Genomic DNA, 54,905 nt, shown 5'->3' with positions numbered 1-54,905 from the left:
GATAAAATAGCTCAAAGTTATCTTTATAAACACATCTTAACTGCATATCTTGAAAGATCGGATTTTGTTAATTTAATATCCAAAAAAATCTGCATGAAATTAATTATGCAGATTCTAGATTTAAATAACTGAATAAATGTTTATATTAATCCGGCTCGTTTAAGCAAAGCTGTAGGATCTGGTTCCTTACCTCTAAACTTCTTGTAAAGTTTCATAGGTTCAATTGTTCCTCCCTTCTGCAAAATATTTGTCTTATACTTCTCCGATATAGAGTTATCAAATATTCCTTTCTCCTTGAATAGTTCAAAAGCATCAGCATCTAGAACTTCTGCCCATTTATATGAATAATAGCCAGAACTATATCCACCTTGAAAAATATGTCCAAAAGCTGTGCTCATGCAATTATTATCTATTTCTTGTAAAAGTTCAGTGGATTGAAATGCTTTGGCTTCGTGTGCTTTTACATTTGTTATTGCTTCAGTGCTATGAATAGTATGCCAAGCCATATCCAATTTACCAAAACTAATTTGTCTTGTAGTTTGTAAACCTTCCATGAAATTGGATGATTTCTTTATTTTTTCAATATACTCGATAGGTAAAATTTCGTTGGTTTCATAATGTTTTGCGAAAAGCTCTAATGCTTTTTCTTCATAACACCAATTTTCCATTAACTGACTTGGAAGTTCTACAAAGTCCCAGTATACAGAAGCTCCAGACAATGATGGATATATTGTATTTGCGTTCATCGCGTGAAGCGCGTGACCAAATTCATGAAATAGAGTTGTTACTTCATTGAATGTTAAGAGTGAGGGTTTATTCTTTGTAGGCTTTGTAAAATTACAAACTATCGACACCTGAGGTCTTTCTTCAATCTTCTCGTAATTCGATTGATCTTTATAAGTAGTCATCCAAGCACCATCTCTTTTTCCTGCTCTTGGATGAAAATCTGCATATAATGTCGCTAAATATTTATCTTCTTCATAAACTTTATATGTAACTACATCTTTGTGGTATACCTCTAAAGTGTCATCTTTTTTAAAACTTAGATTAAACAATTTTGAGGTAATATCAAACATTCCTTTAATTACCTGGTTTAATTCAAAATAAGGCTTTAAAGTTTCTTCATCCAGATCAAATGTTTTTTGCTTTAGTTTCTCTGTATAATAGGCTTTATCCCACTTCTGAAAATCATTGAGATTATCACTTTCTAAGGCAAAAGCCTTTAGTTCTTCAATTTCTTTTTTAGCCACAGGTAAAGATTTGTCAAGTATATCATCGAGAAATGTTTCTACATTATCAATACTTTTTGCCATCCTTTCTTCAAGAACAAAGTTAGCATGAGATTCAAAACCTAAAAGTTGAGCTCTTTCTAATCTAAGCTTCACGATCTCCAAAACGTTTTGCTCATTGTTAAACTCATTATCCTTAAAAGCTTTAGATCCAAATCCTAAAAACATCTGTTTTCTTAGGTTTCTATTTTTCGAAAACTTCATCACAGGTATGTAGGTAGGGAAATCTAATGTAAGAATATAACCTTCTTTACCTTTTTCCTTGGCAATTTCTTGGGCTGATTCTCTTACAGTTTCAGGTATACCTTCTAATTCATTTTCATTAGAAATGTGTAGTTGAAAATTATTGGTTTCAGCTAGAACATTTTCTCCAAATTTTAAAGAAGTCAGGGATAATAATTTATCAATTTCTCTTAAACGAGCTTGCTTCTCCGTATCTAAATTAGCTCCGTTCCTTGTAAAATTTTTATAAATCTTTTCAAGTAACATGATCTGCTCTCCACTTAAGTCAAGATTTGATCGATCATCATAAACTTTTTTAATCTTTTCAAATAATTCTTTATTCAATAGTAAGTCATTATTGAATTCACTTAATAAAGGAGATATTTCCTGTGCTAATTTTTGAATTTCAGGATTTGTTTCAGCAGAATTCAGATTAAAAAAAATGCTAGCAATTCTGCCCAATTGATTTCCTGAAAACTCCAAAGCTTCAATTGTATTCTTAAAAGAAGGTGATTCAGAATTAGCTACTATCAAGTCAATCTCTTCTCTAGCGTCTTTTAAACTTTTTTCAAAAGCAGGTTTGAAATGCTTTGTTTCTATTTTAGAAAATGGGGGATGATCAAATTTTTCTTGTAAAGGGTTTACTTCTACCATAAATATATTTTAGTTTAACTTTTTTCTTCTTTATTGAAGTAGACTAGATAATAAAACATTTGTCGGTCTTCATCCCATCCTTTTTCGATGAACTTTTCTGCACTGTCACCACTCACAAAGTCCATTTTAATTTGAATATTAGTATCCAGGTTGATTACACTTTTAATTTTCTTTCTAGCTGCAGTGACAGCTGTATTTGATATTGGAAAATCAGAGAGGTCTTCTACTTTATATTTTGGAGCCTTTTCTGTCTTGTAGTTTTGAAATTCAGGTTCTAGAGCTGGATTTTCAAGTACATCATTTAAGAAATTTTGCTCATTGAAATTGTCATTGGAAGCAAAGTGGTTCATAGCTTTATTCATGAATAGAACTTCCTGTTGTTTGTCTTCAGCTGGAAGCACAACGTCTTTTGCAAAATTCTCACAGAATTTTAAATATTTCTTGGTGTAGAAGTTTTCATCTTCAAAAAAGTCAACCTGAAGAAATTGCTCCAGCCAATATTTGGTGTCATATTTATTGGAATCAACAGATAATATCTTGTAACCGTTTTCTTTTTCAGTATTAAAAATCAAAGCACCTTTATCCAATTTATTCAGATAAACACCTTGTTGTAGAATAAGGTCAAGGTTGTTTTGTTTCTCTTCAAACTGAAGAAAATCGTGTTTTAATTCAGATTTGAAAATCCCAACAGCTGACACTTTCTCATTGTCAATGAGCATATTTTCAAAATAAACGACATATACTTCACCACCTTTAATATGCTGATGTTTGGATTCTTCAAAAAGTAAGCGTGTTATTTTCTTCGAAATTTCATGACTTTCCAACGGATTATTAAAAATATCTGTTGCCAGATTATATAGTTGATGAAATTCCAAATCTGTGTCGTGTACGAAATGATAGTAGTTTTCTTCTTTATCTCTAAACGACTTCAGGAAATATTCTTTTATAAGTGGCTTTAATTCATCAGAGAGCTCGTGAGCTTCTTCAGAAATGAATAATGACTCATTCCGGCTTTTGTTTCCAACGCGGTGAATGGACATGCTCTCAATTTGAGCACTGAATAAATTTATCATATGTTGAGTATGTGTTTACCTATTTGTGATACTGTATTATGCTTAATTCCAATTTTCATCAAAATCGAAATCATCTAAATTTTCAAATTCAATGTCATCATTGCTATCGTCATCAAAATCGTCTAATTCTTCAGCTTCAAATTTCTTTTCGGGAGGCGATTCAGGCAATTGACCTTGAGCAAACATAAGATTTGGGTAATCTTGACCATCTTCAGGTTCAGCAATATCTGCCAATTCAACATAAAATGTCCACATACTGAAAAAGTCATAGACATAAATCATTTTGGTCTTTTCTCTTGAGAATACCGAATCCAAACTGGTTTCATTCATCATATTTACATCGCCTTGTCCATCACTCATGTCGAAAAGCAGGTATTCTTCACCTTGATTCCAGTCTTCATCACTTTTGTAGAAAGAAGCCATTTCGGTACCATCAAATCCAAATGCCTGAGCAATTGAATTGTGTAGGTCTTCGAGGGTGGAATCCTCTCTTATTTCAATATCTCTTATTACGTCATCTAAAGTATCAAAGACAACTCTATATTTATAAATCATAATTTTTACGTTTTCGAAATTAATTTCGCTTCAAAACTTTGCATTAAAATATAAAATTGAATTCCAAATAGCAAAGCTGCAAATACTAAATGTAAAGGTTGAGTAAGGAACGGGAAATCTAAATAAAACATGGCAATTCCGGTTAAGATCTCGATGATTAAAATGAACATCATCCAGTTTGTAAGTTGAAAACCTAGACTTCTCTTTTTATTTAACCACCATATCCCAAGGTTGACAAGTAAAACTAAAATGGAAAATGACCTGTGTGCATAAAAAACCAGAGTTGGATTTTCTAACCATTCACTTTTATTGGAATATCCTACTAAATCAACTTGTTCATCTACAAATTGTCTGACTTGAGTTCCCATTGTCACTTGTATTAAGCTAAGTATAGTGGCAAATACCAGAAGATTTCTGAATGTGAATGTGCTTTTCAAGCTCGTGTTTTCTTCTGAAGATAATTTTAAGATATAAATAAGAAGCGCAACCAATAGCAAGGCTACAAGCATGTGAATTGTAATTCTCACAGGAGATAAAACTGAATACACAACTGTGGCACCAAGCCAAGCCTGGAAAAGCAACAAGACTAAGCATAAAATAGAAAGTAAAGTCAATTTCTTATTCTTCTTCCATTGTCCAAAGGAACTGATGGTCATGATCAAAATTGCAATACCGGATAGGGCGCCAAGTAGTCTGTTAAGATATTCAATCCAGGTGTGAGCGGCATTAAACTCTGCGTAATCATGCTTATCATAATTATTCCAATGGGTCTGTTCAAAATTATCTGATGAAGTAAAAGCTTCTTTAGCTATTTTTAGCGATTCGTCAACAATGATAACCTGACCCTTAAAATACTCATGATCTGGAGCCCATTCTAGCTGGCTTTCTTCTGTTGGAGGGATGTAGTATCCAAAACACTTTGGCCAATCTGGACAGCCCATACCACTTCCAGTCATTCTCACTACAGCTCCTGCGATTATGACAAGATATATAATGATAATCGAAGCTTTTATAGATTTTCTAAACACTATTTTTGATTTTGCGCAAAGGTAATTTATATCCACTAGTTGGACTACTCATTATAAATTTTACAAGTTTATTTTGGGAGGGTTTTGATAAATATTAAGAGTGCTGTCTAAAGCCGTAGGATTCACCTTCTTTAAGCATGAATTCAAAAGCTGCATCATATTCATTGGGAATAATTCCATCCAGAATGGCTTCTTTTATTTTTGATTTAATGTCACCAACAGCCTGACAAGGTTCAATGTTGAAGGTTTCCATAATTTCAGTACCAGAAACAGGGGGTTGGAAATTCCTAACTTTGTCTCGTTCTTCAACTTCTTGAATTCTATCCCGAACCAGTTTAAAATTGTTGTGGTATTTTGTGTAGCGTTTTGGATTTTTGGTAGTGATATCAGCCTCACAAAGCGTCATTAAGTCTTCCAGGTGTTCACCTGTGTCATGAACAAGCCTTCTTACTGCAGAATCTGTAACGTCCTCATCAACAATAGCAATTGGTCTGGAACTGAGCAAAACAAGCTTTTGAACAAACTTCATTTTGTCATTCAAAGGCATTTTCAATCGTTTGAAAATTTGATAAACCATTTTTGAACCTTTGAATTCATGGCCATGAAATGTCCAACCGATCTTCTTGTGAAAACGTTTTGTAGGCGCTTTTCCTACATCGTGCAACAGGGCAGCCCAGCGTAACCAAAGATCGTTGGTTTCTTTAGAAATATTATCAACCACTTCTAGAGTGTGCCAAAAATTATCTTTGTGCTTTTGTCCATCGATTTCATCTATACCTTCAAGATTTGTAAGCTCCGGCAGTATTCTTTTAAGCAAATCGGTATCATGAAGTAATTTTAAACCAATAGATGGCTTTTCTGATTCTAAAATTTTATTCAACTCGGTAACGATGCGTTCCTTGCTAACGATGTCTATCCTTGAAGCATTTTCTTGAATAGCTTTCAAAGATTGAGGTTCAATTACAAAGTTGAGTTGAGAAGAAAAGCGAATAGCTCTCAACATTCTCAAAGGATCATCAGAATAAGTCACTTCCGGATCCAGTGGTGTTTTAATCAGTTGTGTTTTTAGATCTTCAAGACCGTTGAATGGGTCTAAGAGCCTTCCGAAATGCGCTTTATTCAACTGAAGTGCTAGCGCATTAATTGTAAAATCCCTTCTATTTTGGTCGTCCTCTAAAGTGCCGTCTTCAACTTCTGGATTTCTACTATCTTCTGCATAGGATTCTTTTCTAGCTCCAACAAATTCAACTTCCAGGTCAAACACCTTTAGCATGGCCGTGCCATAAGTCTTGAAAACTTTAACGGGTGGTTTTCCAGGAAGTTTTCCAGATACTTTTTTGGCGAGTTCTATACCACTACCTACAGCAACTACATCTATGTCTTGAGCCTTTCCTCTTTTCAAAAAAAAGTCTCTTACGAAACCACCTATAGCATATGCTTCTATATCTAGTTCGTCGGCAGCTTCAGAAAGGAAATTGAATATTTTATGTTGTAAAGCTTCTTGGTAATAAATATCAGACATGTTATTTGCGAATCACTTCAACCTTCCCATCAAGGTCTAATTTGATGATAGTCGATGGTTTTTTATTTTTGTTGGATTGGTGCAAATTTACGACATAGTCTACGCCTTTTAAAATATCTTCTGAGATTTCAAAAAAGTTAGCAGGTGTTTTTTGTCCGCTGATATTGGCTGAAGTAGAAACTATAGGTTTTTTATATTTTCTTACCAGCTCTTTGGCAAAAATATCATTGACAACCCGGATGGCTAATGTGTCATCATCTGCAATAAGATTTGTAGCTACTCTTATTGGATTTTGATAAATAATCGTAGTGGGCTTATCGGCATATTTAAGGATATCATAAGCCACTTCTGGTATTTCTTCAACAAACTGGTTTAACATTTTGAAATCTGAAACAAGGCATATTAATGACTTGTCATTAGACCTCTGCTTTAATTTATAAATTTTATCAATAGCTTCTGCATTGGTTGCATCGCAGCCAATTCCCCATACCGTATCAGTAGGGTAGAGAATAAGTCCACCTCTTTTAAGAGTTTGAATGCAGTCTTGTATAGTTTCTTTTTGATCTTTCATTTTATTAATTGAATTATTTTTTTCAAATTCCTGTGAACAGATTGATTGACAGAACTTAAATGGCGAATATCACTTTAAGTAAAAGAATTTATGCAAATGTAGTATCGATTCAGCTTATTTATAAATCGTTATCAATTTTATTTTTCAAACATCTCATATCCTTCCTTTTGTAGCTTTTCCTCAGGAATCAGAAATACATTATCAATTTTCGAACACTCATTTAAGGAGTTAATTTTTTTCCATTTGAAATCTACAGGCTTATAAATACTATAATTTTCTGGAATTAATTTTAAAAATACAGAGTCTAACTCAATATTTCGAGCTTCATAATAATGCTTGTTTACTTCCATCAAAATACTTGGTCGATGAATTTCAATGGTCCGCTTGCCACCTTTTAGACAAAAATCTTCGTGACCCTCAATGTCCATTTTGATCATATCGATTTTGCCCAAATGTGAAAATTCTTTATCCCATATTTCATCAAGAACTTTCAGTTTTATTTGTGAAAGCTTGAAGCCTCTATCCATTTCCTCACTGGTCTGTATAGCAGCATTACCTGTATTGGAACCATGCTTAAAATCTTCTCTTAAGGTAATTTGTGTTTCGGTAGATCTATCGGATAATCCATAATTGTTGAGAAGACAAAAATTTTCTAACGAATTGAGTTTTAAGTTTCTTTTTAGGCGCTCGAAATTTCCAGTAAAGGGCTCGAAAGAAACAATTTTGCCGCTAGATTCATTTTTCTTTAAATAATTCCCAATTGCTACTGTGTAAAAACCAATTTTGCTCCAATGTCTAGAAAGCATCCCTCGGTTCTAAAAAGTGTTTTAATAGCAGAAATAAAAAAAGTATCGTACTTTCCCGTGTAGAAAGATAGCCTTTCAGTTCTAGTACTTAGATCAACTTGCATTTGTGTTCCGTCTTTCATTTCTGAAACGACTTTTGTATCATGACCGAATGCCAAAGCAATTCTATTAATGTGCTTGTATAATTGGTTTAATTTTCGGTGTTCAGGTAATTTTTTTGTTAGATTTGAAATTCTCTTCAGCATTCTAGAGGATTTTTTCAAAATAAGTTGATATATGATTATAAGAATTGATCTACGCCCTTTTCAGCATAAATCAACTTCTTTTCCGTTGTTTGCTTTTCAATTTCCTCATTAATTTCTATATGAGATTTTGATTGTTCCTTGTGATAAATATGATAGGCAATCCCTGCAAATTTTAAACGTTTCCCTTTCATCCCAATATTATGAAGTCTTTGAATCATTTCTGAATCATCAATTCCCCAACCTACCAGATTTTCATTAAATCCATTTATCTTGATAAAATCTTCCCGCCAAAAGGACATATTACAGCCTCTCAGTTTTCCAGAGCGTTTTTCAACAGGCTTTATTTGACTTGCGAAAAAGGGGAATCTTAAGGTTCTGCCTCTTTTTTGAATGCCTTTAGAAAAGAAATTGAATCCTAATTTTTGATTTTGGAACAACTTCCCTAAAAATTCTTTTTGGATGTTGACTCTAGAGCCAAAAAGATAAAGCCCAGCTTCAGAAAACCGCAAGTGATCCTCAATGAAAAATTTATTCATTATAATATCACCATCGATTTCAATAATATATTCGTGCCTTGCATTGGCAATAGCCTTATTCATGATTCTTGGCTTTCTATTTCCTTTATCTTCATGCCAAATATGAATCAAAGAAACGGGAAAGGTTTTTTGAAAATTTTGAATGAGTTCTTTTGTTTCTGAAGAAGACCCATCGTCAGCAATGATTACTTCGTCTGGGAGTATAGATTGTTGCTCTACACTTTTTAAAAGCAATTCTAAGGCTTCTGGCCAGTTATAAGTTGGAGTGACTAAGCTGCATTTTGGAAACGGATTCATTGTATTTGAAATATGATATGCGATTTACGATAAAAAAATAAGGATTTATGTGTATTGAGACATCCATTGGCTTTAAATTTGAAATTTAAATAATATCAATGAATTCTGACTATAATCCAGCATTTATTCAATTTAAAGATGCTCTTCTAAAGCTCATCAATTCTTTTGACTCTGTAGGAACTGTTTTTGGAAATGGGGATAGGAATGTTATTAAAACGGTAGAGTTTGAAGATTTTACACTCAATATTAAATCCTTCAAAGAGCCAAATTTTATAAATCAAATCGCTTACCAATATTTTAGAAAATCTAAAGCAAGGCGCTCTTTTGAATATGCTACAATCTTGAAAGAGAAAGGGATTGGGACACCTGATCCAGTTGCCTATTTTGAATTTAAAAAAGGTGTTGGTTTTGGAAAGTCTTTTTATATCAGTGAGCATGAGCTTCCAGACTTGACCTACAGAGAACTTGTTCATGAACCTGAATTTCCTAATCATGAAGAAATACTTAAGGCTTTCACTCGGTTTACCTTTCAACTCCATGAAAAAGGAGTCGAATTTCAAGATCACTCGCCAGGGAACACCTTGATTTTTATTGAAGAAAATGATTACAAGTTTTCCTTAGTGGATTTAAATAGGATGAAATTCAGAGCCTTAAACTTTGAAGAGCGCATGTATAATTTCAGACGATTAACTCCTAAAAAAGAAATGGTAAAGGTGATGAGTGAGGAATATGCCAAACTCATAAATAAACCAAAAGAGGAAGTTTTTAAATTGATGTGGGATTACACGTCAGAGTTTCAACGAAAATTCCATTTGAAGCAGAAACGTAAGAAAAAATTAAAATCAATTTTTTGAAATTTCCTTTAGTATAGGATACCTTTTGTAAACGCTTAAAGCATTTAAATAGCAGATGATAATGCCTTTTCTACCATCTAGAAATCCCAATCTTATGATGTAATCGTAAAAAAACTTGAAAGTGGGTTTTATGATAAAGTGAAAGGCATTGGGTTTTATCCCTTTTTGAAGCAGCTCTTTCGCTTTCAATCTGGCATAATTGACCATCTTCTTTTTGTAAGAGTCGTAGCTACTGTAGGAATAGTGAATAAGTTTACTTTTCATGGAAGACTTAGACCCTTTTACTTTTAAAACTTCGTGAACTAGACGTTCTTCAGTGTACTGAGCTTTGCTTTTTTTGAAAAGTCTAATGTTTTTATCGGTTTGCCATCCACTAAAATGAAGAGGTTTTCCTTTAAACATGAATTTTCTATAAAAAAAGTAGGCATCTGCTGTTTGCTTTTTCTTTATAGTATTTAAAATTTCATTTTTAAGAGGTTCTGTAACTCTCTCATCGGCGTCCAAAAATAAAATCCATTCATGATTGGCTTTTCCTAATGCAAAATTTCTCTGAGAAGTAAAATCTATAAAGGTATTTTGGTAAACCGTAACATTTGGATAAGACTTAGCAATTTTAACTGTATTGTCTTCAGAGAAGGAATCTACAACTATAATTTCGTCAGCGAAAGTAATATTCTCAATGACAGAAGCAATATTTTTAGCTTCGTCGAGAGTTATAATAAGTGCCGAAATTTTGGGCATGCCAGATTCGCGTCTTTAATAGTGGTTAGATTCGCAAATGTAAAATAATGTTCAGTTTAGATATAATAATTTGTAAATTGATTTGTGAAGTTTTAAAAAAAATTATTTTTGTACAATAGTCTATTTCTATGAAAGCATCTGTTATCATAAGTACCTATAATTCTCCAGACTGGTTGGAAAAAGTCTTGTGGGGGTATAGTGTGCAGACAGAAGATGATTTTGAAATTGTCATTGCAGATGACGGATCTACAAAAGAAACTAATCAAATTTTAACTTCAATAAAAGCAAAAACTCAACTTTCAATCATCCATGTTTGGCATAAAGACGAGGGTTTTCAAAAAACAAGAATTCTTAATAAAGCTATTTTAGCATCAAATACTGATTATTGTATTTTTACGGATGGTGACTGTATTCCTCGTAAAGATTTCGTAGAAACTCATTTAAAATTTAGATCAAAAAATTATTTTTTATCTGGAGGACATTTCCCATTGTCTAAGAACTTGTCCAAATTGATTTCAAAAAATAATATTTTAAGTCAGGAGTGTTTTGATTTAAAATGGCTTAAAAATAAAGGCTTAAAGGCAAGTTTTAAAAACACAAAACTGGCAAAAAGCAAATCAGTTGCATTGTTCATGAATTTCATAACTCCTACTAGACCAACTTGGAACGGTGGAAATGCATCAGCCTGGAAAAAAGATATTCTTGCTATAAATGGCTTTGATGAGCGAATGAAATACGGAGGAGAAGACAGAGAATTTGGAGAAAGACTCGTTAATAATGGAATACAACCTTTGAAAGTTCGCTATTTAGCCATTATTGTTCATCTGGAACATGAACGGGGTTACGTAAACGACGAAGCCTGGAAGATTAATAACGAAATAAGAGAGCAAACTAGAAAAGAAAAAAAAGTAAAAACCTCTTATGGAATTAATTTGCATGCTTAATCAGAAATGTTTTTAAAATTTCTAAAAAAAGAGCTGGATTAAACTCTTCATACATTTCCATATTATCTGTTTGAGATTTTTCTAAAAAAAGATCAGGTTTATAATCTTTCACATGAACGGATACATGTTTAAGGTTTTCATCCTCAAAGCCATTCCACCCTTCTTTATTGATTTGTGGAGAAAATATTGAGAATGTAGGAACATCCAAAGCTTTAGCCATATTGATGGCTCCACCCTCATTGCCGATTAAGGCCTTGCAAAATTTTGAAACTGACATAAATTCTCTTAAACTTTCGATTTTGAAATTTAATAAAATCTTTCCTTGTGTACTCTTATCACAAAGGAAATAAAGTTCTTTAATATCTTCAAATTGTGAGGGTATGTAATTCATGATTAGTAAAGCATTAGAATTCAAAGCAATAAAGTCTAAAACATCAGCCATGAAACGCAAAGGGTATGTTTTCGCTTCACTACTTCCTAAAGCACTAATCATAATGAAAGGTACAGGCTTAGCCTTTTGAAATTTTTGAATTTTATTTTTAGCAGTATCAAGCTCAATAGGCTTTAAATGAATTTTAGGTTGTTGGGTAAGTATTTTTGTACCCTTCAATGCGCTCATTAGATTTAGTCTATTTTCTATGGCTGAGCCTAAACCGATTTCCGACTGATTTGAAATTTTAACTGTAGAAGAATAAATAAGATTAGTTAATGGTTTGTTCCAGCCTATTTTTGTCTTAGCCTTTGAAAATAGAGTGATTAAGTTACTTTCTAACTTACCATACGCGTCGATAACCACATCATATTTTGTCTTTTTGATCTGTTTTAAAAATCTATAAAATTCAAGTTTGCTTGACCTGTATTCATCTTCAAAAATTACGATTTTATCGATGTATGGATTGTTTTCAATCACTGGAATAGTAAACCGATTGACGAGATAGTGAATCTCTGCCTCAGGGTAATTCAGTTTCAAATTCTCGCAAATAAGACTGGAGACGAGAACGTCTCCAATCATTTTTTGTTGGATAACTAGTATCTTCATTAAACTCGGATCAATTAAATATTTTATTTAACTACACCGCTACATCATAAGTTCGAAGTGCGTCATTCAAGGATGTTTTCTTGTTGGTGCTTTCTTTTCGTTTTCCAATGATTAAGGCGCAAGGCACATTGAATTCTCCTGCTGGAAATTTCTTGGTATAGCTTCCAGGGATTACCACGGAACGAGCAGGGACAATACCTTTCATCTCAACGGGTTCATCTCCTGTAACATCGATGATTTTGGTAGAAGCTGTCAAAACCACGTTAGCGCCAAGAACCGCTTCTTTTTCAACACGAACTCCTTCCACTACAATGCTTCTTGATCCTAAAAAGGCGTTGTCTTCAATAATTACTGGTGCTGCCTGCAATGGTTCTAAAACTCCACCAATACCAACTCCACCAGAAAGGTGAACATTCTTACCAATTTGAGCACAACTTCCAACTGTTGCCCAGGTATCTACCATTGTTCCTTCGTCAACGTATGCGCCAATATTAACGTAACTCGGCATCATAATGACACCACTCGAGATATAAGCACCGTGTCTGGCCACTGCATTGGGAACCACCCGGATTCCTTTTTCTTTGTATCCTCTTTTGAGTGGCATCTTATCGTGATATTCAAAAATACCAGCTTCCATAGTTTCCATCTTTTGAATTGGAAAATAGAGAACCACTCCTTTTTTTACCCATTCGTTCACTTGCCAACCCTCTTTTGTAGGTTCTGCGCAACGTAATTCACCGCTGTCTAGTTTTGATACTACAGTTCTTATGGCTTCAATTGTTTCTTGTTCTTTTAATAAGTCTCGGTTGTCCCAGGCTTTTAAAATTTTTTGTTTTAATTCTTCCATTTAAATTTTTTTTAGCGAAGATAAGGTTTATGGTTAAATCCAAAATACCTCTTAGTACCTTATATTTGCTAGAGAATTAAGTTTATGAAAACGAAAGTACTGGCTTTAGATTTTGGAATAAAACGAACAGGTTTAGCTATTTCTGATGAGATGAAAATGATAGCATCTGGTTTAAAAACAGTAGATTCTCGAGTTTTGATGGATGAACTGAAATCCATAATCCCTTCAGAGGCTATCGATACACTTGTAGTGGGAGAGCCAAAGTTTACGGATGGAAAACCGATGCAATTGGAAAAAAACATTTTGTTTCTTATTGAAGATATTCAGAAATTATTTCCAGATATTAATATTGTAAGAATGGATGAGCGTTTTACTTCAAAAATGGCTTTCCAAACTATGATTGACTCTGGTCTTAAGAAGAAAAAAAGGCAAAACAAAGGCTTGGTGGATGAAATAAGCGCTACAATTTTACTTCAGAATTATTTGAAATAAATTTGGATTTTTAAAGTTAGCATTTGTCAATTTCAAAAGAAATAAAACCCGTATTTTTGCGTCTTCAATTAAAAGGGTCTATCCCTCTCACTTAAAATTGAGATTATGATATTACCAATTGTAGCTTATGGTTCTCCAGTTTTAAAAAAGAAAGCTTCAGATATTTCAAAAGATTATCCTAAGCTAGATGAACTTATTGAGAATATGTTTGAAACTATGTATAATGCAAATGGAGTAGGGCTCGCAGCTCCTCAGGTTGGGTTATCAATTCGCTTGTTTGTCATCGATGCAAAACCTTTTGCTCAAGATGAATCTTTGAGTGAAGAAGAGGTCAAAGAGTTAGAATCTTTTAAAAGAGTTTTCATCAATCCGAAATTGATTGAAGAAAACGGAATAGAATGGGATTTTAATGAAGGTTGCTTAAGTATTCCAGATGTTCATGAAGACATTTTCAGAAAGCCAGAAATCAAAATTGAATATCTAGATAGAGATTTAAATCGGCAAACCGAAACTTTAAATGGGTTACCTGCTAGAGTTGTTCAGCACGAATATGACCATATTGAGGGGATTCTATTTACTGATAGGATTTCTAGTTTAAAAAAGAGATTAATCAAAAGTCGATTAACAAATATTACTAAAGGTAAAGTAGATATAGGTTATAAAATGAAATACCCCTTGGCTAAAAAAAATCGCTAAGATCTTTTCAAAACAAGAACAAATTGCATATTTGCCATCCAAAAAAATAAATACATGAAATTAGATAAAGTATTATCCATATCAGGGAAACCAGGACTTTATGAATTAAAAGCTCAAACCAGAGGTGGTTTTCTTGCGGAGTCGTTCATCGATGGTAAGAAAATTCCTGTTAGTATGAGAAACAATGTAAGTATTCTTAGTGAAATCGCTATTTATACATATACCGAAGAAATCCCTCTAAGAGAAGTTTTTCAAAAAATATTTGATAAAGAAGACGGAAAACCATCAATAGACCATAAGTCTTCCAAAAACGAGTTGACTGATTATTTCAGTGAAATATTACCTGACTACGATGAAGATAGGGTTTACCCATCTGACATCAAAAAAGTAATTCAATGGTATAATTTACTGATTTCAAAAAACATCATTGATTTTTCTGATCCGAAAGCTGAAAAGGATACAAAAGAAGAAGAAAAAGAAAATTAAGCTAATCACCTTTACTTAAACCCTCTAATTAATTTTAGGGGGTTTTTTAGTTATAATACTTATTTTTAAATAAAAAAGATGTATACAAGACAGAAACAACTCGAAGCTTTTGAAAGACTTCTGGATATAATGGATGATTTGAGAGAAAAATGTCCGTGGGATCGTAAGCAAACTATGGATTCTCTTAGAAACCTCACCGTTGAAGAAGTTTATGAATTAGGCGATGCTATCCTAGAAAAAGATTCAAATGAAATCAAAAAAGAGCTAGGAGATGTATTGTTACATATCGTTTTTTACTCTAAAATTGGAAGTGAAACCAACGATTTTGATGTTGCAGACGTTATTAATTCCCTTTGTGAAAAGCTTATAAACCGACACCCTCATATCTACGGTGATGTCGTTGCCAATGATGAAAAGCAGGTGAAAGAAAACTGGGAAAAGCTTAAACTCAAAGAAGGGAATAAAAGCGTACTTGGTGGTGTCCCAAGATCTCTTCCAGCACTTATTAAAGCCAGTAGGATTCAAGATAAAGTTGCTGGTGTAGGCTTTGATTGGGAAGAGCCGAAGCAGGTCTTTGAAAAGGTAAAGGAAGAACTTGCAGAACTACAAGAAGAAGTCAATAAAAATGAGCAGAATAAGATAGAAGATGAATTTGGGGATGTTTTATTTTCAATGATTAATTACGCGAGGTTTTTGAAAATCGATCCAGAAACAGCATTGGAGCGTACCAATAAAAAATTCATTTTCAGGTTTCAGTATTTAGAACAGAAGGCCAAAGAAAATGACCTAGATATATCTAAAATGTCACTGGAAGAAATGGACAAATTCTGGGAGGAAGCTAAAACTATAAATTTTGATAAGAATCAAACCGATTAAGTTAAAGCTATCTATAATTTGACGGGTTTTTTTTGGGGTCAGATTTAAATTCTTATAATTGACAAATATTAAATTTAAAACAATGAAAAAAGTATTTTTAACGGCCGGCATATTCCTTTTTACAGTTTTTGCCGCTACAGCGCAAACTGAAACAACCGTAACTGATGCTGAATTGCAAAAATTCGCAGAAGCTTACCAAAGTGTTCAAAAATCTAACATGGAGATTCAACAAAAAATGGTTGTTGCTATCGAAGATGAAGGTTTAACACCACAGCGATTCAACGAAATCTATGAGGCAAAAATGGATCCTGAGAAGGAAAGTGATGCGTCTGAAGATGAGATGGCTAAACAAGATGCAGCGATGGTTGTTATCCAAGAAATCCAAACTGCTTCACAAAAAGAAATGGAAAACAAAGTAAAAGAAAAAGGGTTGACTATGCAGCAATTTCAAAAAATTGGTGCGCAAATTCAGGAAAGCCCAGAACTGCAACAAAAAATGCAAGCCATGATGATGAAGCAGCAAACCGGAAAAAATCCAATGAAGAAAAACTAATTTTTCTTCAACTATCTTCAAAAGGCTAGAATTCTAATTCTAGCCTTTTTTATTTTAACACCAGTCGCTTTATTTGAGAAACTCCTTCATGCTTTATTTTCATTAAGTAATTTCCACTTTGAAACTGACTAAGGTTTTCAGCATAGTTTTTTAAATAGGTTCTTCTTTTTAGTAGTAACCTTCCATTCAAATCGTATACTTCTATTGTTTTAACTCCACCTTTATTAAAGTCCAAATGTATTTTATCATTCTTTGAGGGGTTAGGATACAGAAGAACTTCAAGTTTGTCTCTAAAAGTAAAATTTGATAAAAGTTGTTCTCCTTCTATTAGAAAATTGTCCACTGTCCATTTGGTAGCATTTTCACCAGTCGCAGTATCGTATTTAAAAGCAATATAAACTTCACCACTTATTTCTGAAATATCAATCTTATTTGCCTTGTAGACAAATAGGTTATTACTGCTATCGGGGTGTAGAGGTATATCCACATTTGGTATTTCTTGCCAATCAAAATTAGATGGGTTTCCATTTCCATCATAAGATGAAGAATATAAAAGTTGAAGTTTAGTATTACCAAAGCTAGCAGACGCCCAAAAACTAATTTTCTCTACTTCATAATTTCCAAAGTCTATTTTATCAGATGTAATTAACCAGTCACGGCTTAGGACTTGCTCATTATTTTGATAAGCATTCATTTGATAGCCTTGGGTATTATCTTCGCCATAGTTATCAATACATTTCCAGTTGATATCATTTACTTCACTTACAGACACTAAATTGCCTGCTACTGTATTGCAATTTTCAAAATCTTCCTTCAACAAAATATTTGATTCAGATAAAGTTACAACTTCCAGATTTTCGCTTGGATCGGAGACATTGCCGCTTTTATCTACAGCATAAACTCTAAAATTATAAAGCCTTTCTGGAGAAAGTTCTTGAACAGTATAATTCAATGTTTGCGATGACACTTCAACTAAATTGATATTGTCTAACTCTACAATATATTTTTCTATTCCTACATTATCTTGTGAAGGGTTCCAAGTAATATTAATACTTGAATCCTTTATATTGCTAGCTTGAAGATTTTGAGGGGCAGTAGGAGGTAGGTTGTCTGGATCTCCCCAGATTTCATAAGCAAACTGCGGATGATCTATCAACGGATTCCTGTTTCCCTGATATTGAAAGCCATTATTGTTTCTATCTATCTCTCTTTGACTTACGGGATCGCTTACATGCCATGATAACAGTAAATCAATATACCAGTCTACAAAAAAGTCTTGTGGATTATTTGCAAGGACTTCATTTGTTTTCCAACTGTTATTAAATTCATCTTCGTACCTGATTGCAAAGTAAAGTACAGATCTTGCAATATCTCCTTTAAATTCATCGATGGGCTCAAATACAGTACCTGAGTATCCTGGGAATTTGTTTTCACCACGTTTTGAACCATTACTCGAAATGTAATTAGGATTACTGACTTCACCGAAAGGATAATTTCCTCGGGCTCCATTTACTGCACCATCAGTTGGAACAACATGAAAATAATCATTTCTCATTGGTGACGCACTATTAAATATAGATTGGGGTACCAAATGTTCCCGGTTATAGCAATCTCCTTCGTTGTTGTAATTTCCACATTGATTTAAGACGTGCTCATAATTATAAGCTTCACTTCCATTAGCAACCTCAGAATAAATGTCTAGTACAGTGCCATCATTTTCAAAATAATCGTCGGTATCTCCACTGTTTTCTGAAGCATATGCGCTAAATAATGCGTTATAACCTTGGTCTTGATGATGTGATTGTCCATTTTCATCATCTATATCATCAATAATGGATATTAAAGCTGTTTTTAATTGATAGCCACTAAGACCTTCTGCACTATTGTAATATCCTGTCGGAGCTTGAGCATAACTGAAACAAAAGGCAAAAAGGAAAAAAGGAAATATGTATTGTTTCATCTCAAAATAAATACAGGACGAAAATTTTATGAAATAGATTTTTGAAGAATGGCATAATAAAAACCATCAAAACCAGATTTATGAGCTAGGATCTTTTCATCCTTATTGAGTTGAAATCCGCTTCCATTTTCAGAATTAAGGAAATCTTGAACTTGCATTTGGTTTTCTGAAGGTAATATGGAACAGGTTGCATATACCAATATGCCACCAGGTTTTACCATTTTACTATAATCTTGTAACAAATCCTGCTGTTTTTTCTTGATCTCTACCAAAAATTCTGGAGTCAACTTCCATTTTGCATCTGGATTTCGTCGTAAAACACCAAGTCCAGTACAAGGAGCATCTATAAGAACCCGATCTGCAGACTCATGAAGTTTTTTTACCACTTTTGTAGAATCTATCACTCGTGTTTCCAAATTATGAGCTCCTGCTCGTTTTGCCCTTCGTTTAAGTTCTTTCAATTTATTAGCATAAATATCCATGGCAATAATTTGCCCTTTATTTTCCATTAAAGCGGCAATATGTAGAGATTTTCCTCCAGCTCCGGCACAAGCATCTATTACTCTCATTCCAGGCTCCAATCTAAGTGCATGAGCTACCTTTTGAGAAGAGGCATCTTGTACTTCAAACAGCCCTTTTTTGAAAGCATCGGTTTTGAAAACATCTGCACGTTCATAAAGTTCTAAGGCTTCAGGATAACCTTTTATTGTCTTAGTAGGAATGAATTCTTCATCTAAGATAAGTTGAAGTTTTTTTGGTGTGGTCTTTAAAGTATTGGTTCTTAAAATAACTTTAGCCTGCTCGTTAAGAGCTTTTATTTCTTCCTCCCACAGTTTTCCTAGTTCTTTCCGGCCAAGCTCATCGAGCCAATCTGGTATTGATTCAGCGTATTTGGTTATTTTGGAGAGTTCATCAAACCTTCCTTTGATTCTTCTTGTTGGGGTATCTTCAAACTGTTTCCAATCTGGAATTTCTATCCCTTTCAACGTAGCCCAAACTGTAAAGAGCCTGAATAAATTCGGTCTTGAATACGGAGCGTTGACGTCGGCAATTTCAGAATAAAGCCTTTTCCACCTAACTATATCGTAAGTGGTTTCTGCAATAAAGCCTCGGTCTCTAGATCCCCAGCGTTTATCTCTCTTTAAAGTGTTCGATATTTCTTTGTCGGCGTATTTGCCTTCGTTAAAAATAAGATGTAAAGTATCTATAACGGCGAAAACTAAGTTTCTGTGTAAGCGCATGATTATAATTTAATCTGCAAAAATAGAGTTTTAGTTCTTAGAAGACTTATCAGATTGATATTGTTTCAAAAGTTTTTTATGGAAATCATATTCTGCTTTCTTAAGCATCATAATCTGTTTTGGAGAAATCACTTCTTTAAGATTGACAACAAAATCTTCTCTAAGCTCCACTCTCGATTTTTTGTAAGACATGTAATTATCTAGAAGTCGGCTAGCTTCTTCTTGATTTAAATTTTTGATGTTATCGAGTTTGGATTTGATATCAGACCATTCATTATTTCTTAAATCTTCGTAGCGCTTATTATGTTCAGAATAAACGGGCCAAAATCTCTTGGCTTCACTTGGTGTGAGATTTAACTCCTCAGTGAAAAAAGCGATTTTTAATTGCTGAATTTTTTCACTTTCGTTGTTTTGTGCGTTTCCGTAGAAACTACATATAAAAGTGAAAACTAGTAAGAGTATATAATTTTTATTCATTGTCAAAATCTTGATCTTCAATTTTATCATTCAAATACTCAATAATTTCCTGATCATCCAGTTTTGAAATATTTTGGTTGACTAATTTTTTTACAGAAGTATTTTCAAAGTCTATAAATTCATCTGGGGTTTCAAGGTGATAATCTAGATACCTTTCAATCATATCGTTATCAAGGTCAGAAAATTGAATATTCTGGTTCGGACTTATTCTATCGATATACAAAGCACCTATGACTGCAATTGCAACAATTGATGCAGCAACCATCCACTTACTAAATTCTTTAAGTTGAATAACCTTAGTTGGTTTTTCTTCTGAAGGAATATTTACTTCAAAATCTGAGAAATAGTCATTTGGAATTTTGAAACCAGATTTTTCAGTGTAAGATTCAGATTTGATTTTATTCAATAAAGAATCCTCCAAGGTTTCAAAATAGTCTTTTGAAACCTTAAATCCTGATTTTCTATCTTGTATGTATCGTTTGTCTACCATTATTTATAAGACTCAATTTCAATTTAAAAGTTTAATCTGACTTTAAAAACTTTTCTACTTTCTTTCTGGCATGGTGGTAGTTAGATTTCAGTGCTCCCACACTTGAATCTAAAATTTCCGACATCTCTTCGTAAGGTATTTCTTCAAAATAACGCATGTTGAAAACTATCTTTTGTTGCTGTGGTAAAGCTTCAATGGCCTTTTGTAGCTGTAGTTGAAACTCACTCCCTTCAAAATATACATCGCTTTCCAATGTTTCTAAAAGATAGTCATTTAATTCCTGATCCGAAAGCTTTAGCTTTTTAGACTTTTTATTCAAAAAAGTGATGGACTCATTGGTGGCAATTCTATACATCCAACTGAAAAGCTTACTGTCTCCTTTAAAGGACTTTATATTCTTAAATACTTTTATAAATGTATTTTGAAGAACATCATCTGCATCTTCATGGATTTTCACAATGGTTCTAATATGCCAGTATAGTCTGATTTTATGTTCAGAAATAAGAGCTTTAAAGGCTTCATCTGTATTGATGCCTTTTTGCAAATTTTCTATGATTTCTTCTTCTTTCAACTGGATCTTATTCGAAGGATTGCATATTTACTAATTTCTTGTAGATACCATCACTAGACATCAATTCATCATGTTTACCCTGTTCTACAATTTCACCCTGGTGCAATACTAAAATTGTGTCTGCGTTTTTAATTGTTGAAAGTCGGTGAGCTATGACAACAGAAGTTCTGTTTTGCATCATATTTTCCAGAGCTTTTTGAACTAATTGCTCACTCTCAGTATCCAAAGCCGAAGTGGCTTCATCTAGTATCATGATAGGTGGATTTTTCAAAACGGCTCTGGCAATAGAAATCCTTTGCTTTTGCCCTCCACTTAATTTTCCGCCGCTATCACCAATATTGGTGTCGATTCCTTTTGGAAATGCACTTACAAATTCATAAGCGTTAGCAATCTTCAAGGCATCAATCAGTTCTTCATCTGTAGCATTTGGTTTTCCAATCTTTAGATTTTCCTTGATCGTATCATTAAATAAAATGGAGTCTTGAGTGACAAGCCCCATTAAACCCCTTAAAGACTTTTGTTTTATTTTTTTGATATTAATACCGTCGATCTTGATTTCACCTTCTTCAAGATCATAAAATCTAGTTACCAAATTTGCAATGGTAGACTTTCCACTCCCAGATTGTCCAACCAAAGCGATGGTCTTGCCTTTTTTTACCGTTGCGCTAAAGTTTTTTAGGACATATTCTTTTTCATATTTGAAAGAGATATTTTCTAAAGTTAAGCCTGAAGTAAATTCCTCTTTGCTTATGGCATTTTTATCATCCTGAATGATATTTTCAGTTTCGAGAATTTCTAAAATACGTTCGGCAGCAGCATCTCCTTTTTTTACGCTGTAAGACGCTTTAGAAATACCTTTAGCCGGTGTTAAGATATTATAGGCTAAACCCATATATGCAATAAAGGTACTTCCATCTAAGGTTCCATCGATTAATACCATTCGTCCTCCATACCAAAGCAAAACAGCGATAACGCTAATACCCAGAAATTCACTTGCAGGAGAAGCCAGGTTTTGACGATTCAATAGCTTATTGGAAAAATCATAGAAGTTTTGAGTAGAGTCTTTAAATTTTTTGTAAAAAATAGATTCAGCATTAAATCCCTTGATGATTTTGAGTCCACCTAAAGTTTCTTCCAAAATCGATAAAAACTGACCTTGTTCTTCCTGAACCTTATCTGACTTTTTCTTTAATGATTTTCCTATCAAAGAGATAATAAATCCTGAAACGGGAATAAAGATAAAGACAAAAATAGTCAACTCTGTACTTATCAGAAGCATAGCGCCAATGGTGAATAAAATGGTAAGAGGTTCTCTAACTATCAATTCTAAAATCGATAAGAACGAATGTTGTATTTCCAATACATCACTGGTAATTCTGGCAATTGTATCGCCTTTTCGCTTTTCAGAATAGTGAGAAAGTGGTAATTCTATGGTTTTTTTATAAAGTGCATTTCTCAAATCTTTAAGAACTCCATTTCTTAAAAAAGTGATGAAATACATGGCGATATAGTTCGAAATGTTTTTTAGAAAAAATAAAATGATCACCAAACTGATGACCAAAATTAAAGCTATGGACGCATCATCCTGTGCAATTTCATTCACTTGAAAAGATAAATAATCTTTAAAATAACTTTCAACTTCTCCAATACCAGTATAAATAGGTGGTTCAGTAATTTTTTTAGCATCTTTTCCTTTAAAAAGTACATCAAGCATTGGAATGAGCGCTATAAATGAAAGAGCACTAAATAATGCATAAAAAACGTTGGCTATAATATTGAGAACCGCATATCGCTTATAAGGTTTCGCAAAGCGAAGTATTTTCTTGAAATATGTCATAAACTTTTTTACTCAGTAAGCCCTAGTTCCTTTTTTATAGTTTCAATCTTCGAATCTAATTCTTTATCAAGGGTTTTGAACTCTGAAGTGTCTTTTAAATTAGAATTGACACTTATATAAAATTTGATTTTTGGCTCTGTACCACTTGGCCTGGCTGCCACTTTGGTTCCATTTTCGGTATAATATATCAACACATTTGATTTTGGTATATCAATAGGGTGTGTTTCGTGTGATTGCAAATTTTTTGCTTGAGAATTGGAGTAATCTTCAATCAGGACTACTCGTTCTCCTGCGATCTCTTTGGGAGGGTTGTTTCTGAGTTGGATCATTTTTTCTTTGATTTCTTCAGCTCCTTCAAGTCCTCGTTTTACTAAAGACACTAAATTCTCCTTAAAAAAGCCGTGGTCTTTATAAATTTTAATCAGTTGATCATACACAGATGCTCCTTGAGACTTTAATTCAGCAGCCATTTCACAAACTAGCAAAATCGCAGTATTAGCATCTTTATCTCTTACAAAATCGCCAACCATATAACCGAAACTCTCTTCACCACCACCGATGTAATCAAGCTCTGGATTATCTTTTATCAACTTTGCAATCCATTTAAAACCCGTAAGGCTTTCCATGTATTTCACTCCGTAAGCTTCAGTGAGCACTCTCATAAGCGGTGTAGAAACAATTGTAGAAGCAATAAAGTGTGAATCCGTTAAGCTATTATTCTGTTTCATTTTATCTAGCAAATACCAGGTCATTAGTACCATAGTCTGGTTGCCATTTAATAAAACGAGTTCGTTTTCCGTATTTCTTACAGCAATACCTAGTCTGTCTCCATCTGGATCTGTGCCAATAGCTAGATCGCTATTTTGCTTATTGGCAAGTTCAATTGCCATTTCAAGCGCTTCAGGCTCTTCTGGATTTGGAGATTTTACTGTAGAAAAGTCAGGGTCAGGTTCTGATTGTTCCTCAACAAGCTGTAAATTTTTATAACCAGCTTTTTCAAGTAGTTTTGGGACTGTAGTAATCGAGGTGCCGTGTAGCGATGTAAACGTAATGTTCAATGCTTTTTTTACATCATCAGACAAATTGAAATCAACATTTTTTACGGCTTCTTCTAAGTAGGTATTTTCTACAGAATTATCTAAAACTTTAATTAACTCTGAATTTTTATTGAAATTAATGTCTGTAAATTCCAGCGCATTTATTTCTGAAATAATCTCTTTATCCTCTGGTGGGACTAGTTGTCCCCCATCTTTCCAATAGACTTTGTAACCATTATATTCCGGTGGATTATGACTAGCAGTTAGCATAATACCACATTGGCATCCCAGGTGCCTTACCGAATAAGATAGAAGTGGGGTAGGCCTTAATTCTGGAAAAATATAAACTTGAATCCCATTTGCTGAAAATACATTTGCAACTTGATGTGCGAATGTTTTGCTATTACGTCTGCAATCGTAGGCTATGACTACCTTTAAATCTTCGTTTGGAAACACAGATTTCATATAATTTGAAATTCCTTGCGTGTTTTTTCCTAAGGTATATTTATTGATTCTGTTGGTGCCAACACCCATTATTCCTCGCATTCCTCCAGTTCCAAAATCTAGATTTTGAAAGAAGCTTTCTTCAAGGGCTTTCTGGTCTGTGTCAATGAGTTTGCGCACATCATTTACAGTATCTGGATCAAAAGTATCAGTTAGCCAAGCTTTAGCTTTATCTAAAATATTACTCATAATTTTAATTTTTATATTTTTTCTGAAATTAAATATCGTTTTTGTTGATGTTTTGTTTTAAGAAGTAATTCACCAATGAATCCAGCCAAAAACATTTGGACACCAATTATCATAGCCGACAAAGCTATGTAAAACCAAGGATTGTCAACTACAAGAATATTTGGCAGACCGTTCCAAAGTTTATAGAGTTTGGAAGCTCCTATCCATAAGGCTGATAAAAATCCAACGAAAAACATCAAAACACCTACGGCACCAAAAAAATGCATTGGTCGCTTACCAAATTTTGCAAAAAACCATAGTGTTACCAGGTCCAAAAACCCATTGATAAAACGCTCTGCTCCAAATTTTGTTTTTCCGTATTTCCTTGCCTGGTGTTTGACTACCTTTTCACCAATTTTGGTGAAGCCAGCTTGTTTGGCAAGAACAGGGATGTAACGGTGCATTTCTCCATTCACGTCTATATGCTTAACGACTTCATTTTTGTAGGCTTTGAGGCCGCAATTAAAATCGTGCAGTTTCAAACCTGAAGTCCATCGGGCAGCTTTATTGAAAAGTTTAGAAGGAAGATTTTTAAAAATTACGGAATCGTATCTTTTCTTTTTCCATCCGGAAATCAGATCATAATCTTCTTTCACAATGAGATCGTATAATTCCGGAATTTCCTCTGGATTGTCCTGTAAGTCTGCATCCATTGTAATGACAACATCTCCTTTAGTCTCACGGAAACCCGCATGAAGTGCCTGGGATTTCCCGTAGTTGGTCTTGAAATTAATTCCTTTTACGCCATCAAATTCAGAAGAAAGTGTTTTTATAATTTCCCAGGATCCATCGGTACTTCCATCATTTATGAAGATAATTTCATAATCAAATCCATGCCTTTTCATCACTTCTTCAATCCAGCGATGAAGTTCTTTTATAGACTCAGATTCATTGAGAAGGGGAATTACTATCGATAAATCCATACATCTATCAATTGTTTCGTTTGATCATTCCTACAATAAGTCCTACCAGAAAAGTTTTGAAAATAATTGAAAGCAAACTAATTGTTCCCAAAACAAAAGGCGAAGCGAAAACTCCAGACATGTTTCTTGTCATTTCGGCTTCTTCGGCGCTCATTTGTTGTTGTTCAATCTGAGCTTCCATCTCTGCTTCCATACCTGTTTTCATTTCAGTAATGTACTCTGGTTCAACAAGCTCGTAATGAATATAAGTATAAAAGCCATAAATTAATCCTCCAATGACTCCAACAGCGAGTCCCATTTTAATGGCTGTAGTCAGGTCTATTTGCCCACCATTATCAATTTTGTACACATGGATGGCATACCAAACAATGGCTGCTGTAATGATAAAATTCAAAACTGAGATTACAGTATTGGTCTCATAATTGAAAGCATAAAGCAATACTAACATGAGTATCGAATATGCACCGAATATGACACCATAATTTATAGCGTAAGGTTTTACTGGAAGATCTTCTTGTTGCATTAGGAACTTTTAAAAGACAAATATACGCAATAGCCTATATTATTAGTTTTGTTTGTAAATCTACTTACTTTCACTTTCGCTAGAAACAGATTCGAGCAGCATTTCTTCTAGTTTTTTCGTGATTTTTTCAGGTAGATTATCCTCAAATTCTTCTAAATGTAATTGAGATGTAAAAGTTAAATCTTGAAAATGAACTAAAACTTTGCCATCATCAATTTCTTCCACAAGCACCTTTAAAGGAAGGTCAATAGAAAAGTTTTGATTTTGCTGCATCAGTTTTGTTCCCATTTTTGGATTCCCAAATATGAACAAATGGAGAGGTTTTAATTCTGCACCAATTTCTTCAGCGTCTTTTGAAAAATCTTTGGATTCGAAAAGAGTGAGATCTTCACTCTTTTCTATCATTTCTTTTATAGAAGCAACTGTTTGAATATAAGGTTTTGAACTTTCAACCGATCGTATTCCATTGGTATCCAAAGAGTCAATTGGAGAGTCTTGAGTGAAAGCTGCTTTAGAGCTTTGTTTCAAAAAAGTTTCTGAAAGTGTTCCAATACTTCTTAATGCTGCGCTACCTTTTAAATTATAGCGGTTCATAAAATAATCTTCACTTCTCGCAACTACATATTGATTGTCATTTATCCTGTAAAAACCTATTCTAATAGGAAATTCTAGGGCCATCAAAGGATTCTCTTCTATTAAGGGTACGCTGTATCTGGCATTGTCAATAAAGTAGACTTGATTGAAATCTAATTTTAGATCAACATCTGCAGCATTTTGTGAGTGATTTATTTCTGTTGAAACTTGTAATGTTCTATCGGTATCTACGTAGGATTTAAAATCTTTTGAAGCCCTATCCAAATCATCCGTCTTGGTGAAAATCAATCCAGGCGAAATATTTTCATCGATTTTTGAAATGTCTTTTTTTTCAGAATTGTCTTTGCAAGAAATTAAAAAAACAAAAAACATTGCGAATATTGATAATAGTGGAGTACGTAGCATTTAAATTATTTTTTACAAAACTACCAAAATAGAGGCTATTATATCAGTAATTGATTGAATATATAAAGGAGATGCTTTTAAAATCTTTTATATTTACCCTCAAACTTTATAAAACCATGAAACATTTGCTAAAAGCTAAAGTAAATGATGTACATGAGTTTGAATTTGAACAAGAACAAATTCAAAACCTGGACGTTCAGAAAACTACTTCTGGATCACATCACTTACTTGTAAACGATAAGTCTGTAACCTCAAAAATTGTCTCTTCTGACTTTTTGAACAGGACGTACACTGTAAAAATTAATACCAATATTTACCAAATTCAGATTTCAAACGAACTCGATGTCCTTATAAATGACATGGGGCTTTCTTTGTCTGCCAATCAAGTCATTAATGAAATTAAAGCTCCAATGCCAGGAATGATTTTGGATGTTATGGCTGAAGTAGGGCAAGAGGTGAAAGAGGGTGATAATTTGTTGGTTTTGGAAGCGATGAAAATGGAAAATACTATAATGGCACCTCGCGATGCAATTATAAAATCTATTAATATCGAAAAAGGCAAAACAGTAGGTAAAAACGAAGTTTTAATTGAAATGGAATAATAAAATTAATATGAAAAAAATATTAGTTGCCAATCGAGGAGAAATAGCATTAAGAGTGATGAAAACCATCAAAAAGATGGGAATCAAAACCGTTGCGGTTTTTTCTGAAGCCGATAGAAACGCACCACACGTAAGATTTGCAGATGAAGCGATTTGCGTGGGTCCGGCACCGTCGAACCAATCTTATTTACTAGGAGATAAAATCATTGAAATTGCAAAAACACACCAGGTAGACGGGATTCATCCTGGATACGGGTTTTTAAGTGAAAATGCAGATTTTGCAGAAAAAGTAGAGAAAAATGGCCTCACGTTTATAGGACCAAAATCTCACGCTATCCGAATTATGGGTGATAAGCTTTCTGCGAAGGAAACTGTGAAATCTTATGATATACCAATGGTTCCAGGGATAGATGAAGCTATTACAGATCCCCAAAAAGCAAAAGCTATTGCTAAGGAAATAGGATATCCTATTCTTATAAAAGCTTCTGCTGGAGGAGGTGGTAAGGGTATGCGTGTCGTAGAAGAAGAAGGCAAGCTTGAAGAACAAATGAAGCGCGCCATAAGTGAAGCTGAATCTGCCTTTGGAAATGGAGCTGTTTTTATTGAAAAATACGTAGGGTCGCCGAGACATATCGAAATTCAAGTTCTTGCAGATACTCATGGTAATGTCTTGCATTTGTTTGAACGTGAATGTTCAGTACAACGAAGACATCAAAAAGTAGTTGAAGAAGCTCCGTCTACTATATTAACTCCGGAGTTGCGTGAGAAAATGGGTCAAGCGGCTATTAATGTTGCAAGGTCTTGTGACTATGTAGGTGCAGGAACTGTGGAATTCTTGATGGATGAGAAGAAGAACTTTTACTTCTTAGAAATGAATACGCGTCTTCAAGTAGAACATCCAGTAACCGAATTAATTTCAGGAGTAGATTTAGTAGAACAACAAATACGCATTGCAAGAGGAGAGGTTTTGCAGATTGAGCAAAAAGATTTGAAAATAAATGGTCATGCTTTAGAACTGAGAGTTTATGCTGAAGATCCTACCGATGATTTTTTACCAAGTGTCGGAGTTTTGGAACGCTACAGAAAACCAAGCGGAAAAGGTATACGAGTAGATGATGGGTTTGAAGAAGGAATGGAAATTCCAATTTATTATGACCCAATGTTGTCTAAGTTGGTAACTTATGGAACCAGTAGAGAAGAAGCTTTGCACATAATGCTTGAAGCTATCAAGCTTTATGAAGTAAAAGGTGTTGCCACAACGCTTCCTTTCGGAAAGTTTGTGTTTAATCATGAAGCTTTTAGATCTGGAAATTTTGATACTCACTTTGTCAAAAATTTTTACACACCAGAGATTCTTGAAGAAGAAGCAAAAGAAGAAGCTTACTTAGCAGCATTGATGGCTATGAGACAATACCAAGAAGACCAGAGAAAATTGCGTTTACCAGAAGTCACATCAGAAACTAAAACCAATGAGTAAAAACATAAAAATACTTCAAGATAAACTTGAGCAAGCCAAACTTGGCGGAGGACAAAAAAGAATTGACAAGCAACACGAAAAAAAGAAACTTACCGCCAGAGAACGCGTGGAATACCTTCTTGATGAAGGTTCTTTTGAAGAAATGGGAGCGCTTGTGACGCACAGAACTACAGATTTTGGCATGCAGGATCAAATCTATTACGGCGATGGGGTTGTGACGGGTTACGGCACAGTAAACCACAAATTAGTCTATGTTTATGCTCAAGATTTTACCGTGTTTGGTGGCGCTTTATCAGAAACTCATGCAGAGAAAATTTGCAAAGTGATGGATCACGCTATGAAAGTGGGTGCACCTATCATTGGGTTAAACGATTCTGGGGGAGCGAGAATTCAGGAAGGCGTTCGTTCTTTGGGTGGTTATGCCGATATTTTTTATAGAAATGTACAGGCTTCTGGTGTAATTCCACAAATTTCTGCCATTATGGGGCCTTGTGCTGGTGGTGCTGTTTATTCACCTGCGATGACCGATTTCACTTTCATGGTAGAAAACACAAGTTATATGTTTGTGACTGGCCCCAATGTGGTGAAAACCGTTACCAATGAAGAGGTTACTTCTGAAGAGCTTGGAGGAGCGAGTACACATTCTACAAAATCTGGGGTGACACATTTTACTTCCGTCAATGATGTAGAATGTTTAGAACATATCAAAGTTTTACTTAGCTATATACCACAGAATAACACTGAAACTCCAGAGCATTTTACTGTTGATCTTAAAGATGAAGTTCGAGAAAATCTGGATTCGCTTATTCCGGATAGCCCGAACAAACCTTATGACATGCATGAGGTGATTAAAGGTATCATCGATGAAGATTCATTTTTTGAAGTTCACAAAAATTATGCAGACAATATTATTGTGGGATTTTCAAGAATTGGTGGAAGAAGTGTAGGTGTAGTGGCCAATCAACCGATGAGTTTGGCTGGAGTTTTGGATGTTGATGCTTCCAAAAAGGCAGCAAGATTTGTAAGATTTTGCGATGCCTTCAATATTCCATTATTAGTTCTAGTCGATGTGCCGGGATTCTTACCAGGAACAGACCAGGAATGGAACGGAATTATTTTAAACGGTGCCAAATTGCTTTATGCGTTAAGCGAAGCAACTGTTCCAAGAGTAACTGTGATTACCAGAAAAGCCTATGGTGGTACTTACGATGTTATGAATTCTAAACACATTGGAGCCGACCTTAACTTTGCATGGCCGACAGCAGAAATCGCAGTAATGGGAGCAAAGGGCGCATCAGAAATTATTTTTAGAAAAGAAATACTAGAAGCAGAAGATTCTGAATTGAAATTATCTGAAAAAGAAGCAGAATATGCCGAGACATTCGCTAATCCTTTTAAAGCTGCACAAAGAGGGTTTGTCGATGAGGTCATAATGCCCAGAAATACACGAAGAAAGCTATTAAAAGCTTTTGCAATGCTCGAGAAAAAGGATGTACAGCGACCAAAACGAAAACACGGAAATATTCCTTTATAAATTTAAAAAGCCTCAGAAATGAGGCTTTTTTTTAATCTTTTATTGAGGTTTTGATTACTCAATCTTCGAGGTCGAAATTTTTATTAAATTAAAATATTTGTACCTGTCGGCTTACCCTGAGATTTTTGATTATTAGTTTTCAAGTTTACATGCGCTGAGGAACTGAAATTCCAAGCACTGAAAAACTCTTTTTTATGACTTCTGCAACCAATCTTGCCAATTCCACCCGGAATTCAATTTGTTGAGGTTCATCGGCTCCCAATATTGAAACGTTTTGATAAAAAGAATTGAATTCTTTTACCAAGTCGTAGACATAATTGGCGACAAGTGCTGGACTATACTGCTCTGCACTTTGCTGAATGATTTCTGGAAACTGATTTAAAATCTTGATAAGCGCTTTCTCTTTGACATCAAACTTATAATTTGATAAATCTAAAGAAGAGGAATCCAGATTTGCTTTTCTCAATATAGATTGAATTCTCGCATAGGTATACTGTATAAAAGGGCCTGTGTTTCCTTGAAAATCAACAGATTCTTTAGGATCAAATAGTATGCGTTTTTTTGGATCAACTTTTAATATGTAGTATTTAAGCGCGCCAAGACCAATCATTCTGTAAAGCTCATTTTTTTCGTCTTCATCATAACCCTCCAGTTTACCAAGATCCTGGGAAATATTTCTAGCTGTTGAAATCATTTCATCAATTAAATCATCTGCATCTACAACATTGCCTTCACGGCTTTTCATTTTACCGCTTGGTAAATCTACCATACCATAACTTAAATGAAATAGATGGTCTGCCCACTCAAAGCCTAACTTTTTCAAAATCAGAAATAGCACTTTGAAATGATAATCCTGTTCATTTCCTACGGTAAAGACCATCTCATCAATGTCATAATCTGCAACTCTTTGGATGGCAGTCCCAATATCCTGCGTCATGTAAACCGCAGTACCATCTGATCTCAGAACGATTTTTTCATCAAGACCGTCTTCAGACAAATCTATCCAAACGCTACCATCTTCCTTTTTGAAAAACACACCACTTTCAAGTCCAGCTTTAATGTGATCTTTACCAAGAAGGTAAGTTTCACTTTCGTAATAATTCTTATCGAAATCTACACCTAAATTCTTGTAAGTAATTTCAAAACCATCATACACCCATTGGTTCATGGTTTTCCATAACTCAACTACTTTGGGGTCTCCAGCTTCCCATTTTTTCAACATCTCTTGAGCTTCCACAAAAATGGGAGCTTCTTTTTTAGCTTCTTCCAGGATTTTACCCTTTTGCACGAGTTCTTCAATTTCAGCTTTATAGGCTTTATCGAACTCGACATAGTATTTACCAACTAAGTGATCACCTTTAACTCCAGAGGTCTGTGGAGTTTCTCCATCACCAAATTTCTGCCAGGCCACCATGCTTTTACAGATATGAATTCCCCGATCGTTGATAATCTGGGTTTTGTAAACTTGTTTTCCAGCTGCTTTTTGAATTTCAGCTACTGAATATCCCAGCAAATTATTTCTGACGTGACCCAAGTGTAATGGCTTGTTGGTATTAGGAGAAGAATATTCTACCATCACCTTGTCACTTTTATTGTTGACTTCTCGAAAGCCAAAGTTTTTGTCCTTTCGAATGTTATCTACCATTTCTGTAAAGAAATCTTCAGACAGTGATAAATTCAGAAATCCTTTTACAACATTGTATTTTGAAACTTCATCCGAGGAACTTGTAAGATATTCTCCAATTTGTTCACCTAGCTTGACAGGATTAGTTTTAATATATTTTAAGAGGGGAAAAACTACTAATGTAAGATCTCCTTCAAATTCTTTTCTCGTCTGTTGAAATTCAAAGGATTCTATTTCAACTTGATAAGTTTCTTGTAAAAAAGTAGTGAGTTGTTTAGAAAGTTTTGCTTCTAGGGTCATGCTAATATTGTTTCAGTTGCAAAGATAATCTAAAAATTAGAGGGCATTCCAAGATGTGACTTTGGAATTCAGTATATTTCAAATAAAAACATGCTTTTAAATGTTTCTTACAACCGCCCGAAAATAAAACAACAAATCATAGATAAAGTCGGAAAGCCATTCACCTTCATGGAAAGAATAAAACTAGGTGGTATTGGATCTGGAAAACTAAATATAAATTCCTCAAGTATTCAAATTTACAATCTTCTAATTTTAGATAATAATTTAAATATTTGTGGTGTAGAAATGAGACCAAACGGAATAATTGTAACCTTCAGATCCTTATTAGAAACTTACGCGCTTGTTATTCCCTACTATAAGTTGAAATTATACAAAGGGCAATCCAAGGTTTATTCAATTTATATGGATAACTATTTTATAAAAGTTGAAGCTAAAGAAAAGAGAAATCATGAATTTTTGAAAAAAATCCTAAAATACAAATCAGATAATTTCTCCAACGATTTTGAAAATTACTAATTTATGAAAATACTTCTCACAGGAGCAAATGGTTACATAGGGATGCGAGTTTTGCCACTGCTTCTGGACCTTGGGCATGAGGTTGTCTGCGCAGTAAGAAGCGCTGACAGACTTTCTGTTGACAAGGAAATCAAAAATAAAATTGAGATTATAGAAGTTGACTTATTGGACGATATAAAGCCAAATCTTTTTCCCAAAGATATTGATGCTGCTTATTATCTGGTGCATTCCATGACGAGTTCAAATTCTAATTTTTCCAAAAAGGAGCAAACGACAGCAGAGAATTTCAATGCTTACATGAAAGAAACCAGTATAAAGCAGGTTATCTTTTTAAGTGGTATAGTGAATGAAGACAATCTCTCCGAACATCTGGAATCTAGAAAAAATGTAGAAAGTATTTTATACAAAGGAGACTATAATCTTACTGTGGTAAGAGCTGGAATCATTGTAGGTTCTGGTAGTGCTTCTTTTGAAATCATAAGAGATTTATGCGAGAAACTTCCCTTAATGATCACTCCAAAATGGGTAAATACTAAATGCCAGCCTATTGGAATTCGTGATGTATTAAAATTTCTGACAGGCGTATTAGGTAAGGAAGAAACTTACAATGACTCTTTTGATATTGGTGGACCAAATGTACTTTCCTACAAGGATATGATGAAGGGTTACGCCAAAGTGAGGGGATTGAATCTCACCATTATCAATGTTCCAATAATGACTCCTAAGTTATCTTCTTACTGGTTATATTTTGTGACATCTACTTCCTATAAACTTGCAGCAAATTTGGTTGATAGCATGCGAATAAATGTGATTGCAAAAGACCATAGATTACAGGATATTTTAGGAATTGAGCCTCACACCTACGAAGAAGCTATTGAAATGGCATTTGTGAAAATTGAGCAAAATCAAGTAATTTCAAGTTGGAAAGATTCTAAAGTGAGCAGCCGTTACTCACAGAAAGATTTAAATAAATACATCAAGGTTCCTAAGTATGGTTGCTTGCACGATCATCAATCTATGAAAGCAAATGATCCCCAAAAAGCACTGGAAAAAATTTGGGCCATAGGCGGGAAAAACGGTTGGTATTATGCAAATATACTTTGGAAAATAAGAGGTTATATAGATAAGCTTTCTGGAGGCGTTGGTTTAAGAAGAGGACGAACAAATAAAGACAAGATATTCTCAGGCGATTCACTTGATTTTTGGAGAGTTCTTATGGCTGATAAAGAAGAACGCAGATTATTATTATTTGCAGAAATGAGGGTACCAGGCGAAGCCTGGCTGGAATTCTTTATAGACGATAAGGGTGTGGTTCACCAGAATGCCACTTTTAGACCAAAAGGACTAAAAGGAAGATTATACTGGTATTCAATGTTACCTTTCCACTATTTTATTTTTAATGGAATGTTGACTCAAATTTGTAAAGCATCATAAATTAGTTTTCAGATTCAATTGATTCATTGGTGGTATTAATTTGAAAAATCCCGAAACCCTGTGAATTAAGGCGAATGGTTCTTTCAGAATCAACGTTTTCCAAAGTTATGTTGTTAAACACCACAGTGATATTGAATCGTCTTGATAAAACATTATTTCTGAAAAAATCGACGGTAAGGGACTCACTAGAAGTTGGATCTAAATAATTTGGTATTCCATTTCCATTAGTATCGTCGTCTCTAGGGTTTAAATCTGTTTGGGTTGGGGGAACTCCATTATCCAAAGCATTTAGATCTTCGTAGCGACTAATAACACCATCACCATCATCATCTGGATCCAAGTAATTTGGTACACCATTTTCATCTGAATCCAAGTCAATATCTAGCGCATTGCTTCCACCTATTTCCGTGATGGTAAGAATATTATCATTATCGTCATCTTTATCTATAAAATTTGGAATACCATCTTCATCGGTATCATAGTTGAAAATGTCATTATTAGGTCCGCTTTCATCAACATCAGGAATGCCATCTTCATCGGTATCGACATCCGGACCGGACACTTTAATAATTTCAAACTCAACGCTTCCTCCACTTGTGCTCACAAACTCCTCAAGAACATTGGGATTACTTGGTGGAATCTCTTGACAGAAGTAGTCACTGCTGTTTACAGTAGCGTCCAGTCGTCTATAATTAATGCGGTTGGAATTATTTATTGGAACTGAAAATGTACCTGGACGTATTACGCCTTCAATATTTTCCAATATATTTTGCTCAAATGTTAAAGAGATCGCTTCATTAGATTCAGTTACAATGTGAAGAACTTTACGATTGCCTTGAAATTCACAAAGATTTAAATTAGAACCCACATCAAAATTAAAGTCGCTTACTATGATATCTCCATCATCACAACCCATCAAAAAAACACTGCATGCGAACAGTAAAAAGATTCTTTTCATAATATTAAATTCGTCTTCAAATATAAAACAGTTAAGGGATTCCAATTAAATTTGATTTATTTTTGTGAAAGAATTTTTTTATGCAAACAGTTTATTTAGATAATGCAGCCACAACCCAAATAGATAAGGAAGTAATTTCATCTATGCACGAGAGTATGATTTCCAATTTTGGGAATCCTTCTTCAACCCATGCGTTTGGGCGTAAAGCTAAAGCTGTTGTAGAAACTGCCAGAAAATCGATAGCTTCTCTATTAAATGTTCAGTCTGCAAACATCGTATTTACCTCAGGTGGTACCGAAGCAGATAATATGGCTATATCCTGTGCTGTGAGGGATCTTGGGGTCAAACGAATTATTTCTTCGAGGATTGAACATCATGCAGTTTTAAATTGTGTTGAATTTTTAGATTCTGAAAATAAAATTGATTTGCAGTTTGTAAATCTGGATGAAGATGGTTCTGTAGATTTGAGTCATTTAGAAATCCTTTTGGCTGAAGATTCCCCCAAAACCCTTGTTTCTTTGATGCATATCAATAATGAAATTGGAAATATGCTTGACCTAAAGACGGTTGGAGAATTATGTCATAAGCATGGCGCTTTATTTCATAGTGATACTGTACAGTCGGTTGGTCATTATGAAATGAACCTTGCAGATTTACCCGTAGATTTTATTGCTGTCAGCGCACATAAGTTTCATGGTCCCAAGGGTGTTGGATTCTTATATGCAAAAAGCAGAAATTTTCTAAAGCCTTTAATCCATGGAGGGTCTCAAGAACGTGAATTGCGAGCGGGAACTGAAAGTGTGCATAATATTATTGGCTTACAAAAGGCGATGGAATTGGCTTATCATAATTTGAAAGAAGATTCAGATTACATTAAAGACTTAAAAATTTATTTTATTGATTCCCTCAAAAAAGAAATACCTGGCTTAAGATTCAATGGGCATTCTGGAGATTTAGATAAAAGCACATATACAATAGTCAATGTTAGCATTCCTTTATCGTCTTCAGAATCTGATATGATGCTATTTCAATTGGACCTTAAAGGTATTGCATGTTCCAAAGGAAGCGCTTGTCAAAGTGGAGCTCAGCTAGGATCTTTCGTCTTAAATGAGGTTTACGGTGAAAAGCTAGACTATCCAGGAATCCGATTTTCGTTTTCAAAATTTACTACCAAAGAAGAATTGGACTATGTTATATCTACCTTGAAGAGTTTAGCTGTATCAAAAGCCAGCCGAAAACTTTAGATTGAAAACTCTAGGGCTTAGAAAGTTTGGGATTGCAAATTGATTTCTTGAGGATGCATCTCTCACAAAAGTATTTGTAATTGAATTCAATCGGTCAAACATATTGAAGACTTCAAACCCTATATCCACATTTTCGAAGATATTCAACCAGTGTTCTTTCTTTATATTATCATTTGGTTCTTTTAAAGCATAGAAAAAACCAACGTCAAGTCGTTGATAATCTGGCAGTCTACTTTGGAAATCGTAGGGATCCTCAAATTGAGGAGAGCCTCCAGGCAAACCTGTATTGTATACAAGATTCAGGTATAATTTCAGTTTAGGAATGTTAGGTACATAATCCTGAAATAGGGCGGCAAACTTTAATCTTTGGTCTGTAGGCCTTGATATAAATTCGCGACCGCCCTGGCGTTCTTCAGTCTTTAAATAACCGAAACTAAACCAGCTTTCAGTTCCAGGCACAAACTCGCCATTTAGTCTCATATCGAGTCCGTAAGCATAAGCCTCTGCATCATTCCTTGCTCTGTACCGTATCCTCACATTTTCTATGGTGTAGGGATTAACATCATTCATTTTTTTATAATAACCTTCAGTTACAAGTTTGAATGGCCTATTCCATAATTTGAAACTGTAATCGTTAGCAGCTACAAAGTGTATGGATTCCTGAGCCTTAACGGTTGGAATAACTGTACCAGTGGAATCTCTAAGTTCTCTGTAGAAAGGTGGTTGATGATAAAACCCTCCTGAGAGTCTAAACAACATGTCTTTTTCCCAGTTGGGTTTTATAGAAATTTGCGCTCGTGGACTCCAGACTTGTTGTGTATTTGACTCAATTTCTTCTCCAGAAATCCGCCATGCCTGTGTTCTTAATCCAGCATTCATCCATAGTTTGGAACCACCAAGACTTGTTCTATAACTCCATTGAAGAAAAGCAGTGAGTCTATCAATTTTAGTTGAGTTTAAAGCTCTGATACTTTGAAAAGCTTCAATGGGTGAATCGAATGGGTTGTAAGGTTGGTCGTTTGCAAAATCGGGTAGAGGAGGTCGTATGCTGAAGCCAGCAGAATCAATAACTTCATACTCTTGTAGACGATCTCTTATGTCTTCATGTGTATATCTTGATCCATATTCTATAAGATGTTCATCAAGTTTATGACTTGCCAGGTGTTGAGCATTAAAGATTAAAGCGTCAAGATTATTTCTTGCATGCGTAAATTGTGAGCCTGCACCCTCTGTAAACTCAACTTCTCCAAGATTTCCATCGCCAAAATCAGTGCTGACACTTCCTAACCTATAGTTGGCAAGAATATCAAAATATTCCTGCTCTTTGGTATGGTATGCTGAAGCTATAAATTTTCCAGTATAATTTTCATTGGGTTTGTAGGTCGCTTTCAAAGCACCAAAGTAAGTTTCATATTTGTCTTCTTCCTCACCTTCATAAAACACTAAAAGAGCCTGAGGGTCATCTATAGTTCCAAAATTAGTCTGTCTGGTAAAAGGCTCATAGTTGTAGGTGTTTATGGCAATATTTCCTAGAAAACTCAGTTCAAATTTTGGGCTGAATTGATAGGTTAAAAAGGTTTGAACATCAGCGAACCTGGGTTTAAAGTTGGCTTCGGTTTCTTTAGAATTAACAAATAGAGAGTTGTCTCGATAACGCATACCAACAATGGCGGAAAGTTTTTTGTTTTTTGAAATCCCTTCTACAGAAGCACTTCCGCCTAGAAAACTCGCTTCAAAACTTCCTCCAAAACTCACAGGTCTTCTGTATTCAATATCCAAAACTGAAGACATTTTATCACCGTATCTAGCTTTAAACCCACCAGCAGAAAACTCTACATTTCTGACTAAATCAGTATTGACAAAGCTAAGACCTTCTTGTTGTCCGCTTCGGATTAAGAAAGGTCTATAGATTTCAATATCATTGACATACACCAGATTTTCATCAAAATTTCCTCCTCTTACAGAATATTGTGTGCTCAATTCATTGTTTGAATTTACACCAGGAAGGGTTTTAAGAAGGTTTTCGACACCAGCATTTGCACCCGGAATTTTCCTAACGGTTTCAGGAGTAAGCGTTGTAACTCCTTCAATTCTAGCTCGTCCTTCATTCTGTAAAATAACTTCTCCTATTTGTTCAATATTGGTTTTTAAAACAAAATTAAATTCCTCCACCTGATTAGGTTTCAGTTTAATTTTAAGAATGATGGGTTGAAAACCAATGTAGGATATTTTTAATTCAACGGTTTGATTTGAAGGAATTTCTAATTTATAAAATCCATTGCTGTTGGATACTGTACCAGAGGAAGATGTACTTACGTTTGCAGATGCAACTGTGTTTTTATCTTCATCAAATATTATTCCTTGAACCAGTGCTGTTTGTGATTGAGCAGCAGCCAAACTAAAAAAGGTTAAAAGAAGGCAGAAGTATTTCAAGCTTATGGAGTTAGTTTTTTCTGGAGAATTCTGCTTCAAATATAGCAGTATTTCCAACTTTATCTGTGACAATCACCTTTAAATTATTTCTGGTTTCCCTTACTACGCCATCGTTGAAATCATGTGTAAGGGTTTTGGTTTTATAGTCATATTCCATCAATATAAATTCCCCATTAACAGTAGCTCTATAACTTTCAATACCTGTTTCCGCGTCATCAATTTCCAATTCTAGGTATCTGTAGTTAGACAACCATTGACCATCTTTAAAGTTTTTTGGTTTGATAGTCGGAGGTGTGTTATCTTCAAATAGCTTGTAAGCCCCAAACTGGTTTGTTTTGGTAGTTAGCCGGTCTTTTTTCTTGTAAGTGCTTACATAGTACTTACTGCCCCAGGGTGCAACTTTGGCAATATATAATTTTGCCTGATCTTCTTTTGAATATTGACTTACGTCAAATCCAATAGTGACTGACTTATGAAGAGGTGTGGTTTCTTTATGTAAATCAACGCTTAAACCTTCAATATTAATATCCAAAAACGTATCATCGTAAAGCGCATTTTTAGGAATAAAAATATCAATTTTTCCTTCTTCAAAAACAGTTGCTGCGTTTGCTTTTACAAAATATTCAGTTTCATTAATTTCTTTAGTGGGAAGATCCTCTTTGAAATCTGTTTCTAGCGGAATTGTAATGCTTTGAGAATTTCCTTTGAAGTCTGAAACTATAATTTCAAAATTTTGGTCCAGACTGTCTTTTTGAATACTAATAGTTCCGCTTTCAAAAACATCGTTGAATACACTCAGCGGATTATTTTCTTCAACAAAAAGTTTGTGAATTTTTCTCTTTTCTGTTGTATAGTAACTGAAATCAATCAAACGATTGATGTAGCGGGTTTCGTAAAACGAAAATTTGTCAAACGTATTTTCAAAAACAGGCTTACCGTTGAGTAAAGTTTTTACTGAATAAACACCATTCTTATTGTAAGTTAAATCTAAAACATCATAAGCATCAATCCCAAAGCCTATTTCACCAAAGGCTTTTATAGGTTCAGTTCTGTAACTTCCATCATTTCGTTGTATAAGTTTTAGCTGAACACGTTCAGTATGACCATTGATGTGTGAATTTGCGTTTAAAGGATATGCGTGCAAAGCAAATATTTGTGGTTTTCGAGAGTCTTTGATTTCTTCAAACCCAAAAATAAAAGGATTCATGGGCTTCGAATTGAAATCTCTTATTTCAAAATGTAAGTGAGGACCTCCGCTAGAGCCAGAATTTCCACTATACCCGATTATATCACCCTGAGAAACTACCAATTCTTTATCTGATGGGAATAGTTCTATTTCATAAGATTCTTTCCTGTACTGAGCTTTTTTGATCAGAGCTTCTATTTCTTTTGAAAAATTTTCCAAATGTGCGTAAACACTTTGATAGCCATTGGGATGATAAATGTAAAGGGCTTTTCCGTAACCTCCATGCTGAATTTTGATTCTACCTATATAGCCTTCTGCAGATGCAGCCACAGCAAGACCAGTCACCCCTTTTGTTTTGATATCCAAACCAGCGTGAAAGTGATTTGACCTTAACTCACCGAAGGTTCCAGACAGCAGTAGAGGTATGTCCAGTGGAGATTCAAAATAATCTTTCGGGATTTCATCCTGAGCATAGGTTAGACTAATGCACGATAGGAAAATTGAAATCAGAAATTTTTTAAACATTAGGAGGTATTTATTTAAATTTAAAATTATTTATTTAGACGTTGACGTTTTGCTTCAAAAATTAGGATAGAGGCAGAAACTGACACATTGAGAGAATCAACCTTTCCTTCCATTGGGATTTTAACTACTTTATAGGCTTGAGATCTCCAGTTTTCAGATAAACCGTCATGTTCTGTACCTACGACTACTGCAGTGGCTTCTGTAAAATCTTCTTGCAGATAAGAATTTGAATTTTGGAGTGCTGCTGCAAAAATATTTATGTTATTCTTTTTAAGATACTCAATTATTTCTAAAGTGGACCCTGTGGCAATTTTGTTTGTAAAAACTGTCCCAACGCTTGATCTAATGATATTAGGATTGTAAAGGTCTGTTTTGGGACTTGCAATAATTACAGCGTCTAGATTGGCAGCATCACACGTTCTAAGTAATGCCCCAATATTTCCAGGTTTTTCTGGCGCTTCAGCAACCAAAATAAGAGGGGTTTTAGTTTCAAAATGTAAATCATCCACACTTAAACTCTTGGCTGTAGCGATAGCTATAATGCCGCCTGTAGAGGAACGGTAAGCAATTTTTTCAAAAACCTCCTTAGAGATCTCAATCACCTCAAAGTCTAGGTCATTTAATTCAATAGTGTTTTCAAAAATATCATTACATACCAGGACTTGCTTTAGTTTATAGTTTGATTCAATGGCATAAGTTAATTCCTGAACACCTTCAATGACAAATTCATTTCCGCTACTTCTAAGTTTTGACTTTTTCTGAAGTAAAAGCAAATGTTTGATCAGTGAATTACTAAGACTTGTGATTTGTTTTCTCATCATATGGAAATAAAAAAAGCTTCTGAAATCTTGATTTCAGAAGCTTCAAATGTAATTAAATCTCAACTATTATAAGTGAATTACTTCGTCGTATGCATCTGCAGTGGCTTCCATTACAGCCTCACTCATGGTAGGGTGTGGGTGTATAGCTTTTAAGACTTCATGACCTGTAGTTTCAAGCTTTCTACCCAAAACGGCTTCAGCAATCATATCGGTTACACCAGCACCTATCATATGGCAACCTAACCATTCACCATATTTAGCGTCAAAAATAACTTTTACAAAACCATCTTTAGCTCCAGAGGCACTTGCTTTACCAGATGCTGAAAATGGAAACTTACCAACTTTGATCTCGTATCCAGCTTCTTTAGCTTGTTTTTCTGTCATACCAACACTTGCAATTTCAGGATTAGAATATGTACATCCAGGTACGTTGCCATAATCTAAAGGTTCAACTTTTTCACCCTTAATTTTTTCAACACAAAGAATACCTTCAGCTGAAGCTACGTGAGCTAAAGCTGGACCAGCAGTTACATCACCTATAGCGTAGTAGCCTGGAACATTCGTTTGGTAAAAGTCATTAACTGTGATTTTGTCTTTATCTGTTTTGATGCCAACATCTTCAAGTCCGATGTTTTCAATATGGGTTTTGATGCCCACAGCAGAAAGAACAATATCCGCTTCGATCACTTCTTCTCCCTTTTTGGTTTTAACAGTGGCTTTTGCTTTCTTTCCAGATGTATCAACACTTTCTACTGAAGAATTGGTCATTACTTTAATACCTTTCTTCTTATATATTCTTTCAAATTGCTTTGAAACCTCTTCATCTTCCAAAGGAACGATATTAGGTAGGAATTCTACCAAAGTAACTTTAGTCCCCATGTCGTTATAAAAACTAGCAAACTCACAACCAATGGCTCCGGATCCTACAATGATCATAGATTCTGGTTGTTTTTCCAGAGTCATAGCTTTTCTGTATTCTATCACTTTTTTACCATCCAAAGGTAAGTTTGGAAGTTCTCTGGCATGTGCACCAGTTGCAATAATTACGTGATCTGCTTCATATTCAGATGTTTTTCCTTTATCATCCTTTACAGAAACTTTCTTTCCTTTTTTAAGAGTTCCATGTCCCATGATAACGTCAATCTTATTTTTTTTCATCAGGAACTGAACACCTTTACTCATGCCTTCAGCAATACTTCTACTACGTTTGACGACTTTTGTAAAGTCTTTGTCTGGGTTTTCAACGCTTAGACCATAGTCTTCAGCGTGATTTAAATATTCAAAAACCTGTGCGCTTTTTAATAAAGCTTTTGTAGGAATACATCCCCAGTTAAGACAAATACCGCCTAAGCTTTCTTTTTCAATTACCGCTGTCTTAAAGCCTAGTTGTGAAGCTCGAATAGCTGCAACATAACCGCCTGGACCACTACCTAAAACTATAATATCGTATTTACTCATAACATTTTGTTTGCTAATATTTTTAAAAATGCTAAATTAAGAATAATCCACATATTTGCACTGAAAACGACAGTGTTATTTATAAGATCAAGGCCAATAGGATACCCAAAACTATAATTCCAAATTTATAGATATTGAATTTGTGGTCCTTGGAAGATTCAAATAAAATGGTGGTAGACACATGAAGGAAAATACCAATAACGATAGCGTTTAAATACAAACCAATATCGTCAAGTAAAACTGTGTTTGCCTGAACAAAACTACCCAGAGGAGTCATGATGCCAAAAACCAAAAGGAAGATAATAATTTTAAACTTTGATAAGTTGGTATTGAATAAAAACGAAGCGATGATGATAGCAATAGGTACTTTATGAATAATCACAGCATAAAGTAAATGATCGTTTTCATGTATTGGAATCCCTTCCAAAAAAGCGTGGATACACAAACTGATGAAAAGAACAAATGGGAAACTCGTTTTTTCTTTTGATAAATGCAAATGGCCGTGCTCTGCACCACCTGATAAATATTCTAGCATAATTTGAAGTAGTATGCCTCCTAAAACATAAACACCAATAGAATCAACTCCTGAATTGTAAATGTCTGGTAGAAATTCTAAAACTGTAACCGATAGTAAAAACGATCCACTAAAAGCGAGAAGTAGATTGATTGTAATTGATTTTTGATAAATGAAATATGAGATTCCAAATCCTATAAGTACGGCTATGATAGGTAAAAGTAAATTCATATTAAAGATGTAATTCTCTTTTGATTATTTTAAAAATCTCGATTCAAAAATTTAAGGGTGCAAAATTAGTGTATTTTTGCACTCCAAAATATCTTCTTCATGGAAAATAATTTCAAAATGATTGCCAAGTGTCTTTACGAATTTGAGGATGACCTTGCAAAAGAACTGAGACAACTTGGAGCTATGGACATCCAGAAAGGAGTGAGGCATGTCTCTTTTGTAGGAGACCTTGGTTTTATGTATAAGGCAAACCTAAGTTTAAGAACAGCAATAAGCATTTTGAAACCTATTTTTAGTTTTAAAATTTATAACGAAGAAGATTTTTATAAAAAGATAAATGCCTTTGCCTGGGAAAATTTAATTGATAAGAATGGAACTTTTGCAGTAGAATCTACAGTGAATTCTGAAATCTTCACGCATTCCAGATATGTGGTTTTCAGAACTAAGGATGCTATCGTAGATAGATTCCGTGATAAATTTGAATCCAGACCAAATATTGATACTGATAGACCAGACCTCCAGGTAAGTGTTCACATTGATAGGGGGAATTGTGAAATCAGTTTGAATTCTTCCGGAGATCCTCTTTTTAAAAGAGGTTATAAAACAGCAACCAATATCGCACCAATTAATGAAGTTTTAGCTGCGGGTTTACTTTTGAAGTCTGGCTGGTCAGGACAATGCGATTTCCTCGATCCTATGTGTGGTAGTGGAACACTTCTTATTGAAGCAGCGATGATAGCTTGTAATATCCCACCAAACATCAATCGTGAGCACTTTGCTTTTCAGAAGTGGGAAGATTTTGATGAAAACTTGTTTGAAATCATCAAAGACTCCGCTTTAAAAAAAGTAAGATCTTTCGATTTTGAAATTAAGGGTTATGATAAAGCTCCATCGGCAGTAGAAAAATCAATTCAAAACATAGAAAATGCTAATCTTTCAGAATTTATTGAGGTAAAGCGTCAAGATTTTTTCGAAACTTCTAAAACATCAGACCGTCACTTGCACATGGTTTTCAATCCTCCGTATGGGGTGAGATTGGATGTTGATATACCTAAATTTTATTCTAAAATTGGAGATACTTTAAAACAAAACTATCCAGGGACTTCAGCCTGGTTTATTGTTGCAGATCTCGAGGCCATAAAACATGTTGGCTTAAGACCCTCTCGAAAAATTAAATTATACAACGCCAAATTGGAATCCAGATTATTGAATTACCAAATTTATGAGGGTTCCAAAAAAGCAGCAAAGCAATAATTAATTATTTGCAGCTTGTGTTTTCATTTTGGAGTAAATAGGGATCAAATAGCTTATGGAGTAACCCCATCCAGCGCCTATACTTGAGTTATCGAAGGTTCTTCGGAACCCTGGAACGTAAAGATTATCGTAATTTGGAATTTCGGTAGTTGTTATCATATTTTTGAGTTGCACGTGAGCCCCCAGATAAAAATTATCGAAAATATTCACCCTTAGTCCAGCTTGAAATTCAATCCAACTGGCAGTAAGGTTTCCAAAACTCCTGCCATCATCCCTTATGTCTGGAGGAAAGTAATCGTCTGTAGTATAGATTCTATAGTTTTTTAAATCTTGAGAATAAGCTGCAAAACCGTATCGAAATCCAACATAAATTAAGTTTTGCATCCCAATCCAGTTGTCGTACACATTATAATTGACCCCAATTTTTATGTAACTCCCATCAGATTCATTAAGAATGTTTTGATTGTTAAACGTGGCTTGCTCGTTTCCCAATTCACCAGCTATATATAAGTTTTCAGAAAACCTATAGTCAGCGCCAATTTCGAGTCCTTGATAATTATCGTCCCAGAAACTTTGACCAATTCTACTTAAGTCCAGGCTCAAAGTAAGTCCATATTTATCTTTATAAAAAATGGAATCGCTGACTTGCTCATACTGCACTTCACTGTTCTCTTGCGCTATACCATAACAAGAAAAGAGTAAGCAGAATGAACTAGTAAAAGATAAAAAGGTGAGTTTCAGATTCATTTTCTATTGTATTTTCTATGATTTGGATATCTCTTATCCAGCCTTCTGAACTTGTTTCTTGGTCTTCTAGGCTTGCTCTAAAATCAAAGAAGTTCACTTTAAATCCGCAAGCCCTACTTACATAAAGTTCTTCTGTAGCGTAAGAAAAGGTAAGCGTATCTCTAAGTCCACCTGACTCTGCTAATGCATTCAAATTAAAAACATAACTAGTCTCAATAGAATCTGTTTTCAAAGGAATGGAAATAGTTGACGTTGAATTAAAAAGTAAAGCTGTGTCTTTTTCAAACGTTCTAACGGCTAAATCTCTCACGTTTTTTGGGCTCTCTGTGTTATTGATGTCGAAAAACTCAATTACCAATTTTGGTGTGGTAGGTGTTGCTTCAGGACAAATATCATCCCTTTCGCAGGATAACAAAAGAAATGTTACCGCAGTTATAAGAAAAAAGTTAAGAATTATGTTTTTCATTCTTTTAAACTTAAACAAACTACATTCTCCACATGATGTGTCTGTGGAAACATATCTACCGCTTGGCTTTTTTCAACTTTATAGAATGCATCCATGAGTTGCAAATCTCTTGCTTGAGTCGCTGAGTTACAGCTGACATAAACAATTCGCTTTGGTTTGACACTTAGGATTTGTTCCACAACTTCTTTGTGCATTCCCTCTCTGGGAGGATCTGTAATTATGACATCTGGTTGACCGTGTTCTGAAATAAAACCGGAAGTAAAAATCTTTTTCATATCACCAGCAAAGAAAGACGTATTTTCAATACCGTTCAATTTTGCATTTGCTTTTGCATCTTCTATGGCCTCTGGGACGGCTTCTATACCAACCACATGTTTAGCCTTTTTAGCTACAAATTGAGCAATAGTACCCGTTCCTGTATATAAATCGTAAACAAGCTCGTCACCACTTAAGTTGGCAAAGTCTCTTGCTATCTTATAAAGTTCATAGGCTTGCTGAGAATTGGTCTGGTAAAAGGATTTGGCGTTGATCTTAAATTTTAAGCCTTCCATTTCTTCATAAATAAAGTCTTGCCCAAAATATTTTATCACTTCCTGATCATAAATAGTGTCATTTCCCTTTTCGTTGATCACATATTGTAATGAAGTAACATCAGGAAACTCTTCAGTGATATAATCCAGAAGAAGTTCACGTTTAGCCTTATGTTCTTGATAGAATTGAATCAAAATCATGTATTCACCAGTGGAGCTTGTTCTTATCATTAACGTTCTAAGTAACCCAATTTGGTCTCTGGGGTTGAAGAATTCTATATTATTTTCTGTAGCAAAATCTCTCACTTTATTTCTGATGTCATTGCTGGGATCCTCCTGTAAATGGCACTTTTCAAGGTTTAAAATTTTATCCCACATTCCAGGAATGTGAAATCCAAGTGCATTTTTATCTTGGATATCCTCACCACTTGCGATTTCCGATTCTGTGAGCCATCTACTATTACTGAAGGAAAACTCCATTTTATTTCTATAGAAATAAATTTTTTCACTTCCGAGAATTGGTTTGGTTTCAGCAATTTCAACTTTACCAATACGTTTAAGGTTCTCCAAAACCTCTTTCTCCTTATAAAAAAGCTGATGCTCGTAAGCCATATTTTGCCACTTACATCCACCACACACTCCAAAGTGTTGGCAGACAGGTTCTGTTCGTTTTGGAGAAAGCTCAACAAAGCGAAGAGGTTTTGCCTGGTAGTAAGATTTACGTTTTTTGTAAGTCGTAACGTCTACAACATCTCCAGGGACAACCTTGTCTATTATTAAAACCCTGCCATCAGTAGCTTTTCCTATTCCTTTTCCTTTTCCGCCTGCATCGAGGACTTTTATATTTTCAAAGGTTTTTCTTGTGTTTTTACGTCTTGCCATGCGACAAAAATAAAGCAATGTTTTAAATACAGCTTTGTTGAGTTAGATTTCTTTTGATCCGAAAATTATCTTAGAAAAAATACACTAAACTCACCCACAAGCTGACCAAAATAGGTCCTAGAAGTCCAATGATAATTCCACCATACCTAAAGTCTGCCTGATCTATTTTACCAGTACTGTAGGCAATTGCGTTTGGAGGTGTTGAAACGGGTAATAGTAAAGCACATGAAGCACTCAATGCGATGACCAACGGAATTATTTTTGGTGATTCTTCAGGAAGCATTAGAGTAAATGAAATTGCAAGCGGTACCATAATTGTTGTGGTCGCTGTATTACTCATGATATTTGAAAAAATTACACTTAGTATAGCAAACATCAAGGCTAGTAGATAAAAATTAAAGTCTTGAACATCTATGAAACTGATAAAATAATCAGTTAAACCTTGTTGTTGCACTGCAAGTCCAAGAGCAAGTCCGCCAGCAACAAGCATTAAAGTATCCCATGGGAGTTTTCGCATATCGTCCGCGTCCAAAATTCCAAACATAGTAAACCCAACTATAGGTATTCCAGATACAGCTGAAACAGGGATTCCAGTCCACTGTGAGGTCAACCAAAATAATAAACTTGTAAGGATGATAATCAAGGTTACACGAATTTGAGTTTTGGAAATACTTTCATCCATTTCCTGTTTGGTTTTTTGTAAAAAGCTCAAATCCAAAGATGTTCTCTTAATCTGATATTTTTTGAGTAGTGCACCCCAGAATATAAATATGAGGATTATTGCTACGGGAATGCCAATGAGCATCCATTCTAAAAAACTAATGCGAATACCAATTCCTTCAAGTGCTCCAACGGCAATGGCGTTTGGCGCAGAACCAATAATGGTTCCCATTCCACCAATAGCGGCAGCGGTAGGAATTCCAATCAGAAGCGCTTTGGTAAGTGTTGCCTCTTTACCAAGGCTATTGGTGATGGGCGCAATACTGGCAATCATCATGGCCGTTGTCGCCGTATTACTCATTAACATGGATAAGAAAGCGGTAATTAACATCAAGCCCAGAAGTATAAATTTTGATTTTTCGCCGAGTTTACCTACAATGATTTTAAGCAGAGTTTGGTCCAACGCTGTTTTTTTCATAGCTTCAGCTATGAAAAAGCCTCCCAGGAACAACCAGATGACAGAATCTGACCAGGTTTGTAAATACTGGGTCACATTTTCGGTTTCCAAATTACTCATGGAAAACACCAGATAGCCAATAATGAGAATCCCAACTGCAAAAGGCGGAATAGCTTCAGTGACCCATAAGCCAATAGCGAAAAGTAAAATAAATAAAACGGAAGTTTGACCTTCAGTAAAGCTTTGGTCTTTGAGCAGGTAAGTTAATCCTAAAGCTATGAGAAAACTTAATACAAATTGAAGGGAACGACTTTGCCATCTGAATTTTTCAGATATTTTCTGATTTATCTTACCAATGATTTTTTTTGAGTAGCGTCTAGAATCCTGGTACATAACCTTAAATTGAATCGCTAATTTAAAGGATTAGCAGCATTCAAAATATGATAAATGTTATCTTTTGCTTACTATTTAAATCAAAAATAAATAAGCTTTAATCTGTAGTTTTGGATTTTCTTTACGAAAAATTGAAAAGTAGATTGTTAAATTTGATCTTTATTTAGAAATTAGAAAAAATACATTATGAAAGTAGTAGAAGAGGTAAAAAATCATATGACTGTAGAAGATGTAAAATCATCTCAACAAGCCATAGATTTAGAAGATCAACATGGAGCTCATAATTATCACCCACTACCTGCAGTTCTTACAAGAGGAGAAGGTGTATTTGTATGGGATGTAGAAGAAAAGAGATATTACGATTTTCTTTCAGCCTACTCAGCGGTAAATCAAGGACATAGTCATCCTAGAATTATTGATGCTTTATATGAACAGTCCAAAAAAATATCGCTAACTTCCAGAGCATTCCATAACAACGTTTTAGGAGTTTATGAAAAATATGCTACTGAATATTTTAAGTTCGACAAGCTTTTACCAATGAATAGTGGTGCGGAAGCCGTAGAAACTGCAATTAAAATTTGCAGAAAATGGGCTTACGAAAATAAAGGTATTCATGAGAAAGAAGCTCAAATCATTGTTTTTGAAAATAATTTCCACGGAAGGACTACAACTATTATTTCTTTTAGTAACGATGAAGGAGCGAGAAAGAATTTTGGACCTTATACACCAGGATTCATCAAAGTACCTTATAACGATGCTGAAGCTTTAGAAAAAGTTCTAAAGGAAAATAAAAATATTGCAGGAGCACTTATTGAACCAATTCAAGGTGAAGCTGGTGTGTTTACACCTTCAGATGATTTTATTCCAAAAGTAAAATCATTATGTAATGAGCATAATGTTTTATTTATGGCAGATGAAATCCAAACAGGTATCGCCAGAACAGGCGCATTGCTTGCAGTTTGTGGTAAATGTGATTGCCAGGGACATTGTGAACGTCAAGAAACGTATTCTCGACCAGATGTATTGATTCTTGGTAAAGCGCTTTCTGGAGGAGCATATCCAGTATCTGCAGTTTTAGCAGACGACCACATCATGAATGTGATTCAACCAGGGCAACACGGTTCTACTTTTGGAGGAAATCCAGTAGCTGCCGCTGTAGCGATGGAAGCTTTAGAAGTTATCAAAGATGAAAAGCTTGCTCAAAACGCCAGACGTCTTGGAGATCTATTCAGAAGTGAATTGAATAAATTCATCGAAAATCACAACATCGTGAAACTCGTAAGAGGTAGAGGATTGCTGAATGCTATCGTCATTAACGATTCCGAAGACAGTTCAACCGCTTGGGATATTTGTGTTGCTTTAAAGGAAAATGGTCTTTTAGCAAAACCAACCCATGGGAACATCATTCGTTTTGCACCGCCTTTGGTCATTACCGAAGAGCAGTTGATGGATTGTGTAAACATCATTACTAAGACGCTAGAGAAATTTGAAAAATAAATCTTTAGAAAGTTTGTAAATATAAGCCCTGATCAGTGTATCAGGGCTTTTTTTTTGCAGAAAAGTTTATTACCCATCTTAACAATTAACTTTTTTTATTCTGAATTTGATACTGCTAGTTTAATGTTCTAAGACATCAAGTTTAATAGTTTTAGGTTTGTTTCAAATTCTGTCTGTTGAATGTAAATAATTAATAGAGGTCTTTTTTTAAAAAGTGGAATACGGCTGAAGTTCGGATTTTTAAAACTTACGGTTTTCCCACACCAAAAGTACGGTCGAACCGTAATTGTTTTATACCCTAAAGCTTTAGTATTGCTTTGTCAATAATTTATAAAGTGATTCTACACACACACACACACACACCGCCGAGAAACCTGCTTTTAAAGCATTTAATGCTGGTATATGACTTTCCTTAGTTATTATTTTTCGAACGATTTTTAAAAAAAATAATAACTAACACATATTTGAATGAAAACAATACCTATAAAACTACTATTGCTTTTTTCACTTTTAACTGTAATTTTCAGCTGTGAAAAAGATGATACAGTAATTAATCAGAGAAGTTATCTTAAAACCGTGGGCTTGACTGATGCTAAAAGCTTTGTAAGACAGAGCCTGGAAAAGAAAAATTCATCTTCAGGGGATACTTTCATTACCTCAATTTCTGACGAAATTAATTATGAAGATCTTACCAATACCGACGAGGAATTGGCCGTTATACCTATTAAAACCATTTATAAACATTTGTATAGTAGGATTACATTGCTAGAAATTGATGGTGAAGTCCGTAGCGTTGTTGTAAGCTTAAATCCTTTCGAAAATGCTACGCCCAGCAGCTTCTCAGGAGAACTATTAATTACCGATACAGAAGGCAAATTTTTAAAAGGTTTTAAAATAGAAAATAATCTCTATGTGGCAGAGTATGTAAATGCTTATAAAGCAAGCAATATAGATGCAAATAAAAATCATTCCATAACAAAATCGACTGTTGACTGTGATACCTGTCCATATTCTGAATGTAGTTATTGCGATTTAGGTTCAGTTGATTTAGGCATAATTGAAAGAACACCACCACCTTCTCTTTATGTATCAATTTCACACATGTATCCCACAGGTGGTGGCGTTGCTGAAACTTCATCAAATGAGTGGGATTTAGGTGGAAGTGGTCCTGGTTATACCGACAATACCCCTGAGCCCGAAGCTGAAAAACCTTGTCCTGGTGATCCTGTTAAAAATCCTGAAATTGTTTCTTCAGGGGCATCAGGAAAAAAAGGAGGAACTTTTGGATGTACAAGACAAGGGGATACAGATTGCTCCCCGCCTTTTGATAAAGAACACGATGGTATGGACATAAAAGCTGAACTAGATACAAATGTATATGCTATGTATTCAGGAAAAATAAGCAATATAAGAGATTCTTTTAGTCCAGGTCAGTATCAAATAGATTCATACGGTAATTATGTTATTATTACTTTTCAGATAAATGGTAATACATATTTTGCGAAATACAATCATTTAAATACTGTTTCAGTAGTTCAAGGGCAAAGCGTTGTTGCTGGGGATATAATTGGTACCGCTGGTAATACTGGTAATGCTGCTTCAGCTGGTGTAACACCTCATATACATTTACAGGTGTTTAATTCTTCTTGGCAGAGTATAAACCCTTCTGATTTTTTAAACACAAAATACGATAATAATCATAATCCAATTTCAAATTGTAATTAATCATGAAAAAGCTATTTTTAATACTAACCATTTTAGAATTCTCATTTATTGTTAGTTGTGAAGCCCAAAATAACAATATTGATAGTAGTCAAGCCACTATCAATGGCACTAATGTATTTAAAACTCCAGTTAGTTCTTTGTTGAATGTATTTGGAGAACCAGTTTCTAAAGAAAACTTCTTTTTTGAGATGGAAAATACAATGGGGAAAATTTATTATTACGATAAACTTTCCTTTTATGTAAAAGATGATAAAGTCGAAAGCTTCGTAATAGAAGGTGGTCAATATGATTTTACGTCAGATGACATTAATATAAATGATAAAATTGATTCATTAGAAAATATCTATCCAAAAAGTTATTCTAATAGAAAAAATTATGAAATAATAATACAATTTTCTGATGTGGATTACTTTATATCTATACATTATTCTAAAGAAAATGTCATTAAAAAAATAGAGTTATATTCTTATTGAGCTATTGATACGTTTTAAAAAGGTCTTATCATTGGGATAAGACCTTTTTTTATTGACTATATAATGCCCAAAAAAGGTGAGACTATCAGTTAAATTGAAATTTTTTTAACTTTAAATAATGGAAAAAATGCGAAAATCACGTAAATCTTATAACTGTGAATAATAATTTTAAATTAATAATATGAAACTGATATATTTTTTATTAATAACAACTGCTTCAATCTATGCTCAACCAAATGTAAACGTTTTGAGTGAGGATGAATTTGAATCTATACAAATCAACGGACATAGTATAAGTCAAATAAGATCTACCAATGGTAATGAAGCGTATATTATTAATTTATTTGGAACCCCTGCGGATAAAAAAATAACTAGTAAACCAGAAAAGTCATATGGATATTATTATAATGGCTTTAGCCTTAATTTTTCATCTTATATTTCAGAAACTAGTGAGCCTATTCTAGGTAGCTTTGAGATTGTAAATTCCAATTTCGAGCTTTCTGTAAAAGGTGTCAACTTTTCTGTAGGAGATAATATCTCTGTTTTATCGCCATTAAATCTAGAAAAAAATACTGCTGGAAATTATTCTTCTAGAATAGAAACGTTTTTAATAGCACCATGTGAGAGTTGTACTCATTATTTATACATCAGATATGATATTAATTCTCAAGAAATTCTAAAAATAGGATATATTGAAAGAACTTAAATTGTAAAATCAATTATTTAACGTAAACATTTATAATACGTTGTTTATTTAATTTCTATTTGATTAAAACCTCTGCTGATTTCAAAATCGGTCAGAGGTTTTTTAAATTTTTTAAAAGACCATATCAATATTGACGGTATAGAACTTTACAAAATTTTAAAACCACTTTTCAGTAGTGATTATAAGGTAAAGTCAAAAACATTGGACAGTAGTGGGAAAGTGCAAACTGAAGACTGCGAATAATTTAAAAATTAAAAACATGAAGAAATTAATAATAATATTTGGAATATTTTCTATGTCTATAATGAGCTGTAAAGCTCAAATTATTCCGATAGAAGAGCATAGGGAATATAAAGAAAATGAAACTGAAATACCTGACGGTGCATACTTAAAAGATGTCAATGATATTTTGCCTAAGTTTATAGGAACTTGGGTAGGTTCATACGATTCTAAAACTTATGAGTTTAAAATGGAGATGCTTACTAAGAGTTTTTAAGGTTTTAAAAAAGACGAACTTTTAATGTGGTATAAGATTACTGATAGTAATGGTAATTTAATTGAAAGCACACTTTCATTACCAAATGATAGTCCTTTTGTTATGAAAAATGGTTATGTAGCAGAAACAGGTAGTTATGTATTTTTATATATAAACAAAAAAGTAGCTTGTGGTCTAAATGGTTGGGTTTTTATGAACTCTTATTTTGATACAAATAATAAGGCAAGATTATTCCTATCTGTTGAAGGTGAGATATACCCAGAGTGTGAGTCGGGTCCTGCAGAACAAATATTGCCAAGAGATTGGATGGAGCTAACTAAGCAATAAATGAAGTTTTAATTTTACTGATAACCGAATTGGCTTAAGCTTTTTCGGTTATTTTTAAAAGTTAAATTTTTGATTTTTAAAATATTTTAAATGACATTATTCCTTCAGCGAAATCTTATCACCCCCAGACGTTACATTAAGCTAACTTAAAACAGAAAGCTGATTATCTAATTTCATTAAGCCACTTCGTGACAAAATCAGAAGAAAAATATTTTTTATTTATTCAAGAATATTCTAAAAAATAAATCACCCAAATTTATTGTTGTCTGCCATCGATTTGTTCACGTCTTCTCATGCGCTGTCTTTCCTTTTTGCGTCT

54 protein-coding genes (1 of these 54 running past the window's edge) are annotated in these 54,905 nt (G+C 34.3%); 20 read left to right on the top strand and 34 right to left on the bottom strand.

The annotated features are described in order from the left end of the window. Window positions 1-140: 140 nt before the first annotated feature. The 9 genes from LB449_RS10760 to LB449_RS10720 all read right to left on the bottom strand — a co-directional run bounded on the left by LB449_RS10760 (window position 141) and on the right by LB449_RS10720 (window position 8,798). A complete protein-coding gene (locus tag LB449_RS10760) occupies window positions 141-2,165 on the bottom strand; it encodes a M3 family metallopeptidase (protein ID WP_224455111.1) in 2,025 nt (674 codons plus the stop codon). A 14-nt stretch (window positions 2,166-2,179) separates the two neighbouring features. After that, window positions 2,180-3,238: a nucleoid-associated protein gene (locus tag LB449_RS10755; protein ID WP_224455110.1), complete on the bottom strand. Its 1,059-nt coding sequence runs from the start codon at window positions 3,236-3,238 to the stop codon at window positions 2,180-2,182. Window positions 3,239-3,280: 42 nt separating this feature from the next. Then, complete coding sequence (locus LB449_RS10750; RefSeq protein WP_224455109.1) at window positions 3,281-3,793, bottom strand: plasmid pRiA4b ORF-3 family protein; 513 nt, start codon at window positions 3,791-3,793, stop codon at window positions 3,281-3,283. 5 nt (window positions 3,794-3,798) lie between these two features. After that, complete coding sequence (locus LB449_RS10745; RefSeq protein WP_224455108.1) at window positions 3,799-4,821, bottom strand: COX15/CtaA family protein; 1,023 nt, start codon at window positions 4,819-4,821, stop codon at window positions 3,799-3,801. 94 nt (window positions 4,822-4,915) lie between these two features. After that, a complete protein-coding gene (locus LB449_RS10740) occupies window positions 4,916-6,343 on the bottom strand; it encodes a CCA tRNA nucleotidyltransferase (RefSeq protein ID WP_224455107.1) in 1,428 nt (475 codons plus the stop codon). 1 nt (window position 6,344) lies between these two features. Further along, complete coding sequence (locus LB449_RS10735) at window positions 6,345-6,914, bottom strand: L-threonylcarbamoyladenylate synthase (protein ID WP_224455106.1); 570 nt, start codon at window positions 6,912-6,914, stop codon at window positions 6,345-6,347. Window positions 6,915-7,051: 137 nt separating this feature from the next. Next, window positions 7,052-7,720, bottom strand: a complete 669-nt coding sequence (locus LB449_RS10730; RefSeq protein WP_224455105.1) for an FkbM family methyltransferase — start codon at window positions 7,718-7,720, stop codon at window positions 7,052-7,054. Then, window positions 7,678-7,965 (bottom strand): hypothetical protein, encoded by a 288-nt coding sequence (locus LB449_RS10725; RefSeq protein ID WP_224455104.1) that lies wholly within the window; start codon window positions 7,963-7,965, stop codon window positions 7,678-7,680. Before LB449_RS10725 ends, LB449_RS10730 begins: the two co-directional genes overlap by 43 nt. 35 nt (window positions 7,966-8,000) lie before the next feature. Further along, the gene (locus tag LB449_RS10720) at window positions 8,001-8,798 is read right to left on the bottom strand and encodes a glycosyltransferase family 2 protein (RefSeq protein ID WP_224455103.1); all 798 of its coding nucleotides are present in this window, start codon (window positions 8,796-8,798) and stop codon (window positions 8,001-8,003) included. Window positions 8,799-8,896: 98 nt separating this feature from the next. Between LB449_RS10720 and LB449_RS10715 the strand changes: the two genes are divergently transcribed. Then, window positions 8,897-9,652 carry a lipopolysaccharide kinase InaA family protein gene (locus tag LB449_RS10715; protein WP_224455102.1) on the top strand — a complete coding sequence of 252 codons (756 nt, stop codon included), beginning with the start codon at window positions 8,897-8,899 and terminating at the stop codon, window positions 9,650-9,652. On the opposite strand, the gene LB449_RS10710 is transcribed toward LB449_RS10715, so the two are convergent. Then, complete coding sequence (locus LB449_RS10710) at window positions 9,641-10,393, bottom strand: glycosyltransferase family 2 protein (RefSeq protein ID WP_224455101.1); 753 nt, start codon at window positions 10,391-10,393, stop codon at window positions 9,641-9,643. The two genes, LB449_RS10715 and LB449_RS10710, sit on opposite strands and share 12 nt — an antisense overlap. A gap of 128 nt (window positions 10,394-10,521) precedes the next feature. Between LB449_RS10710 and LB449_RS10705 the strand changes: the two genes are divergently transcribed. Further along, window positions 10,522-11,337 carry a glycosyltransferase family 2 protein gene (locus LB449_RS10705; RefSeq protein ID WP_224455100.1) on the top strand — a complete coding sequence of 272 codons (816 nt, stop codon included), beginning with the start codon at window positions 10,522-10,524 and terminating at the stop codon, window positions 11,335-11,337. Here LB449_RS10705 and LB449_RS10700 read toward each other — a convergent pair. Both LB449_RS10700 and LB449_RS10695 read right to left on the bottom strand, forming a co-directional pair. Next, window positions 11,321-12,247 (bottom strand): glycosyltransferase family 9 protein, encoded by a 927-nt coding sequence (locus LB449_RS10700; RefSeq protein WP_224455099.1) that lies wholly within the window; start codon window positions 12,245-12,247, stop codon window positions 11,321-11,323. The genes LB449_RS10705 and LB449_RS10700 overlap by 17 nt on opposite strands. A 160-nt stretch (window positions 12,248-12,407) precedes the next feature. Beyond that, complete coding sequence (locus LB449_RS10695) at window positions 12,408-13,223, bottom strand: 2,3,4,5-tetrahydropyridine-2,6-dicarboxylate N-succinyltransferase (protein ID WP_224455098.1); 816 nt, start codon at window positions 13,221-13,223, stop codon at window positions 12,408-12,410. Between the two features lie 84 nt (window positions 13,224-13,307). On the opposite strand from LB449_RS10695, the gene ruvX reads away from it, so the two are divergent. From ruvX to LB449_RS10670, 5 genes are all read left to right on the top strand, one after another. Then, entirely contained in the window at window positions 13,308-13,715 is a 408-nt protein-coding gene (ruvX, locus tag LB449_RS10690; RefSeq protein WP_224455097.1) for a Holliday junction resolvase RuvX, read from the top strand. Window positions 13,716-13,820: 105 nt separating this feature from the next. Further along, on the top strand, window positions 13,821-14,411 hold the full coding sequence (def, locus tag LB449_RS10685; protein ID WP_224455096.1) for a peptide deformylase: 591 nt from the start codon (window positions 13,821-13,823) through the stop codon (window positions 14,409-14,411). Between the two features lie 54 nt (window positions 14,412-14,465). Next, window positions 14,466-14,897, top strand: a complete 432-nt coding sequence (locus tag LB449_RS10680; RefSeq protein ID WP_224455095.1) for a DUF5606 family protein — start codon at window positions 14,466-14,468, stop codon at window positions 14,895-14,897. A gap of 78 nt (window positions 14,898-14,975) precedes the next feature. Next, the gene (gene mazG / locus LB449_RS10675) at window positions 14,976-15,773 is read left to right on the top strand and encodes a nucleoside triphosphate pyrophosphohydrolase (RefSeq protein WP_224455094.1); all 798 of its coding nucleotides are present in this window, start codon (window positions 14,976-14,978) and stop codon (window positions 15,771-15,773) included. Between the two features lie 82 nt (window positions 15,774-15,855). Then, entirely contained in the window at window positions 15,856-16,326 is a 471-nt protein-coding gene (locus LB449_RS10670) for a DUF4168 domain-containing protein (RefSeq protein ID WP_224455093.1), read from the top strand. A 49-nt stretch (window positions 16,327-16,375) separates the two neighbouring features. Here the strand turns inward: LB449_RS10670 and LB449_RS10665 are convergent, their stop codons facing one another. The 10 genes from LB449_RS10665 to LB449_RS10620 are packed head-to-tail and all read right to left on the bottom strand — an operon-like array spanning window position 16,376 to window position 27,116. Continuing rightward, entirely contained in the window at window positions 16,376-18,286 is a 1,911-nt protein-coding gene (locus LB449_RS10665; protein WP_224455092.1) for an endonuclease, read from the bottom strand. Between the two features lie 26 nt (window positions 18,287-18,312). Then, window positions 18,313-19,527 carry an RsmB/NOP family class I SAM-dependent RNA methyltransferase gene (locus LB449_RS10660; protein WP_224455091.1) on the bottom strand — a complete coding sequence of 405 codons (1,215 nt, stop codon included), beginning with the start codon at window positions 19,525-19,527 and terminating at the stop codon, window positions 18,313-18,315. Window positions 19,528-19,557: 30 nt separating this feature from the next. Beyond that, window positions 19,558-20,004 carry a hypothetical protein gene (locus tag LB449_RS10655; RefSeq protein ID WP_224455090.1) on the bottom strand — a complete coding sequence of 149 codons (447 nt, stop codon included), beginning with the start codon at window positions 20,002-20,004 and terminating at the stop codon, window positions 19,558-19,560. After that, the gene (locus LB449_RS10650; protein ID WP_224455089.1) at window positions 19,997-20,494 is read right to left on the bottom strand and encodes a hypothetical protein; all 498 of its coding nucleotides are present in this window, start codon (window positions 20,492-20,494) and stop codon (window positions 19,997-19,999) included. The genes LB449_RS10655 and LB449_RS10650 overlap by 8 nt, the downstream gene beginning before the upstream one ends. A gap of 31 nt (window positions 20,495-20,525) precedes the next feature. Beyond that, window positions 20,526-21,065 (bottom strand): RNA polymerase sigma factor, encoded by a 540-nt coding sequence (locus tag LB449_RS10645; protein ID WP_224455088.1) that lies wholly within the window; start codon window positions 21,063-21,065, stop codon window positions 20,526-20,528. A 7-nt stretch (window positions 21,066-21,072) separates the two neighbouring features. Continuing rightward, window positions 21,073-22,902, bottom strand: coding sequence for an ABC transporter ATP-binding protein (locus tag LB449_RS10640; protein WP_224455087.1), 1,830 nt, complete (start codon window positions 22,900-22,902; stop codon window positions 21,073-21,075). An 8-nt stretch (window positions 22,903-22,910) separates the two neighbouring features. Continuing rightward, window positions 22,911-24,632, bottom strand: a complete 1,722-nt coding sequence (locus LB449_RS10635; RefSeq protein ID WP_224455086.1) for a phospho-sugar mutase — start codon at window positions 24,630-24,632, stop codon at window positions 22,911-22,913. 11 nt (window positions 24,633-24,643) lie between these two features. After that, window positions 24,644-25,594 (bottom strand): glycosyltransferase family 2 protein, encoded by a 951-nt coding sequence (locus LB449_RS10630; RefSeq protein ID WP_224455085.1) that lies wholly within the window; start codon window positions 25,592-25,594, stop codon window positions 24,644-24,646. A gap of 7 nt (window positions 25,595-25,601) precedes the next feature. Further along, window positions 25,602-26,117: a DUF4199 domain-containing protein gene (locus LB449_RS10625; protein ID WP_224455084.1), complete on the bottom strand. Its 516-nt coding sequence runs from the start codon at window positions 26,115-26,117 to the stop codon at window positions 25,602-25,604. A 60-nt stretch (window positions 26,118-26,177) separates the two neighbouring features. After that, window positions 26,178-27,116 (bottom strand): DUF302 domain-containing protein, encoded by a 939-nt coding sequence (locus tag LB449_RS10620; RefSeq protein ID WP_224455083.1) that lies wholly within the window; start codon window positions 27,114-27,116, stop codon window positions 26,178-26,180. Window positions 27,117-27,232: 116 nt separating this feature from the next. On the opposite strand from LB449_RS10620, the gene LB449_RS10615 reads away from it, so the two are divergent. Genes LB449_RS10615 through LB449_RS10605 form a run of 3 tightly spaced genes read left to right on the top strand, consistent with a single transcriptional unit; the run spans window position 27,233 to window position 30,729 of the window. Beyond that, a complete protein-coding gene (locus LB449_RS10615; RefSeq protein WP_224455082.1) occupies window positions 27,233-27,718 on the top strand; it encodes an acetyl-CoA carboxylase biotin carboxyl carrier protein subunit in 486 nt (161 codons plus the stop codon). A 10-nt stretch (window positions 27,719-27,728) separates the two neighbouring features. After that, window positions 27,729-29,195 carry an acetyl-CoA carboxylase biotin carboxylase subunit gene (accC, locus tag LB449_RS10610; protein WP_224455081.1) on the top strand — a complete coding sequence of 489 codons (1,467 nt, stop codon included), beginning with the start codon at window positions 27,729-27,731 and terminating at the stop codon, window positions 29,193-29,195. Then, on the top strand, window positions 29,188-30,729 hold the full coding sequence (locus tag LB449_RS10605) for an acyl-CoA carboxylase subunit beta (protein ID WP_224455080.1): 1,542 nt from the start codon (window positions 29,188-29,190) through the stop codon (window positions 30,727-30,729). Before accC ends, LB449_RS10605 begins: the two co-directional genes overlap by 8 nt. A gap of 145 nt (window positions 30,730-30,874) precedes the next feature. Here the strand turns inward: LB449_RS10605 and argS are convergent, their stop codons facing one another. Beyond that, entirely contained in the window at window positions 30,875-32,653 is a 1,779-nt protein-coding gene (argS, locus tag LB449_RS10600; RefSeq protein WP_224455079.1) for an arginine--tRNA ligase, read from the bottom strand. Window positions 32,654-32,743: 90 nt separating this feature from the next. On the opposite strand from argS, the gene LB449_RS10595 reads away from it, so the two are divergent. Further along, window positions 32,744-33,169: a hypothetical protein gene (locus tag LB449_RS10595; protein WP_224455078.1), complete on the top strand. Its 426-nt coding sequence runs from the start codon at window positions 32,744-32,746 to the stop codon at window positions 33,167-33,169. Between the two features lie 3 nt (window positions 33,170-33,172). After that, complete coding sequence (locus LB449_RS10590) at window positions 33,173-34,603, top strand: SDR family oxidoreductase (protein ID WP_224455077.1); 1,431 nt, start codon at window positions 33,173-33,175, stop codon at window positions 34,601-34,603. A gap of 1 nt (window position 34,604) precedes the next feature. Here the strand turns inward: LB449_RS10590 and LB449_RS10585 are convergent, their stop codons facing one another. After that, window positions 34,605-35,561, bottom strand: coding sequence for a hypothetical protein (locus LB449_RS10585; RefSeq protein WP_224455076.1), 957 nt, complete (start codon window positions 35,559-35,561; stop codon window positions 34,605-34,607). An 80-nt stretch (window positions 35,562-35,641) separates the two neighbouring features. Here LB449_RS10585 and LB449_RS10580 point away from each other — a divergent pair, with 80 nt between their 5' ends. After that, the gene (locus tag LB449_RS10580) at window positions 35,642-36,805 is read left to right on the top strand and encodes a cysteine desulfurase family protein (protein ID WP_224455075.1); all 1,164 of its coding nucleotides are present in this window, start codon (window positions 35,642-35,644) and stop codon (window positions 36,803-36,805) included. Here LB449_RS10580 and LB449_RS10575 read toward each other — a convergent pair. The 5 genes from LB449_RS10575 to LB449_RS10555 form a co-directional block, all read right to left on the bottom strand. After that, a complete protein-coding gene (locus tag LB449_RS10575; RefSeq protein ID WP_394372314.1) occupies window positions 36,782-39,244 on the bottom strand; it encodes a TonB-dependent receptor in 2,463 nt (820 codons plus the stop codon). The two genes, LB449_RS10580 and LB449_RS10575, sit on opposite strands and share 24 nt — an antisense overlap. 4 nt (window positions 39,245-39,248) lie before the next feature. After that, complete coding sequence (locus LB449_RS10570; RefSeq protein WP_224455073.1) at window positions 39,249-40,949, bottom strand: M23 family metallopeptidase; 1,701 nt, start codon at window positions 40,947-40,949, stop codon at window positions 39,249-39,251. Window positions 40,950-40,975: 26 nt separating this feature from the next. Next, the gene (locus tag LB449_RS10565; RefSeq protein ID WP_224455120.1) at window positions 40,976-41,767 is read right to left on the bottom strand and encodes a TrmH family RNA methyltransferase; all 792 of its coding nucleotides are present in this window, start codon (window positions 41,765-41,767) and stop codon (window positions 40,976-40,978) included. 69 nt (window positions 41,768-41,836) lie between these two features. Continuing rightward, window positions 41,837-43,228, bottom strand: coding sequence for a dihydrolipoyl dehydrogenase (lpdA, locus tag LB449_RS10560; RefSeq protein WP_224455072.1), 1,392 nt, complete (start codon window positions 43,226-43,228; stop codon window positions 41,837-41,839). Between the two features lie 79 nt (window positions 43,229-43,307). Next, window positions 43,308-43,973, bottom strand: a complete 666-nt coding sequence (locus LB449_RS10555) for a ZIP family metal transporter (RefSeq protein ID WP_224455071.1) — start codon at window positions 43,971-43,973, stop codon at window positions 43,308-43,310. Between the two features lie 99 nt (window positions 43,974-44,072). On the opposite strand from LB449_RS10555, the gene LB449_RS10550 reads away from it, so the two are divergent. Beyond that, window positions 44,073-45,227, top strand: a complete 1,155-nt coding sequence (locus LB449_RS10550; RefSeq protein ID WP_224455070.1) for a THUMP domain-containing class I SAM-dependent RNA methyltransferase — start codon at window positions 44,073-44,075, stop codon at window positions 45,225-45,227. Here the strand turns inward: LB449_RS10550 and LB449_RS10545 are convergent, their stop codons facing one another. The 4 genes from LB449_RS10545 to LB449_RS10530 all read right to left on the bottom strand — a co-directional run bounded on the left by LB449_RS10545 (window position 45,228) and on the right by LB449_RS10530 (window position 49,362). After that, the gene (locus LB449_RS10545) at window positions 45,228-45,974 is read right to left on the bottom strand and encodes a DUF6048 family protein (protein ID WP_224455069.1); all 747 of its coding nucleotides are present in this window, start codon (window positions 45,972-45,974) and stop codon (window positions 45,228-45,230) included. After that, entirely contained in the window at window positions 45,940-46,440 is a 501-nt protein-coding gene (locus LB449_RS10540) for a DUF6452 family protein (protein ID WP_224455068.1), read from the bottom strand. Before LB449_RS10540 ends, LB449_RS10545 begins: the two co-directional genes overlap by 35 nt. After that, the gene (gene rlmD, locus LB449_RS10535; protein WP_224455067.1) at window positions 46,437-47,852 is read right to left on the bottom strand and encodes a 23S rRNA (uracil(1939)-C(5))-methyltransferase RlmD; all 1,416 of its coding nucleotides are present in this window, start codon (window positions 47,850-47,852) and stop codon (window positions 46,437-46,439) included. The genes LB449_RS10540 and rlmD overlap by 4 nt, the downstream gene beginning before the upstream one ends. Before the next feature lie 70 nt (window positions 47,853-47,922). Further along, the gene (locus tag LB449_RS10530) at window positions 47,923-49,362 is read right to left on the bottom strand and encodes an SLC13 family permease (protein ID WP_224455066.1); all 1,440 of its coding nucleotides are present in this window, start codon (window positions 49,360-49,362) and stop codon (window positions 47,923-47,925) included. Window positions 49,363-49,548: 186 nt separating this feature from the next. Here LB449_RS10530 and rocD point away from each other — a divergent pair, with 186 nt between their 5' ends. From rocD to LB449_RS10500, 6 genes are all read left to right on the top strand, one after another. Then, a complete protein-coding gene (gene rocD / locus LB449_RS10525) occupies window positions 49,549-50,859 on the top strand; it encodes an ornithine--oxo-acid transaminase (RefSeq protein WP_394372313.1) in 1,311 nt (436 codons plus the stop codon). A 468-nt stretch (window positions 50,860-51,327) separates the two neighbouring features. Further along, window positions 51,328-52,584 carry a M23 family metallopeptidase gene (locus LB449_RS10520; RefSeq protein ID WP_224455065.1) on the top strand — a complete coding sequence of 419 codons (1,257 nt, stop codon included), beginning with the start codon at window positions 51,328-51,330 and terminating at the stop codon, window positions 52,582-52,584. 2 nt (window positions 52,585-52,586) lie between these two features. Continuing rightward, on the top strand, window positions 52,587-53,057 hold the full coding sequence (locus tag LB449_RS10515) for a hypothetical protein (RefSeq protein ID WP_224455064.1): 471 nt from the start codon (window positions 52,587-52,589) through the stop codon (window positions 53,055-53,057). A gap of 181 nt (window positions 53,058-53,238) precedes the next feature. Beyond that, window positions 53,239-53,763: a hypothetical protein gene (locus LB449_RS10510; RefSeq protein ID WP_224455063.1), complete on the top strand. Its 525-nt coding sequence runs from the start codon at window positions 53,239-53,241 to the stop codon at window positions 53,761-53,763. A 259-nt stretch (window positions 53,764-54,022) separates the two neighbouring features. Continuing rightward, a complete protein-coding gene (locus LB449_RS10505) occupies window positions 54,023-54,259 on the top strand; it encodes a DUF6705 family protein (protein ID WP_224455062.1) in 237 nt (78 codons plus the stop codon). Window positions 54,260-54,283: 24 nt separating this feature from the next. Further along, entirely contained in the window at window positions 54,284-54,586 is a 303-nt protein-coding gene (locus LB449_RS10500) for a hypothetical protein (protein WP_224455061.1), read from the top strand. 256 nt (window positions 54,587-54,842) lie between these two features. Here LB449_RS10500 and LB449_RS10495 read toward each other — a convergent pair whose 3' ends face one another. Further along, on the bottom strand, window positions 54,843-54,905 hold the final stretch of the coding sequence (locus LB449_RS10495) for a transporter (protein WP_224455060.1). It continues 924 nt past the right edge of the window; only the last 63 of its 987 coding nucleotides appear in the window; the start codon falls outside the window, past its right edge; it ends in the stop codon at window positions 54,843-54,845.

Source organism: Psychroflexus lacisalsi, from assembly GCF_020164495.1.
GTDB lineage: Bacteria > Bacteroidota > Bacteroidia > Flavobacteriales > Flavobacteriaceae > Psychroflexus > Psychroflexus lacisalsi.
Note: the sequence above shows the minus strand (reverse complement) of the source record. Positions and strands in the feature narration are given on the sequence as shown.

Excerpts from the sequence above, each read along its gene's own strand:
- LB449_RS10695 (WP_224455098.1), bottom strand. The coding sequence starts at position 13,223 with ATGGAAGAATTAAAACAAAAAATTTTAAAAGCCTGGGACAACCGAGAC.
- LB449_RS10545 (WP_224455069.1), bottom strand. The coding sequence starts at position 45,974 with ATGAATCTGAAACTCACCTTTTTATCTTTTACTAGTTCATTCTGCTTA.
- ruvX (WP_224455097.1), top strand. The coding sequence starts at position 13,308 with ATGAAAACGAAAGTACTGGCTTTAGATTTTGGAATAAAACGAACAGGT.
- LB449_RS10520 (WP_224455065.1), top strand. The coding sequence starts at position 51,328 with ATGAAAACAATACCTATAAAACTACTATTGCTTTTTTCACTTTTAACT.
- LB449_RS10705 (WP_224455100.1), top strand. The coding sequence starts at position 10,522 with ATGAAAGCATCTGTTATCATAAGTACCTATAATTCTCCAGACTGGTTG.
- LB449_RS10720 (WP_224455103.1), bottom strand. The coding sequence starts at position 8,798 with ATGAATCCGTTTCCAAAATGCAGCTTAGTCACTCCAACTTATAACTGG.
- lpdA (WP_224455072.1), bottom strand. The coding sequence starts at position 43,228 with ATGAGTAAATACGATATTATAGTTTTAGGTAGTGGTCCAGGCGGTTAT.
- LB449_RS10510 (WP_224455063.1), top strand. The coding sequence starts at position 53,239 with ATGAAACTGATATATTTTTTATTAATAACAACTGCTTCAATCTATGCT.
- LB449_RS10665 (WP_224455092.1), bottom strand. The coding sequence starts at position 18,286 with ATGAAACAATACATATTTCCTTTTTTCCTTTTTGCCTTTTGTTTCAGT.
- LB449_RS10655 (WP_224455090.1), bottom strand. The coding sequence starts at position 20,004 with ATGAATAAAAATTATATACTCTTACTAGTTTTCACTTTTATATGTAGT.
- LB449_RS10620 (WP_224455083.1), bottom strand. The coding sequence starts at position 27,116 with ATGCTACGTACTCCACTATTATCAATATTCGCAATGTTTTTTGTTTTT.
- LB449_RS10500 (WP_224455061.1), top strand. The coding sequence starts at position 54,284 with ATGTGGTATAAGATTACTGATAGTAATGGTAATTTAATTGAAAGCACA.
- LB449_RS10760 (WP_224455111.1), bottom strand. The coding sequence starts at position 2,165 with ATGGTAGAAGTAAACCCTTTACAAGAAAAATTTGATCATCCCCCATTT.
- LB449_RS10565 (WP_224455120.1), bottom strand. The coding sequence starts at position 41,767 with ATGAGAAAACAAATCACAAGTCTTAGTAATTCACTGATCAAACATTTG.
- LB449_RS10540 (WP_224455068.1), bottom strand. The coding sequence starts at position 46,440 with ATGAAAAACATAATTCTTAACTTTTTTCTTATAACTGCGGTAACATTT.
- LB449_RS10590 (WP_224455077.1), top strand. The coding sequence starts at position 33,173 with ATGAAAATACTTCTCACAGGAGCAAATGGTTACATAGGGATGCGAGTT.
- rocD (WP_394372313.1), top strand. The coding sequence starts at position 49,549 with ATGAAAGTAGTAGAAGAGGTAAAAAATCATATGACTGTAGAAGATGTA.
- LB449_RS10725 (WP_224455104.1), bottom strand. The coding sequence starts at position 7,965 with ATGCTGAAGAGAATTTCAAATCTAACAAAAAAATTACCTGAACACCGA.
- LB449_RS10710 (WP_224455101.1), bottom strand. The coding sequence starts at position 10,393 with ATGCCCAAAATTTCGGCACTTATTATAACTCTCGACGAAGCTAAAAAT.
- LB449_RS10640 (WP_224455087.1), bottom strand. The coding sequence starts at position 22,902 with ATGACATATTTCAAGAAAATACTTCGCTTTGCGAAACCTTATAAGCGA.
- LB449_RS10670 (WP_224455093.1), top strand. The coding sequence starts at position 15,856 with ATGAAAAAAGTATTTTTAACGGCCGGCATATTCCTTTTTACAGTTTTT.
- LB449_RS10595 (WP_224455078.1), top strand. The coding sequence starts at position 32,744 with ATGCTTTTAAATGTTTCTTACAACCGCCCGAAAATAAAACAACAAATC.
- rlmD (WP_224455067.1), bottom strand. The coding sequence starts at position 47,852 with ATGGCAAGACGTAAAAACACAAGAAAAACCTTTGAAAATATAAAAGTC.
- LB449_RS10630 (WP_224455085.1), bottom strand. The coding sequence starts at position 25,594 with ATGGATTTATCGATAGTAATTCCCCTTCTCAATGAATCTGAGTCTATA.
- argS (WP_224455079.1), bottom strand. The coding sequence starts at position 32,653 with ATGACCCTAGAAGCAAAACTTTCTAAACAACTCACTACTTTTTTACAA.
- def (WP_224455096.1), top strand. The coding sequence starts at position 13,821 with ATGATATTACCAATTGTAGCTTATGGTTCTCCAGTTTTAAAAAAGAAA.
- LB449_RS10740 (WP_224455107.1), bottom strand. The coding sequence starts at position 6,343 with ATGTCTGATATTTATTACCAAGAAGCTTTACAACATAAAATATTCAAT.
- LB449_RS10615 (WP_224455082.1), top strand. The coding sequence starts at position 27,233 with ATGAAACATTTGCTAAAAGCTAAAGTAAATGATGTACATGAGTTTGAA.
- LB449_RS10750 (WP_224455109.1), bottom strand. The coding sequence starts at position 3,793 with ATGATTTATAAATATAGAGTTGTCTTTGATACTTTAGATGACGTAATA.
- LB449_RS10555 (WP_224455071.1), bottom strand. The coding sequence starts at position 43,973 with ATGAATTTACTTTTACCTATCATAGCCGTACTTATAGGATTTGGAATC.
- LB449_RS10605 (WP_224455080.1), top strand. The coding sequence starts at position 29,188 with ATGAGTAAAAACATAAAAATACTTCAAGATAAACTTGAGCAAGCCAAA.
- LB449_RS10715 (WP_224455102.1), top strand. The coding sequence starts at position 8,897 with ATGAATTCTGACTATAATCCAGCATTTATTCAATTTAAAGATGCTCTT.
- mazG (WP_224455094.1), top strand. The coding sequence starts at position 14,976 with ATGTATACAAGACAGAAACAACTCGAAGCTTTTGAAAGACTTCTGGAT.
- LB449_RS10515 (WP_224455064.1), top strand. The coding sequence starts at position 52,587 with ATGAAAAAGCTATTTTTAATACTAACCATTTTAGAATTCTCATTTATT.
- LB449_RS10660 (WP_224455091.1), bottom strand. The coding sequence starts at position 19,527 with ATGCGCTTACACAGAAACTTAGTTTTCGCCGTTATAGATACTTTACAT.
- LB449_RS10550 (WP_224455070.1), top strand. The coding sequence starts at position 44,073 with ATGGAAAATAATTTCAAAATGATTGCCAAGTGTCTTTACGAATTTGAG.
- LB449_RS10735 (WP_224455106.1), bottom strand. The coding sequence starts at position 6,914 with ATGAAAGATCAAAAAGAAACTATACAAGACTGCATTCAAACTCTTAAA.
- LB449_RS10680 (WP_224455095.1), top strand. The coding sequence starts at position 14,466 with ATGAAATTAGATAAAGTATTATCCATATCAGGGAAACCAGGACTTTAT.
- LB449_RS10505 (WP_224455062.1), top strand. The coding sequence starts at position 54,023 with ATGAAGAAATTAATAATAATATTTGGAATATTTTCTATGTCTATAATG.
- LB449_RS10530 (WP_224455066.1), bottom strand. The coding sequence starts at position 49,362 with ATGTACCAGGATTCTAGACGCTACTCAAAAAAAATCATTGGTAAGATA.
- LB449_RS10625 (WP_224455084.1), bottom strand. The coding sequence starts at position 26,117 with ATGCAACAAGAAGATCTTCCAGTAAAACCTTACGCTATAAATTATGGT.
- LB449_RS10755 (WP_224455110.1), bottom strand. The coding sequence starts at position 3,238 with ATGATAAATTTATTCAGTGCTCAAATTGAGAGCATGTCCATTCACCGC.
- LB449_RS10570 (WP_224455073.1), bottom strand. The coding sequence starts at position 40,949 with ATGTTTAAAAAATTTCTGATTTCAATTTTCCTATCGTGCATTAGTCTA.
- LB449_RS10730 (WP_224455105.1), bottom strand. The coding sequence starts at position 7,720 with ATGCTTTCTAGACATTGGAGCAAAATTGGTTTTTACACAGTAGCAATT.
- LB449_RS10585 (WP_224455076.1), bottom strand. The coding sequence starts at position 35,561 with ATGAAAAGAATCTTTTTACTGTTCGCATGCAGTGTTTTTTTGATGGGT.
- LB449_RS10650 (WP_224455089.1), bottom strand. The coding sequence starts at position 20,494 with ATGGTAGACAAACGATACATACAAGATAGAAAATCAGGATTTAAGGTT.
- LB449_RS10635 (WP_224455086.1), bottom strand. The coding sequence starts at position 24,632 with ATGAGTAATATTTTAGATAAAGCTAAAGCTTGGCTAACTGATACTTTT.
- accC (WP_224455081.1), top strand. The coding sequence starts at position 27,729 with ATGAAAAAAATATTAGTTGCCAATCGAGGAGAAATAGCATTAAGAGTG.
- LB449_RS10580 (WP_224455075.1), top strand. The coding sequence starts at position 35,642 with ATGCAAACAGTTTATTTAGATAATGCAGCCACAACCCAAATAGATAAG.